Below are 57671 nucleotides of genomic sequence, written 5' to 3'. Positions count from 1 at the left end.
AACGCCCTACGGCCTCTTCCCGGGTCACTCCGGTGATTTCTTCGGCGGCCCGGTTAAAAAAGGTGATCCGCCAGCCGGGATCAACAGTGAAAACTCCATCGCTGATACTGTCCAAAATGATCGGAGTAATCCCCTCGCCAACCGTTTTTTCCCCTGTCATCCTGCAAGCACCACCTTATCTGTAGAAAATTTTATCCCCATTATTGACTTATGTCAACAATGGGGATAAAATGGTTATGTATTTAGTCCGGAGAAAAAGCGGTTTCTGTGATGTGCCCCGGCTTGCCCGTGTAAAAAATAAATTATTCCAGAATTTTGGGAGGTCAGGCAAATGAACTTCTACCTGGATAAGCTGGCAGCGGATATACAGAAAGAGATATGGTCACAATTCAGCGATGTATTTATGGATCATGCAAAAAACCCCCGGAATATCGGCCGCATTGAAAATGCCGACGGCTATGGTTGCGTTACCGGCTTGTGCGGCGACACAATCCAGATCTGGTTAAAGGTAACGGACGGAAAAATTGGCGATATTGCCTTCTGGACTGATGGCTGTGGCACCACCATTGCTGCCGGAAGCATGGTTACTGAACTGGCCCGGGGCAGGACTCTTCCCGAGGCCTTGCAAATAACCCCCCGTGATGTACTGGACGCCCTGGGAGGGTTACCCGAGGACAGTGTGCATTGCGCTTTTCTGGCAGCAAACACCCTGCATGAAGCGATCAAGGACTATCAAAAATCTGCTAAAGCCGGCCATGGGGAAGATACCAATCAAAAGACAGACCATAAAGAAAGTTAAACAGTTGCCTTTACCCTGCGGTTCTCAAGTACAGCCGGAGAAATGTACCGGTTTATTAACTTACCTTTGGAGGGATGAATGATGCCCACTTACGATTATCAGTGCCATGATTGCGGTCACGTATGGGAGGTACGTTTGCATCAAGCGACAGGCGTTCCAGATAAATGCCCCCTGTGCGGCGGGCAGGACATACACCGTCTTTTCCCCGCTCCTTATATTGCAAAGGGAGGCAGCCGCCATCCCGGACACACATGTTGCGGCCGCCAGGAAAGATGCGAAAAACCGCCCTGTTCTACAGGCGAAGGCTGCCGCAAAAGATAATTTTACTTCCCGGGAAACTCTTCCCGGTATTTGAGCAGAAAGTGTTCCAGGCGGCGCTTATTGCTGGTTATGGCCTCCGCCCAGGCATGGAGCAGTTCCTCCCCCTCCGGGGTTAAATGATAAAGGCGCCTGGCCGGTCCGCCCCCGCTGGTATCCCACCGGGAAGATACCAGTCCCTCCTCCTCAAGGCGGCGCAGGTTACGATAAACTGTCCCCGGATCGGCCTCGCTGTTGTTAAAACCAAACTCCCCCAGGCTCTGCATCAACTCGTACCCGTGGGCCGGGCGTCTGTGAAGCAGGAGCAAAAGACAGGGCTGCATGAAGCGTTCCATGGGCGCCCCAGGGCACCGGCAGTCGCCGTGGCGGTGCCCATGGCCGTAATCTCTGCACATAAACGCACCTTCCTTTCATTCCAAACCAGGGCTCTTACTTTGTTATTGCAGCAGGTAAACCCGTGTGCAGGGTCCTGGCAGCCTTGCCAACCGCGGCCCTTAACGTGAACATTGAGCAAAAACACTGGTAATAGTTTCTCCGGCCCGGCCAGGTCCCCTAGGCAGCCGGCATTCCCGTATTGAGGCAAATACTTAACGGTAATAGTTTCACTCGTTAATACTGCGGGCAAACCTTCCTTTTTCCCTGACCTCTAAAATCATTTCCATGAGATAACCGGTGACAATGATGGCCGGCAGGGTTAATGCCAGCCGTAAAAGGGCGAAGGGCAGCCCGACAAACTTGATTTCCATCATCAACATGGGAATTTTAATGGTCGCCCAGGTGCCCAAAAAAATTACCGCGTTGGCCAGCCGGCAACCCTTCTTCAGCAATGCATCGGCCACCGGGAAGCCGGCGTAAAGGGGACCGGCCGCTGCAGTGGCCACCAGGATGGAAATAATCACACCGCGCAGGCCGGAATCCGGCCCCACATTCTTTTCCACAATTTGCCGGGGCACCCACACATCCAGCAAGCCCACCAGCACGAAAATGGGCGGGATGAACAAAAGCATTTCCACCAGATAATCCAGCGCACCTTTTACGGCCAGCCCACCCTGAACCGGATATTTCCAGCGGAGAAATAGATCCACCGCCACCACCAGGGCAAACAGGGCATATCTTTTGAGCTGTTTTTTCAACGCAGAAACACCCCCATCACCGCGCCTATAAGCAGGGCCAGGATAAACCCGATCATATTGCGCCAGAAAGTAAACTTCCGGCCAAAGTACGCAATCTCCAGAGGCGCCGTGATAATCCCCACCATCAAAAGTGTGGTAATGAAACCGGCCACCGCCATGACACTGGCCCCCGCCTGTAAAAGTGAAGCCGCCAGCGGAAAGGCGATAAAGGCAGGCATCAGGGTAACCGCACCCGCCAGGGAAATAAGTAAAATACCCCCGGGACTGTTATTCCCGAAGAGTCCCGCAATAATCTCCCGGGGCACCAGTGCCAGCATGAGCCCGATTAAGCCGATGATCCCCAGCATGCTGGGAAGGATATTGCCAAAAGATTTCCACGCAATGGCCAGGGCCTTTTTTGTTTTCTGCCGGTCGCGATGGTAGGAAGCAGCCAGAGCTCCTGCCGCCAGAACAAAAAGTATGACGTTGAATAACATTGCCTCACCCCTGTGCCGGTTTGACGAAGACCATTTAAATTACGTAATTTAACTACTACACGCACAGATGGCAGATCCTGTTCCATTTTTGCTATAACTTCCAGGTAACCATAGAGTTTACAACAAAAGCAGTTTACGCTCTCCGGAAGTTTGGCTATTTATACATTTCCGGATCCTCATCAGCACTCACCTTATTAGCAACAGCCGGTTAGAAGAGAATTAAATTACTTCTAACCGGCTGTTCAGCTGAACTAATTCCTTAGCTCTTTGATCCTTTCCTCTACCGCCTTCGCTTCTGCCTGCAACTCTTTGAGATAATTTTCCAGCCGGGCGATCCGTTCCTCCCTGCTATAAAAATGCCGGTGAAAGTGACCGCCGTGGCAGTGGCATCCATGGGACACTTGTTGCCCGTAAGCATACATATGACCCTGTCCCGTATGACCGTGACACTGTCCCTGCCCGAACCTTCCCTGTCCCGGTACGCAGCACATATGGCAATCCACCTTATATGTTATTTGCCTATATAGTTGGCCTGTAGATAATATATCACCATCAGGTCCTTTTGTAAACACCTTTTCAAAAATCTTTTTCAGTAAAACCTCCCGGTTGGTCTGACCCGCAGATATCCTCTTTAGCCGGTGAAGAGGGCTAACCAGTGGTTAGAACCGATCAACCCCTAAGGGGAGCCCTTTTCCACCTTCACCAGCCGAGGCGACCAGCGTAAAAAAAGGGCCATGGATCACCTGCCCTTTCCTCATCCGTAACAATCACATTGTAATCTTGCTTTCTGAAAAGCAAGAACGCCCGCAGAGGTTGCCGACAACCTCGCGGGCCCCTAAACACCTGCTGCTTATTTTTAGTTTGTTACAGTCAGCTTAGCCAAAAACTTTTCCAGGCTTTTTACTTTAAGAGCCCAGCGGTGAAGTTTTTCCATCCGGTTATGTCCTTGATTTTCCGTATGCGTTTGACCACCTCATGGGAGTAACCGCCCAGGTTTTCTTCCAGAGTACAGCATCCTGTAGACATTGTAAGCCCTTTTGTAAACCTTGCTGTTCTCCCTGGTCAATCCATTTTTCCCGGATGCCGTCAAACAGCGGAGACGCTTCCACTTTGCCCACCTCGAAGCGCTCTAATTTGCCTGCCCGCCACAGAGTGCGGACATAAACTCTTCAAAACTTTTTGCTTTAACGGCCCGGTGAAAAAGTTTCTTTAGTGTTTCCATGTCCTCAATTTTCTGCAGCCTCGCCGGCAGTTCATGGGGATACCGCCCGATGTTTTCCTCCAAAGCTTCAAGGATTGCCTCAATACGATCTTCCCTCGTTCCCTTTTGAATTCCCTGGTCAATCCAATTCTCCCGAATGCCGTCAAACAGCGGAGACGCTTCCATTTTGCTCACCTCGATTATTTATTCCCGTTTGAGGGCCACGGCTTCTTTTTCCAGGCGCTCTACATTATCCACGGGAATGCCGCGCACCAGTTGAACGAAGTGGGCCGGGTAGCGTTCGGCCAGCGCCTTAATAACAAGATCAAATTCCTGGGCCATGTCCGTTCTCCGTTTTTAGATTAATTATAACACTACTTTGTCTTTCGGGCTAGCTTGTTTTCCCAGCCCCACCTTGATTTACAGCAATAGACTAAGATGAAGTGTTTTAGTTCTTGCTGGATATTAACGCCTAAATATTACCCCTGCAGAATTCTATTTTCTTTTTCGTCAATTTTAGCCGGTGAAGAGGGCTAACCAGTGGTTAGAACCGATCAACCCCTAAGGGGAGCCCTTTTCCACCTTCACCAGCCGAGGCGACCAGCGTAAAAAAAGGGCCATGGCCGGCATCTGGATGAGCGGGTTGATCGCCAGCATGACCACCGTCAGCGGCGAAAAGAACTGGGCGGCCAGCGCCAGGGCCAGGGCGACATTCCCCTTCGCAAAGCCGGTCCAGCCCACCACCATCCCGGCGCAGGGGGTGACTGCCAGCAAAAGCAGGGCGACGGCAAAGTCGGGGTAATGGCGCAGGGCCAGCAGGACCAGCAGGAAACCCACCAGGGGAGAAAGGAAGAAGTTAAAAACCAGCGACCAGGAAATGGGCTTAATATTTTTCGCCCCCGAGATGCTGGGATACACCGGACCGCTCAACATTGACCCCATCAACGATCTCACACACACACCTCTCGCCATACCGCAGGAACTCCACGATACTTATCCTGGTGGGGTGGGCCAGGGCCTTCATCATTTCCGCCCTGGCCTGGATTACCTCATTACTCACTTTTACCAACTCCTGCACCTCGCCATTTCAGAACCATAGCCCCGGCCGAGCTCCTATCCCCAGATGGCCCCGTAAATCATCCCCGCTATGGTGGACAAAATCACTACCAGCGAGATATAGACGGCGGCCTTTTTGGTGCCCATTATCTGCCTGATCACAATCATGTTCGGCAGACTTAAGGCCGGCCCGGCCAGAAGCAGCGCCAGCGCCGGGCCCTTGCCCATCCCGCTGCCGAGCAATCCCTGCAGGATGGGAACTTCCGTCAAGGTGGCAAAGTACATCAGGGACCCGACTATGGAAGCAAGGAAGTTGGCGCCGAGGGAGTTCCCCCCCACCAGTGCCGAAATATATTTGGCCGGGATGATCCCCGTATCGGCATCGGGTCTTCCCATGAGAAAACCGGCCACCAGCACGCCGCCCAGCAGGAGCGGGAAGATCTGCTTGGCAAAGCCCCAGGTGGACTCCACCCAGCCGGCCAGCTCGTCTTTAGTGAACCAGAGCTTCAATATTACCGCCAGCACCACCAGGAAGAAAACAGTGAGGTACCAGTGTACCTGGTACACTGCGCTGAAGAAGCCCACCGGCTGGGCCGGCTTGCCCCAGGCCGCAAAGATCAGGATCAGCACCATGGTCAGGAAGTAAACGCCGTACTGCCACAGGGCCCTCCTGTCTTCCGGCGGTGGGGGTAAAGTAAGGGCGGCCGCTTCTTTTGCCTTTTCTTCTTTGAGGAAGATCAGGTGCATGAGCAGGCCGATGATAATGGAAAAAGCCACCGCACCCACCGCCCGGGCCACTCCCAGTTCGAAGCCCAACACCCGGGCAGTGAGAATAATGGCCAGGACGTTGATGGCCGGGCCGGAATAGAGAAACGCCGTGGCCGGGCCGATGCCGGCACCGCGGGTGTAGATCCCCGCAAAAAGCGGCAACACCGTACAGGAACACACCGCCAGTACGGTACCCGACACCGAGGCCACGCCGTAGGATAAAATTTTATTTGCCCCCGCCCCGAAGTATTTTAAGACTGAAGCCTGGGAGACAAACACCGCAATGGCCCCGGCGATGAAAAAGGCCGGCACCAGGCAGGTTAAAACGTGCTTCTGGGCGTAGTCCTGGAGCATGAAAAAAGCTTCCAGGATGGCCGACTGTACCCGCGGGTTGTGTAACGGAATGAAAAACGCTGCCAGGAAAATAGCAACCATTAAAAGGAATTTGTCGCGTTCTTTCATTGCCAGCACCCCTTTCACATTTTCAAATTACAACAAAGTTACATAGCTCATTACATGCTTTCCATCCCGGACTAACTGAAACGCCCTCACCTCCTGTGAACCCGCCCAAGTTAAGTATATTAGATTATTATAATATTGTCAATCCCTTTATACAGCAATCGAGAGCCAAAACAGGGTGGGTTGGAAAGTGGGGATAACTCAATATCCAGGCAGAAAAAAAGCGGGGAGTGGTTCTCCCGCGCCTTTTCGTGTCTGTGATTTATAGATTACATTGCAGGCGTTTCTTCACTTCCGTACAAACTTTCTCAATGTCATTTCTTTCGAGGTCGAAATTATGGGTCTTTTTGATATCCAGCCCGGTAACGACTATATAATCGGTAACCGGCAAATTTACATGATCAAAAATTTTTTTGGCGCAGGCCGTCGGGCAGCCGTCAATGACCACCAGCCGGTTTCCTTTTGAAGATTCAATAAAGCTTTCCACATGTCCGCCTATCCCGGCCAGGCAAAAGAGCTTTCCGACCCCATCTCTGGTAAGTTCCACTGCCGCCTGGTTGGCAATCTGCCCCACATTGGAACCCCCGGAGCACGGAAAGATGAGCACTGGTGCCGCCGCACAGGTACAGGTATCGGCCATCCCAAAATCCCTCCTTATTGCTTCTCTTCCTCGATGTAACGCTTGATGTCTTCTTTTCCGGGCACCTTGCCAAACACCTTGAGCTTGCCGTTAACCATAAGGCCCGGGGTTAGCATGACCCCTGCCTGCACGATCTCATCCAACTTCTCCACCTTCTTAACGTCGGCACTCAAGCCCATCTCATTAAGCGTCTCAACCACTGCCTGGTGCAAAGCCTTGCATTTTGGACAACCGGTGCCGAAAATCTTGATCTCCATAAAATCTGCACCTCCATGATTTATTGGCATATTACCGGCATTAATTATGCCAGGATTTTCCTGTATCTAACGGGACAAAACTTCCTTAAAGCAGGTGACATTTGAAACGACGGGTTATCTCAGCTCAGCGCAATCCGTGCGCGAAATATTTACGCCTGAAGGCCAGAGCCACGTTGACCAGGCCGATCAGCACGGGCACCTCCACCAGGGGACCGATGACGGTGGCAAAGGCCTGGCCTGACTTGATCCCGAAGACCGCCACGGCCACGGCGATGGCCAGCTCGAAGTCGTTGCTGGCGGCGGTAAAGGCAAGGGTGGTTGTAGTTGCATAATCCGCTCCAATCAATCTCCCCAGGTAAAAGCTGACCAGCCACATGAACACAAAATATAAAGTGAGAGGGATGACTACCCGGATTACATCAACAGGTAATGTAACGATCACTTCACCCTTTAAAGAAAACATCACCAGGATGGTAAACAACAGGGCAACCGGGGTAATCATTCTGATCCTGGGAATAAAATTCTGCTCATACCAATCCCGTCCCTTTGAGCCGACCATCGCAGTACGGGTAATGATGGCTGCTATGAAGGGAATACCCAGGTAAATGAAAACGCTCCTGGCAATTTCACCCATAGAAACATTAACCACTATACTGGAAAGGCCCAGCCACGCGGGAATAACCGTTAGAAAAATATAGGCATAGATGGAATAGGTAAGCACCTGAAAAATGGCGTTGAAGGCCACCAGCCCGGCGGCGTATTCCGGACTGCCTTCGGCCAGGTCGTTCCAGACCAGAACCATGGCTATACAACGGGCCAGCCCTACCAGGATAACACCGGCCATCAGATCGGGTTTGTCGCGCAACAGCAGGATGGCCAGGGAGAACATAACTACCGGGCCGACAATCCAGTTCATGATCAGGGACAGGGTTAATATCTTTTTATTGCTGAAGACCGCCGGAAGCTCTTCGTAGCGGACTTTCGCCAGGGGCGGGTACATCATCAGGATGAGGCCCATGGCAATGGGTATATTGGTCGTACCCACCTGAAACTTGCCCCAAAAATTAGCAATTTGCGGGTATATGTAGCCACCCAGCACACCCACGGCCATAGCCAGGAAAATCCAGAGGGTCAGATAACGATCGAAGAATGAAAGCCTGCTCGTCACTGATTGAGCCATGTTTGCTACCTCCTGTTAATGCTTACGGGAAAAACACCCCTCAATTGCTTGCAGGCCCGGTTCTCAGAGCGCCCACCGGGTGCTCACCCGAAGGGTACCCTTCACTTTTTACTGTCCAGCTCGGCCTGTTTGATCAGGTAATGCTGCTCGGCCGAGAGGGCGCACCCGTCTTCAATAACCGGTTCCATGTAGTACAGGCATTGCCAGTCGCGTAATTGCTCGCCGGGCGGTACCGGCTTTCCGGTAACGTGGCAGCGGATCAGTTGCGGGTCCACCGCATCGGGCGCCGCCAGGCCGCACTTACGGCAATCCTGCAGCAATCCAGCCACCTCCTGTCTAATCAATATCAATAACATCCCACTGCAACTTAGCAATCATTATTATACTATATACTATTAACCTAATACAATAGTTTGCTGTAAATTGCCATAGGTTTTGCCATTTTTATTCTGAGCAACATCAACGGGTAACGGATGGCTGCCATAAAAAAGAGCGGCCTTTACGCCACTCTTTCTTCTGTAAATGTTCAGTGATCCCCTGTGGTACCGCGTCGTCCACGCTTACTCCAGCGCCCGCAAGTCGTTTGTTTTGGACCCAGCACTCACCGGCATACCACGTCTTCCTAAAACCGGAGTTATCAATTAAACCTGATGTACCAGGAGCAGTGTCGTATTTTGGTGAGTGCCGGGCGGCACCGTGCCGGTAGCAGCGGTTTTGCCGAACAATTTATGTTTCCTTTTTTCGTCTGGCGGCGAAAAACCGCTTCAAATTGTCCGGCAGGGCTTTTATTTCAGAAGGACCATGCACCTCCGCTGCTGCTCTTATACCATATACCTCCCGGAGAATGGCATCAATGATCAGAGCTTTGGGTGGCACATGGTATTCCTGCCCCTGGTATACCCATACCCGGCAGTCCACATCCTCTCCGCAGAGATCACCACAGGATTCACAGAGGCTTTCCCGGACCTCAGGCTGGATATCCCGCCCGTTGACGCGAATGGTGGGCGAGCTGACAAACCCCAACTCCCTGGCCTGTTCTTCGCTCCGGACATGGATTTTGCGTACCACCACTTCCTTACCCGCCGCTTCCAGAACACCGGCCACTTCCGCCACAGCTTCTTCTAACGATGCTTCCGTGCCCCGGCACCGGGTGCAAACACTGGTATCCAGGAACATAAACTCGATGTCCACCCGCTTTTTACTTTCCGGAACGCAACATGATGAGCCGGTATCTTCAGCTGATCCAGTCACCGGAGGCGGACAGCATTGCGCCTTGTTTGAATGTATGGCTTTGTTACCATCTCTCGCACAGGTACAACTTTCACCAGGTACTATTGTTTTCAATCACCATCATCTCCTGTTTGGCAAATCACCTATTTGCCCTTTTCTTTTCCCTCATCCGGCATACAGCAGCAGCCGCATCCCTGTTCCTGTTTATTATTATTCTCTTCCCTGTCCTCTTTCACTTCTTCAATGATAATGCCCCCGCAGCAGCTGTTCTTTGACTTGCGAAAAAAGTTCAGAAATCCCTTGTTCTGCTTCCTTTCGGCCATTTTATAACCCCCCTTTCCATTTAGAAGATTAATTCAAACATATACCCGGCCACCACAGCCACGACAAAAATGGTTAGCACAAAAGCGGCCACTAACCTGGGTTTAAAAATGGCGGCCAGCAGGGTTATTTCCGGTATACTGGCCCCGCCTCCGCCAATGATCAGGGCCATGATGGCGCCCAGACTCATGCCCTTGGCCTGCAGCACCGCCGCAATGGGGAGCATGGTTTCCACCCGGATGTACATGGGCACACCCACAATGGCCGCCACGGGTATGGCCAGGGGGTTACCGGGTCCGGCCACCCGGACGATGAACTGCTCCGGCACAAAGCCATAGATAAAGGCGCCGATTCCCGCCCCGATGAGCAGGTAGGGAACCACCTGGCGGAAGAGATCCCACGTTTTGCCGGCAGCGCTCCCCACCTTCTCCCTGTTTGTAACCGACGCCCTGACGGTTTCCGCACAGCAGCAGCATTCCTGCTGCACTACCCGCACCCTTTTAAACTCCCCGGCCAGCCCCAGGCGCTCCCACAGGGCGCCCGTGAACACTGCCGCCAGAAAGGTGAATACTCCGTAAATCAATGCCACCCGCCAGCCCATGAGGGTTAAAATAAGACCCAGGATCACGGGATTGAGAAGCGGTGAAGCCAGCAAAAAAGACATACTGGCCCCAAATGGGGCGCCGCCGTTGAGCAGGCCCACCAGAATGGGAATGGTGGAACAGGAACAAAAGGGGGTGACCGCCCCCAGGGCAGCCCCCAGAACATTTCTCCACCCCCGGCCGGGTTTGGTGAGCACCCGGCGGACGGTTTCCTCCGGCACAAACTCCTGCAGCAGGGCAATCAAAAAGGAAATGCCGATAAAAAGAACAAGCAGTTCTCCTGCGATCACCATAAAATATTTACCGGCAGCGGCCAGACTGTTTATCTGAAACAACCTATCCATCCTCCTTCATTAGAAAACCTCCATTGGGAGGATTACCGCTTTTAATGGCCTGCAGGATATACTCCGCCACCTCCCCCCAGGCCCTGGAGGCCACCCGGTAGGCCCGCTCCCCCGCCGGTGTGAGGGTATAAACCTTGCGCTCCCGGCCGGAAACCAGTTCAGTGGTCATTTCCACCAAACCGGCCTCAGTAAATTCTTTTAAAACCGGGTAAAGGCTTCCTTCCGTGGGGGCACAGCAGCCGTGGGTAATGGCGCCCACCTGTTTGGTGATTTCGTAACCGTGCACCGGCTGCCGGTGAAGGACGTGCAGGATAAAAAACCGGGAAAGACTCATTTTGATCAAGCCGGCCCAGTATTCTTCGGATCCGTATTTATGTTCCACCTGAATGTTCCTCACCTCCTCCGGGACTCTTATATACATTGTAGGGCTATGCATAGACCCTGTCAAGAGAAAAAATCTTAACCTGAGGGTCGCCCGCAAGAGAAATAGCAGTCGGCAAAAAGACATCTCTGAAAATATCGTCAGCCTGAGATAAAGCGTAGTAAAAAGCTATCTTCGGAAACAGGGGCTGTTCTAGAAGCCGGGCAGGACTGGTTCCTGCTAATATCGTCATCTCCTCGCCTGGCGGGAACCCATTGGGGACGTAGTTTTTCCTTTGTACTGCATTTACTACTTTCCTTGCTTAGGCAGGGTTGGTGACGGCGACGGCGGCAGCAACAACCGGCCGCTGAAAACCCCGGCTACCGTTCTGCCAAAAGTAGCCGCCCATAAAAGGGCCAGCAACACTGCCAGAGCCACCCCGTACCAGTAGACGGCAGCCACCCCTGTATAGCGGAAAACCTCCAGAGTAGCCAGCGTGTAAGCCGCCAGAGGAAAGATAAAAGCCCACCAGGATAAAGTGAAAGGTACTCCGCCGGATCTTACATAGTGCATGGTAACCACCGCCGTCAGCGCAAAGGCCCACAGCCCGAAGCCCCAGAAAATGAGCGCCAGGAATTTGACCGCCTCCCCGTCAACGAGAAGGCCCAGCATTTTGGAAACATCGGCTAAACCCAGCAGGGCCACGGTGCCGACGCCCACCGGCCCCAGCAAAATCCAAAAAGTCGGGGCCACCGCCGCGGGCGGCATCTTGTGCTTAATCAGGCGGCCGGTAACGATGGGAAACATGGTCAGAAACAAAAGCAGGCCGATCCCGTAGAAAACGACATCGACCAGGTTGATCAGTACGGCCTTTGTCCACCCGCCGGGGGCCAGCGCCGCAACGAGGGGATTGCCCAAAAGAGGCACGACAATGTTAACGACCGGCGTCATGAGCCAGGCGAAATTGATCGGCTCGGGACCAACGGCCTCCATACGCATCAAATTATACATTCCATATACACCGAAGACAAAAGCCAGCACCGCACCGGAAAGCCACAGGACAACCCCCAGGCCAACCAGAAAACCGGCGGAAAGATACGGCCGGCCGATTAAAAAGAAATTAGTCCCCAAAATGATGCAACCGGCCGGCATGGTAATAAAAAAGTTAGAAAGCAGAGGATGATTTAAATCGGCAAAGGCATGCTGGTAGTGAAAAAGCCACCGGACGATCCAGGGGCCGACCAGGATGAGAAAAAGAACAACGTTCAGCCACCACAAGGAAACAGCTGCCCCATGCAAAAGAGGGGAATTATCCTTAAACAGGTAAAGAACATTGGCCAGCCCGCCCGTACCCATCACGGTGGCAAACCAGGCCGGCGAAAAATGCTTTAAGATCTGCCCATTTGGCATTTTCATTCCTCCCGCAAATACTTTTTTCGTTTTCAATTCAAGCAGTAACCGGGGAACCGGTTTTTATTCGCCCGGCAAGCAGGCAGATAAACCAAAAATCTCCCATTCTATCTCCCCCATATTATATTAGAATATTGGTATGCATTAATATTATATTCCGGTCATTTTTACCGGTCAATACGCTGCCCAAAAATTAAAAAAGGGCTGGCAGATTCTTTTGGAATATATTAGAATATAGGGTAATTGGCCCGGCGTAACCGTTGCTTGGTGGGGGTGGCTGTAATCATGTGGACAACGCGGGGATAAGACGGGGCATTTGAATGAATTTGTTTTACCGGTCCGTTGCAAAAAACTTGCAAAAAACTATTGACAGGGGAAAAAGCAAATACTATATTAGTATATGATAATATAGTGAGCAGAAGTCGAAACATCCTTTGTCTTTGTTTACTTAATCTCCATTTAACGGTGGGGCTATGATTTTAAATTTTTATTACTCAGACAGGAGGTAAGACGTTATGTTGAAATTTTTGGCTGACCAGCTGGTTTATAATTTATTCAACATCCAGCGGGGGAGCATGCTGGGAGAGGCTTTGAACTTCTTCTTCTATGATACGATGAAAATTTTTCTGCTCCTGGTGGTGATCGTTTTCGCGGTGGCGGTAATCCGCAGTTTCTTCCCCCCGGAAAGGGCGCGCAAACTGCTGGGTAACCGCCGGGAATACGTGGGTAATTTAATGGCCGCCCTGCTGGGGATTGTCACTCCCTTTTGCTCCTGCTCGGCAGTGCCGCTGTTCATCGGCTTTCTGGAATCGGGCCTGCCCCTGGGCGTCACCTTCTCCTTTTTAATTTCTTCCCCCACCGTCAATGAAGTGGCCCTGGTCATGCTCTGGGGCCTGTTCGGCTGGAAGATTGCCCTTCTCTACATCGGCGTCGGGATAACCCTGGCCCTGATCAGCGGAATAGTCATCGGGAAACTTAAACTGGAACACCTGGTGGAAGATTACGTTTACCGGATCCGGATGGGTGAAAGTGAAGTACACGTGCCCACCTGGCGGGAACGGCTGGAATACGCCCGGGATTATACAAAGGATATCATCAAGCGGGTGTGGCTGTTTGTACTGCTCGGCATCGGCATCGGGGCATGGATCCATGGTTATGCGCCCATCGATCTGGTCATGAAATACGCCGGCCCCGGCAATCCCCTTGCCGTGATCGTCGCCGTGCTGATTGCCATCCCTTTGTACTCCAATGCCGCCGGGACTATCCCCATCGTGCAGGCACTGGTGGAAAAGGGCATGCCCATGGGTACGGCCCTGGCCTTCATGATGGCCATCGTGGCCATTTCCACGCCGGAAATGATCATCCTGCGCAAAGTGATCAAGCCAAAGCTGATGGCCATTTTTGCCGGGATCATCGCCACGGGGATTATCTGTATCGGTTACCTGTTCAATTTCGTCTTTGCCAACCACCTGCTGGGAAGCTGACAAGGAAATCGTATTATATTAGCAAATCGAGGATTACCGCTTTTAATGGCCTGCAGGATATGCCTTTAAACGCAAGTATTTTAACCCGAATGGCAGCCGGCAGGAGGTCAATTACAGATAAAGCCGGGGAAGGCGCGGCCGTATCCCCGGCTTTAAGCCAGGCACTGGCGGGAAAGGCCATGTTAACGTGAGTCCTCCAGCAAAACGTTTAAGAAGGCCCTCTTGAATGATGTAAGAATTTTGTCCTTCCGCACGACCACCGCCAGGTAGGCGGGCTCGAAGATATGGCTTAAGGAGATAAATTCCAGTTTTCTATGTTTTAATCCCGGCAGGTCTCTTACTATGGTGGCGAAGGAGATGCCCAGGCCCATTTCCACGTAGAGTGAGCTTAATTCAACATTTGATGATTCCATGATAATACGGTAGTTGATTCCCAGCTCCTGGAAAAGATCCTCCAGTTGCATACGGCTGCTGTATTCGCCGTTTTTCGGAGGCAAAATGAGGGGGTACTGGGCTATTTGCCTGATGGTAACCCCCTTTGTTCCGGCCAGGGGGTGTCCGGCAGGGGTCAGCAAGACGGGCTCTACCTTTTTCCAGCGAATCTTCGCCAGTTCCTTCGGAACGACAGACTCAAGAGCCATGCCAAAATCGATATCGCCGTTTTTGACCAGCTCGATGACGTTTTGCTGTGAGCGGTCGAGCACAGTCAGCTCGACCCAGGGAAATTGTTTCGTATATTCCCTCAGTACTTCCGGAAAAAGATGGTAAAGGGTGGTAAAAGGCGCGGCTATTCTCAACCTTCCTTTTTGAAGACCTTTAAGTTCGGCCAATTCCTCCATGAGACAGTCATATTTGTTTATAATTGATTCCGCAAAAGCAAGGAATTTTTCACCCGCCGAAGTGAGCCTTAATCTTCTTTTTCCGATCCTTTCGAACAACAGGCAGTCCAGTTCCTCTTCCAGGGCTTTGATCTGCTGGGTCAGGGCAGACTGGGTTCTAAAGGTGGCACCGGCGGCCCTGGTAAAACTCCCCAGCCTGGCCACGTGATAAAAACTGACGATTTGTTTCCACTCCATTGAAAGCCCTTCTCCCCGGCTGATAAACCAGCAGGTTTTCATTAATTTTCAAGCCCTTATAATCTTAAGGCCAATTCCATTGCCCCGTCAAAATTTTTCCCGGCCTCAAGGAACCTTAAAACCGGCACATCCGACAGGAGTGGCAGCTGTGCTGAATTCCGGGCTATATATATTATTATATCTAATTAACAATATTTTAACAATTAATTTGTCTTATAACTGCTTTTCTGTTAAGTTAGAATAAACGATATCCAATGGAGGGAGGCAAAACGGCGTGAAAGATTCTTTGCAACCGGGCCTGACTTACCAGTTTAAGTTTCAGGTCCCGGAAAACAAAACCGTGCCCTATCTTTACCCGGAATCTGAGGAGTTCCAGGTTATGCCCCGGGTTTTGGCCACGGGGTTCATGGTTGGTCTGTTCGAGTGGGCTTGCATCCAGGCCGTCAACCCTTACCTGGACTGGCCTGATGAACAAACGGTGGGCACCGACGTTAAACTAAGCCATGTGGCCGCCACCCCGCCCGGACTCACCGTCACTGTCAATGTCAGGCTGGAGAAAGTGGAGGGCAGAAAGCTAACTTTTTCAATAATTGCCGATGACGGGGTCGATAAAATTTCCGAGGGCACCCATGAAAGGTTCGTTATTAATGCCGCCAAATTCAACGCCAGGGCACGGGCCAAGGCTTCCCGCGCTTTCCCTGTACAAAATATTTAAAGGGCGGGTGCAAGAAATGCCAGGCCACCTTTGGAAACCGCGCAGGAGGCGCTGGCCGCGTTAAACATGGAAGCAAACGTGGAAAAGGTGGAAGATCCGGGAAATGTAGTGAACTATGGGGGACAGTCCCCTTCGGGGGAAAACGGATGGACGGGGCCGCCAGGCCCCGTCCGTTTCCGTCCTCATGGCAGCGCTTCAGGCAGAGGCCAATGATCTGTCTTCAGGCTTCCTTTTCAAACTCGTCCTTGCCCGCTCCGCAGACGGGACAGACCCAGTCACCGGGCAGCTTTTCAAAGGGAGTTCCCGGCGGCACGCCGTTCTCCGGGTCCCCCACGGCGGGGTCGTAGACATAGCCGCATATCTTGCACACATACTTGTCCATTTTTTCCGCCGGCTTTTCTTCTGTTCTGGGGGTGAAGGTGGGGGCGGCTTTGGGCACACTGCCCCGCTTGACCTGGTGGTAGTAGGCGTAGGTCATGGGAGTGCCTTCCTTCAACACTTCCGCCCCGGTTAACTCGCCGATGAAAATGGTATGGGTGCCCGCGTCCACTTCCTGGATGACCCGGGCCTCCAGCCAGGCCAGGGTATGCTCGGTGACGCAGGGTACACCGTTTTCCGTCAGCCTATAATTCACCCCGGCGAACTTATCCACTTCCCGGCCGGTTTTAAAGCCGAACTGGCCCACCAGGGACAGGGGGGCTTCCTGGGCCAGCACGGACACGGCAAACATCTTGCTGTCCCGTATGAATTCATTGGTCAGGTTTTGCTTGTTGATGCTCACGGCAATGGTGGGCGGCTCGCTGGAGATTTGAAACACCGTATTGGCAATCTGGCCGTTAATACGGTCGCCCTTTTTGGAGGTAACAACGTAAAGGCCGTAACTGATTTTGTGCAGCGCCTTTGGGTTCACCAAATACCACCGTCCCTATTTTTATTTTTTATATCATTTCCCCCAGCCGGCGCCCCGTTTCCCGGGCCGCCGCCAGCTCGTCCCCGTTCGGGATATACTGGATGTTCACCACGTCCAGGGGCACTTCCCAGCCCATGGCTTCCAGGGCGGCCTTAACTTCCTTCGCCCCCTGGCCGCCCCAACCGTAGGAACCGAAGGCCAGGCCCAGGCGCTTTTTGGGCCTGAGTCCCCTGACATAGGTGAGAAAACCGCTAACCGAGGGCAGCATGCCGTTGTTTAAGGTGGGCGAGCCCACCAGGATGGCCTTTGACACCAGTACATCGGGCATGATTTCCGACATGTGGCTGGTCTGCAGGCAGCGCATGGTTACGGGAATGCCGGCTTCTTCCAGGCCCTCCTGCAGGGCCTGGGCGATTTTTTTGGTGGACCCCCACATGGTATCGTAAACGATCAATGCCTTTCTTTCCGTCTCATGGTTGGCCCAGCGGCGGTAAACGGGCAGGATCCGGTCCAGGTAGGAACGCCAGATCACCCCGTGGCTGGGGGCAATCATCTCCACGGGCAGCCGGGAAACCACGTCCAGGGCCTTATTCACCTGGTCGCCGTAGGGCAGGACGATGTTGGCGTAATATTTGGCCGCCTCCTCGTGCACCACCTCCCAGCCCACTTCGTCGTCAAAACGCCCGGTGGCGGCTATGTGCTGGCCGAAAGCGTCATTGGGCAAAAGGAGTTTTTCCTCAGGTATATAGGTCACCATGGAATCGGGCCAGTGCACCATGGGCGTGTGCACAAATTTCAAGGTACGGGAACCCAGGCTGACCTCGTCACCGGAGTTCACCACTTGAAAGTTCCAGTCCTTTTTATAGTGGCGCTCCAGTCCCTTTTTGCCCTGGGGCGAGGTGATGACGGTGGCCCCGGGAGCCAGTTCCATAATTTTGGGGACGCTTCCCGAATGGTCCATTTCCACGTGGTTGACCACCATGTAATCGATACGGGAGGGATCGACCACTGCCTTAATCCGGCCCAGCATCTCATCAAAAAGGTAATGCTTTACCGTATCCACCAGGGTGATCTTATCGTCCACAATCAGGTAGGCATTGTAGGTGGACCCCCGGGGGGTGAGGTAACCGTGAAAATAACGCAGATCCCAGTCAATGCCGCCCACCCAGTATACGTTAGGTTTAATTTCCACCGGCCGCATGGTAAATTCCCCTTTCCTGAAAAGTTTGCCACGAATCAGGCCGGACAAAACATTTCCCCTGTCCGGTCAGATTACCGTAAACAATTTAACCCGGCACTTATTATATTAGTTATTTTTCTTAATAAGATTTCACTGCTGAAATCATCTTTCCTGCCGCCCGGGTAAAGTTCAACTTTTAAAATCAGTGGACCAATTGCCAACTTTCCAACGGTTATCCAGCCAGATACAACCCGGCCCCGGGGGAAACTGATCACGGTTAAAAATTACAATGAGCCGGTTCCTGAAAAATAATGTTTGACAAATTTTTTGTTTTTCCTTCAGGAGCAGGAAAAAGTTCTCTTGACTGGATGGAGAAAATAAAATAAGCTATGGATGCCCAAAAATCTTCTGGCCGAATAATCCCGGTGGTGTTATAATACCTGCTGGTATAACCCTTTGAGGAAGGAGGGGAATAATATGGCCAGAATTCCGTATATTGATTCGGAAGAGTGCATGTCCTGCGGTTCCTGCGCCGAAACATGTCCGGACGTGTTCCAGATGAACGACACCCTGGGTTTTGCCGAGGTGGTCAATCCCCATGGCGCCAGTGAAGACGAAATTCAGGAAGCCATCGATATGTGTCCGGCCCAGTGCATCCACTGGAATGAAGAAGAGTAAGGAAAAATTAGGGGGCATCCCCGGGGGGTGGCCCCTTAATTTTTGCCATGAACATATGCACTCTCAGTCATTTCTCGCCACCACATGTTCCAGCGGCCTGCCGGCCAGGAAATTGACGATTTCCCCGGCAATGATCCGTGCCGCCCGGACAGGTGCGGCCTCCGTTTTGCCCCCCAGGTGGGGGGTGAGGAAAAGGTTGGACAGGGTGAAGAAGGGGTGTTCCGGCGGCGGGGGCTCCTGAACAAGCACATCCAGGGCCGCCGCCCGGATTTTCTTTTCTTTCAAGGCCCGGTAAAGGGCTGCTTCATCTACCAGCTCGCCCCGGGCCGTATTAATCAGACAGGCGGAACTTTTCATCATATCCAGCTGGGCGGCGCCAATCAGGCCGATTTTCTCCGGCCAGGGCCTGGTATGCAGGCTGACAAAATCGGCAGAGGACAGGAGTTCTTCCAGACTGGCGGGCCGGCAGCCGGCGGCCCGGATTTGGGCCGGATCCACGTGAGGGCTGTGTACCAGTAAATGCATCCCAAAGGCCTTTGCCCGTACCGCCACCCGGCGGCCCACCTGCCCAAAGCCGACGATGCCCAGGGTTTTGCCGGCCAGTTCCAGTCCCTCCAGAAAGCTGCGGCAGTCATACTGCCAGAGCCCGGGCCCCAGGCGCCCTATCTGGTGACAGACTTCTCCCAGCTGGCGGGCCAGGTGAAGCAAAAGGGCCATGGTCAGGTCGGCGGTGGATTCCGCCGCCCGGCCCGGTGCGTGGACCACCGTAATGCCCCGCTTTGCGGCGGCTGCCACATCCACATTCACCGGGTGCGCCCGGGCACAGGCGATTAAACGCAAATCCGGCGCACCGTCCATCACTTCCCCGGTTACCGGCGCCTTGTGCACCACCAGGATGTTCGCCCCGGTCACCCGGCCGGCCAGTTCCGCCGGTGAGCCGTAAAACTCCCTTACCCGGCCCGTATCCCCGGAAGGGGCACTGGTGGCGGCGCACCGGTCACCGGCGGGCAGAATCTCCATATCCACCGGCCGGCCGGCCAGTGCAGAAGGCAGTTCCTTAATCAAAGCCCGGGCGGTCAGGGTGCCGTCGTCTACAATCACCAGACGCATCCGCCGCATTCACCTCCTGTCCTGCCACAGGTTGGCAATTCGCTTTCCCTGGCAGGAAATCCTGCCGCATTTAAAAAAACACTTTTTCCATTGCCAATGCCCGGTAAAGCCGCTCATGGCGCAGCGTTTCCCGCTTACGCCCGGCCCGGTAACATAAAGCCGCCCGCCACCGGTCAACGGGCGGCGGGCGGCGGGAATCCCGGTTCATATTTAATTTTGGTACTACGTTGTCCGGCTCGCCTCCGCTCCCCGTAAGCGGTTCCCTTTGAACAACCAGACAGCCTGCCTTTGGTGGCTTAGCCGCACTGTTATTTCTTACCCCAGCACCTGGCCCAGCACCGGGAAGGGATCCACCAGGTGCCGTTTCAACCATGCTTCGCTTTCCGGCACACCAAAGGCCAGGCCCATCAATTCGGTAAAATAAAAAACAGGCATGGTGCATTCCGGGTCCCGGCGCATTTCCAGATTGGCATGACACAGGGTGCAGGCGGTGACTATGGCGGCAGCGCCAATCTCCCGGGCCATTTCCAGCAGGAAGGAAACCATCCGGCGTACCGTCTTTGCGTCGCAAATGGACAGGCTGGCTCCGCAGCAATCGGTTTTATAGGACCATTGCAGGGGCTCGGCTCCCAGGGCCGCCATCAGGCGGTCCAGGCTGACGGGGAATTCGGGTGCATCAAACCCCACCATCCGGGGCGGGCGCACCAGCAGGCAGCCATAATAGCAAACCACCTTCAGTCTTTTCAAGGGCCGGCGCACCCGCTCCCGCACCCGGTCCACGCCCACCCCTGCCACTACCGCCTCCAGCAGGGAGAGCACCCGCAGGTTTCCACGGAAGCCCGACCCCGTATGTTCCGCCGCCCGGCGGGCTTCTTCCGGGTTGTTTTTCAAGGCATAATCCGTGGTTTTCAAGCGGTTGTAACAGGCCGAACAGGAAGCCACCAGGTCCCGGTCCATCTCCCCGGCCAGGGCCAGATTGCGGGCCGGCAGCAGCAGGCCCAGCCGGCCGTTCAAACTATGGGCCGAGGTGGCCCCGCAGCAGTTCCAGTCCGGCAGTTCCACCAGTTCTACCTCCAACTCCCCGCATACCGCCCGGGTGGACAGGTCGAATTCCCTGGCGGTGGCTTCCAGGGAGCATCCGGGAAAATAGGAAAAGCTGAGCATATTCCCTTACCCCTTTAATGTGGTAGAGTTATCGGCAAAAACTCCTGGAGGGGGAGCGTCTGCTGAAGCGGCGACATCCATAGTAAAGGGCCGCCGGGCCATGGCGCTCCGGAAGATATCCCTTATCTTCTTCCGGTCCCGCACCCTTGCCGGCAGAAGGTGGAATTTTCCCTTCCGGAACAGGCGCACGCCGATATTCAGGTCGTTGAACAGTTCGCCGGTCTTAATTTTATAGCGGGCCAGCATCAACGGCTCGTGTACCCGGCCGTGGGCACGCACCGAACCGAGAAACTCCTGGTGAAACAAACGGATTTTGCGTGCCTTATCCACCAGTGCCCGCCCATGGCCCATTTCCCGCAAAACGTCCATGACCCTGCCGATACTGATGCCGTTGGGACAGCGGCTGCCGCAGGTCTCGCAGCCAACGCACAACCAGATGGCCTGACTATCCAGAACCGCATCCAGCTGCCCGCACTGCAAAAGCACCATCACCTCATTGGGCTTGTAATCCATGGCCCCGGCCATGGGGCAGCCGGAGGAACATTTGCCGCACTGATAGCAAAGCTGCACCGGCTGGCCGCTTTCCAGGGCCAGGCGGCTGGCCAGACCCGGTTCAACCACCATCGTTCCGTTCTCCGTAACAGTCATAACAACCCCCCCTTTACCATACCCGTAAAGAATTCATCCCGGTAACCCAGGAGCTGGATGGCCTTATTGGGACACTCCCCGGCACAAACACCACAACCGCGGCACAAAACGGGTTCAATGACCGCCACATGATCCACTATTTTAGGCACGGAAAAGGCGCACAGGCGCACACAGGTTAAACAGGCCGCACATTTTTCCGGATCAACCCTGGCCACCGCCGCCCCGGACCGCAGCTTTTTCCTGCTCAGTACGGTGGCGGCACGGGCGGCGGCAGCCCGGGCCTGGGTGACACTTTCTTCCACATTTTTGGGTCCGTGGGCCATGCCGCAGACAAAGACGCCGGCGGCGGGAAAATCCACCGGCCGCAGCTTTAAATGGGCTTCCAGGAAAAAGCCGTCTTCATTCAGCGGCACTTTAAACAAACGGGAGAGGGTATGGTTGTCTTCCCCGGGAATGATGCCCGTGGCCAGGGCCACCAGATCTGCCCGGACCGATACCTTTGTTCCCGGCACCCCGCCCGTGGCCGTTACCGCCAGCCCCTGTTCATCCATGCTTTCCACCACCGGTCCGTCCGGATCGTCGTAACGGATAAAAACCACCCCCCGGTCCCGGGCTTCCCGGTAATATTGCTCCAGAAAACCGTAGGTCATCATGTCCCGGTAGAAAACAAAAATATTTAAACGGGGATGTTCATTAACCAGCCGCAGGATCAGGCGGATGGCGGTTCCGCAGCATACCCGGCTGCAGTAGGGACTGCGGTCATTGCGGGTGCCGGCGCACTGGATGAAAACCAGGTTGCGTACCATATCCAGGGGTAAATCGCCGCAGGCCATTTTTTCCTCCAGTTCCATGATGGTCAGCACCCGGTGATCCCGGCCGTATAAAAAACCCTCCTGTTTGTTCTCCCCGGCCCCCGTGGCCAGCACCACCACCCCATGCTTCACCACCACACCGGTGCTCAAGCGGGTGTGGAAATTGCCCACACAACCGTCGACCTCTTCAATCCGGCAACCCCTGTGGACGGTGATGCCCGGGTGGGCGGTCACCCGGTTCACCAGGTCCTCCAGCAGATCCCGTACGTCCTCCCCTTTCAACCCGTAATAAAGCCGCCGGCCGTTCCCTCCCAGGCTTTCCGCCTTTTCCACCAGATGCACCGGAAAACCCTGTTGGGCCAGATCCAGGGCACAGGTCATGCCGGCAATGCCACCGCCCACCACCAGGGCGGCCGGTTCCACCGTCACCTCAATCTCCGTCAGCGGTTCCAGCCGGGCCACCTTCTCTACCGCCATCCTCACCAGGTCCATGGATTTGGCCGTGGCCCTTTCCGGCTCGGCCATATGGGCCCAGGAGCAGTGCTCCCGAATGTTGGCCATCTCAAAGAGGTAGCGGTTCAGCCCGCTCCGCTGCAGCAGGTTCTGAAAGAGGGGCCGGTGGGTGCGGGGACTGCAGGCGGCCACCACCACCCGGTTCAGCCGGTATGCGGCAATGGCCTTTTCCATGGCCGCCAGGCTGTCCTGGGCGCAACTGTAGGAAAATACCGTTGAGTGGATCACATGGGGGAGGCCGCCGGCTCCTTTGGCCACCCGGCCCACGTCCACCACCCGGCTGATATTTCCCCCGCAGCGGCAAACAAAGACGCCAATCCGCGGCTCTTCACCCCGCACATCCCGCTCCTCCACCACCTCTTCCCCAGTCCGGGAAGCGGGGCCCAGCAGGGCAGCGGCGGCCCCGGCGGCGGCGCTGGCCTGGGTCACCGTATCCGGTATATCCCGGGGGCCGGCAAAGGTTCCGGCCACAAAAACACCCCCCCGGGATGTTTCCACCCCGGAATAAAAGCCGGGTTCACAGAAGCCCAGATCGTTTAAGGCCAGCCCCAGCCGCCGGGCCAGGGGAAAGGGCGGCGCCTGCAGCCCCAGGGACAAAACCACCAGGTCGAACTGTTCCTGAACAACGGTCCCGTTTCCGTTCAGATACCTGACCCGCATATCGTTGCTCCCATCGCCGGCCTGCTTGATCTCCGAGGGCCGGCTGCGTACAAAACGGATACCCATATCCCTGGCCCGGCGGTAATATCTTTCGAAACCCTTCCCGTAGGCGCGCATATCCTGGTAAAAGACGGTCAGTTCCACCGGGTGGCTGCTGCTCTCCATCACCACCATGGCCTGTTTAATGGCATACATGCAGCAGACCGCCGAACACAAATTGCGGTTCAGGGAGTCATCCCGGGAGCCGGCGCACTGGATCCAGGCCATTTTTCGAATTTCCTTCTCGTCGGAAGGCCGGATCAACCGCCCCTGATAGGGCCCGGTAGAACTGATCAGCCGTTCAAACTCCAGGGCGGTCAGCACACCGGGATAAAGCTGCGCATAGCGATAAGACTCCAGGCGGGCCGGGTCGATTAAACGGGCGCCAGGGCTTAAAATTACCGCCCCCACCGGCAGTTCCACTTCTTCATCCACCGCCTCCAGGGTCACCGCCCCGGCCCCGCAGGTTTCCACGCAGGTTTGGCAATTGATGCAATTTTCCCGGTCCACTGTGTAGCTGTTGGGAAAGGCCTGGGGATAAGGCTTGTAAATGGCCCGGCGCCCGTTCAATTCCTGGTTGAACCGGTCATCCACATGTACCGGGCATTCAACGGCACAATCACCGCACCCCTTGCAGAGGGCATCGTCAACGCCCCGGGGCCTTAATTTCACCCTCACCTGAAAGTCCCCGGGCTCCCCCTGCACATCCAGTACGTCGGCACAGGTGAACACCGTTATACCCGGATGCCTGCCGCATTCCACCAGTTTGGGCGAAAGGATGCACATGGAACAATCGTTGGTGGGAAAGGTGCGTCCCAGCATGGGCATGGTCCCGCCGATGGCCGGGGATTCCTCCGCCAGATATACATGGTAGCCCATTTCCGCCAGATCCAGGGACGCTTGAATTCCGGCCACCCCCCCGCCCACCACCAGCACCGCCTTTTTCTTTTCCCTGGCTTTCAACCGTCAGCACCCCCGTACCAGACAAAATTGTATACAGAATGCTCCTATAATGAAGGAGGCCAGGAACCCTGGCCTGTTTGGTCGTATATTTGTAAATTGTAGCGTTAAGCAGACCATTAGTATACCTTTTGCTGGCGAAGGGCGGTTTTTGCCTCCCCAAAGTTTATTTTCACTTTGCGAGCTGCCGTGCCTTTCCGACGACCGTTCACGGAAAAAAGATTGCTGCCGGGGCACAATTCTGATAAGTTAGTTAAATAAAATTTTGCAGGAAGCGGAGTGGGGAAAATTGAAGGCTTTGCAATATGATCTGGCCAGAGGTTCCATCACCCTGTACCCGGGGCTATGCAAGGGCTGTGGTTTCTGTATAGTCAAATGCCCCCGGGAATGCATCACCTGGTCCGAAGTGCTGGGGGTATACGGTACGCCCACGGTACAGGTGGACGGGGACAAATGCATTTTGTGCCAGTCCTGCGCCCAGATATGTCCCGACTGTGCCATAACTGTGACCTATATACCCAAACCCAGGCGAAAAAAAAGGCTGTTTTAGCCGGCAAATGCCCGGCAAACAGTCGCCGGGAGTGAGAGACCTGGCCGGAAAAAACGGCTGGCCCGGCGGGGGACAGCCGTTTTTATTACTGCAGTCACGGTGGCATTATTGTTACTGTTTTCCTTTAAAGCAGGTTCCGGAACGCCAAATTTTTATCGGTCATAATGATCTTTTCCTACCATCTCCTGACCATTTCTTCCGGTGCTTCCGCCCGGCAGGGCAGGTTGGCCTGAATGGTCACCACCACCCGGTCGCCGGACCCATTCTCCACGCGGAGCCGGAATTTGTCCTGTTTCAGGGTATAATGCCAGACGGTTTCCCCTTCCAGCACTTCCATGGAACCGGTGGTGGACCACCCTTCCCGGTCGCGGGGTTCCTGAATTTGTACGTCGGCCGTACCGGTGGACTGGATGCGCAGGGCAATATTCAGAATATCGTTTTCCAGCGTTTCTGAAGTGGCCGTGCTGCCGGGGGCCAATGCCAAATCCTTGAACACCGTCACCACCCTGGGCCGGCAGTATGGTACAGTAGCTGGTTCGACCATTTTTTGATCACCTCCGTCATAGTATTTCGCCGGAGGACAACCCCTATCCTTCACGGGCAACCCCTGCCCGGGACCTTTCTTCTACAAAATTGTTGCTCAAATCCCCTTAATTCGAAGCAGGATTTATAACCATGAAGGACTAATTATTTTTGGAGACAATGGAAAAAGTATATAAAGGCTTTAATCCGTAAGCAGGTTATAGCGGCGAAGGGTTTTGGAAATAATGATCCAGAAATCCGTACGGTAAACAAGCCGGCATTACCCCATTCCGGCAAGAACCGGACTGCTCAGTCCGACGACCGGCGGCTATTTTGAAGGAGTAACCCCTGGGGACGTTCGTTCCCTTTATAAAGCATGAAATATCTGAGGAGCAGGTGGAATTAAATGGCGGCAAAGGTCTATTCTTTCCCCAGCCGGGAAGACCAGCAGGTTATCCAGACAGCCGTGCAAGTTTTTTTGAAAAGCCAGACCGGCCGCGCCCGGGATACCATGCTCAAAACCGTCCGGGCGGTACTGGATCGCTATCACATCTCCAAATTCTCATTCCCGGATTATGTGGTGGAAGCCACCCGCATGCCCGGATATGCCGTGGTGCGGGCGCGCAAGTATGTCACCGGTATGGTCTGCCCCCAGTGCGGTGAACAATTGTACGGGATTTCCAGCAAAGTGCGCATTTTAAGTGTCCAGGAACACCGGGACTACCACCTGGTTACCTACGGGTGCCGCTGCGGCAAGGTTTTTGCCAAGCCCGAACAATGTTAGGCCGCCCGCTTCCTTCCCATCCCCGGCAGGGGATTTTTCGCTGTAACCGGCCCGCGGCGGCCGGCCGCGGCGCCCATTATAAAAAATACCCATTTCCTCCTTGTCTTCCGGAGCGTTTTGCGTTACAATTTTAGTCGATAGTTACCACGGGCACATTTTTCTGGACAGGGAGGTTAAATTTAAAAGGGCAGGTGTTGCTTCCAAGAGCAGGCCGTTGTTTTTAATCTGTTCCAGAAAAAATGGAGATAATATCAGGGACTGTACGTCCCCAAAATTAACTCCGGGAGAAGTGAAAGATGGGAGAACTGGTGATAATGGAAGGCATTGTCATAGTTTTACAGGTTTTGCTAACCGGGTTTACCCTGTACTACATAGGCATTTCCTTCTTTTCCTTTTTCCGCCGCCGGGAGAATTATACCACTCCACCGGCGGCTACCTTTGCCGTAGTTGTGGCCGCCCATAACGAAGAAAAGGTGATCGGCGAGCTGGTAAAAAGCATTTTCCGCATGGATTACCCCCGCAATCTTTACGAGGTCTTTGTCATTGCAGACAACTGCACGGATCATACCGCCGCCATAGCGGCTAAAGAAGGCGCCACAGTCATCAAGCGGTTCAATGACCGGGAAAAGGGGAAAGGATACGCCCTGGAATACGGTTTCCAACAAATCTTCAGGCTGAAACGTAATTTTGACGCCATCGTCGTGCTGGATGCGGACAACCTTATCTCGCCCAATTTCTTGAACATCATGAACCACCGCCTGGCGCGAGGGGAAAAAATCATCCAGGGCTACCTGGCCACCAAAAACCCCAACGATACCTGGATAACCCGGTCCATTTACGTAGGCTACCTGATCACCAACCGTTTCTGGCAGCTGGCCAAGTACAACCTGGGCCTGACCTGCGCCCTGGGGGGCACGGGTATGTGCATCGCCAGCGATGTTTTGCAAAAATTCGGCTGGGGCATGACCTCCCTGACCGAAGATCTGGAGTTTCAAACCAAGGCCCTTTTCTGCGGATTGAAGGTCAGCTGGGCGCACGATGCCGTGGTGTATGATGAAAAGCCCCTGACCATGAAACAGTCCTGGCGCCAGCGGCAGCGCTGGATGCAGGGCCACTGCAACGTGGCCAGCAGGTACTTTTTCAAGCTCGTCTGGCAGGGCCTGGTCCAGAAGGATTTTCGCAAAATCGACGGCGCCATTTACCTGATGCAACCTTACTTCACCATGCTCATGGGCGTGGGGTTGCTGTATTCCATCGTAAACTGGCAGCAGGTGAACTGGTGGTGGTTTCTGAGCGGCTTTATCTTCCAGTATTTTTATCTGGGGCTGGCGCTGTTCCTGGAAAGGGCCCACCCGCGGGCATACCTGTGGCTGCTGTACTACCCGTTCTTTACCATGACGTGGATTCCCATTACCTTTGCCGGCTTCATTCACCGGAACAACAAGGTGTGGAGCCATACCAAGCATGTACGCAGTATCTCTTACGAACAGCTGCGCGGTCAAACCCAATAGGTTTCACAGCAAGCCATATGGCCAGCACCCCCGTCGGGGGGTTTTTCTTTTTTTAATCATGCCCGGCCCCACGGCACACCCTTATTGCCCCGGAGCTTTTCTTTTTTAAAATCATCTCTCCCCGGTAACACTGACCTGTCAAATAACGTATTATAGAACAGGAAATGGAAAGGAGGAATCGACCCATGCCGAGTGTGGATAGCATGGAAGTAAAATCCAGAGCCACCACTCCGCTGGAATTTGCCCTGGGTGTGGTGGTGGCCATTCTGGGCCTGTTTGTACTTATTGCCGGCATTCTGGTGGTTATCTTTTAAACATGGCATTACCCCTCCGGCACAACTTTTCACGGGCTGTTGGGGACTGAAGGGATTTTCCGGCAGGACCGGTCACCCGCAGGGATGGCCGGTTTTGTCTTTAGTAAATGCCCGGCCCTTTGTTTTAAAGCCGCTTTTTTAACGCACCGGCAATGATCCTGATGCTTTCCGGATGGGTGAAATAGGCGTGATGGCCCCGGATGGGATTGATGCGGTCAACCACAAATTCCAGGTGTTCGTCCAAACCCCGGACGACCCGGGGCACCGCGTGGGGCCAGGCGATGTCCACCAGGCCGGCCACATTGGTCCAGTAACCCACTGCCGGACGCAGGCTGTAATCCGCCCGCCGGGCAACCTCCCGCCGGAACCAGTAAAGGGGATTACCCAGCATGACCAGGTGGGCCACCCGGGCGGCCAGGGGCGGGCTGGCCTGCAGGGCGCAATAACAAACCAGGGCCCCCAGGCTGTACCCCAGCAAATGCACCGGACCGCCGGCAGTGAGGATGGCCTGGTAAACCCGCCAGTTCACGGCCTGGTAGACGGTATCCACATACAAATAAGCATAAATATCGCCAAAGTTATCCACCAAAAAATCCACCAGCCGGCCCAACGGCACCCTGGTCGATGAATGGATGCCGGTATATTCCGCTGCCAGTTCACCCTGGGCTTCCGCCCTGACGGCCGACAGAAAACGCTGCCGCCCTTCCGCCATCTCCGGCCGGCGGGCCGGATGGGGTACCAGATCATAATAATAAACCCCGGCGAAGTCACCCGGGGAGACAGCGGCCCCCTGGGCGCACAATTCTTTCTGCAGTGTTGCGGCCCAATCCCGCCAGTAATCCCGGCGGGGGTCGTGACCCATGCCGTGCACAAATAAAATCCTTCCCACGGTCCCATCCCCTTTGCCATGTTTCTCTGCCACATTTTATGTAACCGGGAAAGGATTTTGCCCTTAATTTACCGGCGCAGGCGCCGCGTTATCCCGCTTTATGGATAAAAAACCACAGGTTCCGGGATACCGGCAGGCGGTACCCGGAACCTGTGCACCCCCGTGAGCGGCAGATCGATTTCACCCAAACCTGCACCCTTGAAAGCTATCCATTACCCAGCCTTTTAATCATTTCCACCATATTCCGGCCCAAACGGCGGCATTCTTCCATGGCCAGGGTGTCTTCATGCACTCCTTTTTTCCAGGATGGCCTGCCCTCCCGCAGATCGTTAAACATGGTGCCCATGGCGCCGCCGTTGTAAATACCCCCTTCCTGGTTGCGGGTATCCACCACAAAGAGCCCCTGGGCGGCCAGGAAGCGGTTCATGATATTCAGGGCCTGCTCCTGCCCGCCGTTGCGCAGGCCGGCGTGGGTCACCGCTCCCCCCACCTTGCCGTGCAACATGTTCTTTGCCATGTGCATCCAGCGGGTGCGGTCGATAAAATTCTTCATCAGCCCGGTTACATTGGCCCAGTACACCGGGGAACCCAGCACTATGCCGTCGGCGGCCAGCATTTTCTCCCCAAGCTTGGCCATGTCATCGTCTTTTATGGAACATTCCGTCTTTCCCAGACAACGGTTACAGGCCTGGCAGGGCTTGATTTGATAATCGGTCAGTTCCACCAGTTCCGTTTCCGCCCCGGCCCGGGCCGCTTCCTCCAGCACCGCCTGCAGCATGGCGGCCGTATTTTTCCCCTTGCGGTGACTGCCGTTGATGGCCAGGATCTTCATTACCATTCCTCCCCTGTTTCAGCTAAAGATTTAAACAGTTTATTAAATTTCGCCCCGTCCACCCCAAATCCTTTTTTATGCGGGGCCTGTCCTACTGGAATTCCTCCCGGCGGCGGGCCCAGAGGTGACCCACCAGAACCACCGCACCGGCCAGTGCCACGGGGAAAACCCTCCCCGGTACGCCAGTGCCCAGATAAGGATGGACAAACCGGTCTTTCAAGATCATCTCCCCGGCGGTCCAGCCCAGGATGGCTGCGCCCACATCCACCGTCAGGGGCAGCCGTTTTAATATTTTGATAATTAAACTGGAGCCGGCAACCACAATGGGAACGCTCAAAGCCAGACCGAAAATCAGCAGCCAGAGGTTGCCCCGGGCGGCTGCCGCCACCCCCAGCACATTATCAAGACTCATCACAAAATCGGCCATAACGATGGTTTTCACGGCATCCCAGAAACACCCCGCTTCATAAACATTCTCTTCACCGCTATCTTCCAGAAGCAGTTTTAGGGCTATCCAGACCAGCAGCAGGCCGCCCACCAGCTGCAAAAAGGGTATTTTTAAAAGATAGACGGCGGCCACGGTCAGCACCACCCGCAGGGCCACGGCGCCAAAAGTGCCCCAGAAAACGGCCTTTTTCTGATCCACTGCGGGCAGGCAGCGGCAGGCCATGGCAATGACCAGGGCATTGTCGCCGCTTAATACCAGGTTGATAATCACAATGCTGAAAACCGCCGCAATAAAAGTGAACAAAACCGTCCCCCCGCCACGGAAGTTAAAAAAGCCTGTTTTCAAGCACCATCACAATATTTATCTGCAAAACCCGGTCAGGCTATTCCCGGCAGGGCAAATGTCCGGTCAACACGGGGCCACGGACCGGTACTAATGGCGCAACCCCGGTTCCACATCCCCGGGCGGCGGCAGTTCTATGGTCAGTGAGAGATCAAACAGCCGGTGCCAGGGCAGGTCCACCCCGCTCACCCGCACCCGCCCGCCAAAGTCCCGCAGATTTTCACCGGCAAACCGGTTCAGCCGGCTTAAAATATCCTGTTTCACCTCCGCTTCCAGCCACGTAACCAGCCGGGTGGACGCACCCCTTTCGCCCAGGAACCTTCCGGTCAGTTGGGGCCGGATCACGGCCTGATATCCCCAGTCTTCCAGCAGCCTGGTGAGCAGGGCTTTTTTATGCTCCTCCCGCCAGCCGGGGGGTGAATCGTGTCCGGCCGCATAGCTGTACAACATGCCCTGGGCCAGGGAGAGACCGATGGTATTGCCGGCGGTATTCCATCCGGAATAGCCGGCCAGACGGGACAGAACCCCCCTGCCCGCCAGGTCTGTCATCAGCCCGCTGTCCGCCCCGTTGGCATAGGCCACATCGGCCAGCGCCACGTCCCGCCCTTTCCGGACAAGGTTCTCCAGCCAGCCGGCCAGACGCCGGTTGTAATTGCGGGGATCCTGGCGGGCCGCCTCCCCCACGGCCCCCTCCGGGGTATTGACCACCAGCAAAAGGTCGGCCGCCTCCCGGACATTTACCAGTATCCCTCCAGCCGAAAGCACATGCTGTGCCACATTTTCCCCAAGGGGTATATCCTCGTAAAGGGGCACAATCCTTTCCCCGCCGGGGGTACCGTATTCCACATACACCCGGGGAGTATAATCATTCAACCGGTTGACCGCCCGGATCAATAAGACCACCCCGCACTCATCCAGCCCGGCAAAGGAATAAACCCGGCCGGCGATGTGGCGGGCGGCAATTTCCTGCTCCAGGTGCCTCTGCTCCATGCGGGTAAAACCAAAGGGCGCGCTGTCGTCCCGGCCGATGACCAGGGTGTCGATAACCCCTTCCTCGACCAGTTCCAGCACTTCCACCGTCAGGCGGTGGTTCAGGGTCCGCCGCCCCACATAGTCATTCCAGAATTCTTCCGGCACCTTTCCTTTGAGTGCGGCCAACTCCCCCCTTTCCCCGTCACCGGCTACACCCGCCTGCAGCCTGTCCATCAGCCGGGCAATGTGAAAAATATCGGCCCCGTACCGGCCGTAATAGGGGGGCTCTTCCGCATCTGTATTATACTGGGGCGTCCTCATGATGGATATAAAGGCATAAACGGGTCCGCGGACGCGTTTTTTAAGTTCTTTAATTTTCTGCACCCTGGTTTTGAGGGTTTCTTCCCCGTAGTTGTGGGTGCGGGAAGGCACCAGCCCGCCGTAAAGAAGGGTGTCCAGGGATAGAACCACGGCATCCGCCCCGCCGGCATTCTTTTCTGCCCAGGTCCAGAGCTGCTCCACCCCATTACCGTTCCCGGCGGCGGACAGCATCTCCCGGGGCGGCATCATCAGCTGCACGCCCGCTATTTTCCCCAACTGCCGGACAAAACCGGTATTGACCGGCCTGTCGTCCAGGGGAACGAAGAGAATTTTGTGGGGGGAGGGGGCACCCCCTGCCAGGGCGGGAGGAACCAGCAGCAGGCACAGGAGCAGGATGGCTGAAATATGCGCTGTAAAGCGGGACACTGACCGCCGCCACAAACACGCCCCGTCCCGGAACCCGCAGGAGGAGGATTTTTCCGAAGCGCAAGGCTTACTTTCCTTCGGGAACCGCCTGTTAATCATTCGTGGTGCCGCCCACCGGCGGCATGGGGAGCTCCTCTGAAAAATTTTTACCGGCCCCTTTCCGACAAATTCTACAAAAACTATTTTAAGGTACCGGGGCCGGTACTACAAGAGGGAAACAACGTCCTGCAGACGCCATTTGCCACCGCCCTGTTTATGACATAAATTCCGCCGGTTGATGGTGTTTCAAAGCGGATTAAAAAAAGGCGGCTACATCACAACCGCTGAAAGCATCATGATACAGCCAGACGAAACAGCCGATACGCCGGATTTAAAGAACCGGGAAGAAGGTCCTTCTCATCTTTCATCACCGCCCTTTCAGCAAATTTGAAGTTCCAGCCGGTCAATCAATAGACATGGCTTATTTTTATCCGAAGTTTAGGCTTTATGGCCGGCACACCTTGCAGGGCTGGTAGCCGGCGTTTACCGCTTCTTCCCGCGTATTAAACTCTACGCGGTTACTCGGACTTATTTTCTGAGCCCACTGGCAGTCCGGGTAATGGAACTTTTTCGAGTTGGAGTTACCTATGTATTTCCCTGCGCTGCCGGCTTTTACCATGAGGAGAAGGTACGGGAGCGGGTACCGCTGCCGTCACGGCCGCCGTCCCCACAGGCCCTTCTTCGCCTCCCGCGCTTCCCGCTGGAGCTTCGCGAAAAGATCGGCATACTTCACATTGGGCGGGACGGTCATCACCTGGGCGTAGCCGTTCAGGAGCAGTTCGGCGTTGTACATCCTGGCCCTTACTTCGGCCTCGCCGTCGTCCTTCGGTGGGGAAAGCCAGACATAGGCCAGCAGGCGGCCGTATTTGTCCCGCTCGGCCACGTCTTTCTCCAGCCATACCTTGCGGCCGTCTCCATTTCTCCTACAAAATCAAAAAGGCATCTTCAGGTGGGGTAATGCTGGAAACCATCATCTGCCCTGCCCCGGGTGTTGGAGCAAATACCACATGGTGCTGCACCCCCGGTATACGCTTAAACGTATACTCCATTGGCCCGTTTATATGTTCGTGAAATATTTGGCCCCTCTGAAACAGGTAAACCTCTCCGGTTGGCGAAAAATTATCATCGGCAACCAGGAACATTTTGGATTCTTCCTCGGAAATCTTGCCAAAAGGGATGGTAGCAGATAAAACATAGCCTGGCGGTACAAAACTTGCCCAGTTAACTTTGGCATTAGGATTACTAACAAAAGCAACTTCGTTTAACGGTAACATGGTTGACAAATCTTTTTCTACTGTAGGAACGGTTCTGGTCAGGAAAACCGCTGTTATGGATGAGTAATCGCTATTAAACTTGTTCATTAACCACCGCCGGGCGTTGGTTAGGGACACAGCCGGGGGTAGGCTAATCATAATCATGTTAATATTGTCCTGGTCTATGGTGTTGCTGTGCTTTTTTAAGTTTCTGGCAGCTCGGCGGATCAAATTCTCCAAGCGTTTCTGTTCGTCCTGTAAGTAGGGCGAACCGCAGATGAAAAGGATACTTATATCGTTGGGATAATAACAAAAATCTTTCATATCAATAGGCATATCCCAAATGCCCAAGAACCACCCCCCGATTTTGAAGCCAAACCTATTTTTATCACGGGAGTACAAGTTAATACAACCAATAATGTTTTTCCGTAACTCCAACCAATCTATCTGCTCTTCCAAATTTATCAGATGCAGAAAAACCTGAATGCCGTTTAAACCTATCTTTTTGCAATACTCTAGCAGTTCGTGATATAACACATCTGCATTTTCGTAAAACAGTCTCTCCTGGTCGGACATCAGCAGTTTTTTACAGGAAACACGTATGGTTTTCTTGTCAATATAGATGGCAAAATCGTAACCTGGTTTACTAACGTCGCAAAGTTCAACCAGTTGATTTCTATTATAAAACATGGCAGCCGAGATTATTTCGTATGATTGACTGATGATATCTATATTTTCATGGTTGTAGACGTGGTTTTTGAATTTATCAAACCAGCGGGCGTTCTTTTCATTTTGAAACTTTTGAATGGCATGGGCTAAAGTATAAAGCTCAATGGAAGAAAGGAAATCCTTCCTGTACCATAATTTTGTGATTACAGAGCTGTCTTCAGTCTGACTGTTTAACCATTCTGAACCCAAAAAGTTCTCCAAAAATGATATCCCTTGTTCAAAATCGCATTGGACTATGTGTCCTGGTATTTGTCTTCCCGTCATATATCCTCCTGGTATTTTATGTTATTTGATAAAATTATGCATCCTACCAAGGGTTTATGTAATATCACAAAAAGTTTTAAAAACTATGACCTGAGTTCGACAGTCTTTAGATTAACAAAAAGCGTGAACCCGCGCTACACAAGGGATAGAAGGCCACACCCAGGAAGAGGCGTGTTACTATGAGCTCCCTTATGTACCGGTCTTAATGCTATAAAATTTCGGAGGCTCTGAAACCTTAACGGCCCTAAAAATTTCCTTTTGTTCCCTGGTCAGTTCGGTACGCTGATATATCTCGCCGTTGGCCCCTTGAAACAGTCCGAGGTGGATTCTTTGCAACTCCTTTGCTCCTTTCTGATCTGGCGCCAGGAAAGACCTGTTCTGTTTTCCGCTATTCTGATCAAAAGGAGCGCCAGCCAGCAGAGCAATACATGGGATCTAACTCAGTCTTCCAGGCGATGGTATATGGGTCTTAACTCCAAGCCGACGCAAACCCATAAAATTCCATAATATTTCCATGCGATTTACCGGAAAGGTCATCCGGTAGGGGCTGTGTCGCAGCCTCGCGTTTATTGTTGCGGCCTTTACAGATTCAACCTCTCCCACGACTCCAGAACCAGGCGCCTGGTGCGGTATTCGCCGTACTGGCGCTCTTCTTTTTCTTTGAGCACGCGAAAAGTCTCGCCGGGGAAGTCGGGGCCAAAGACGTCCCTGGGGTCGAGGATGTAGCGCAGCTCGTCGCGGGTTAACCCGTAGAGCTTAGCGTAGTAGGCGTCGAGCTCGGCGCGGATGATGGCACGGCGCCCGGGGTCCCAGCGGAAGGGCGGGATCTCTTCGACGCCCGGTTGGGCCTCCAGTGCCCGGCCGCAGCATTCCTGCCAGCGGCGGGCAATTTCCTGGCGCAGCTCCCGCGGGCAATCCTGCCAGACCTCCCGCGCAAACGCCTCCAGGTCCCAGGCGGTGTAGACCAGCTCCAGCACGCGGGGGACGATGAAAAAGAGGTCGGACTCGGTATAGGCATCGGGCGGGAGGACGGGGAGTTGCCGTACAAAGTAAAAACTCATATTTGTGCCTGCTACCTTCTGACGCACAAAATAATCAAAAACCAGTGAGTTAAGATTCACTAATAAACACGAATTTAAACATGAGCTATAACGTTGTTCCGTCATAATTAAAAGGAGAAAAAGGCTATCCCCTACACCACTTCGTAGAATAATAGAAAAAATGCCCGTACGCTCATCATTCGCCCTGGCAACTCGTCGAAAACTTAATAACCAACCGCATTTCCACTGCTCTAGCCGCACCTCCACCTCTTCCTCACTCACCCAGTACCGCGGCAGGACGAAGTAATCCGGATCGGCGTAATCCTCTTCCCGCGGGGTGGGAAGGTGTGTGCTGGAGGTGTTTGGCGGCACGCCCTTATAGGTGCCGAAGCGGTGGTCGAACTGCCAGATCATTTTGGCCTCGTAGAGAGGTAGCCAGATCTCGTCCCCGCGCACGTAACAGAGGCCGTCGGGCCGGCCGAGGTCCCGGCCGCGCATGAGCACGTATCCCTGTTCCTCCAGCTCCTGCGTCGTACGGAAGAGGTGGCTGTCCGTAGACATATTAAATATACCCTGTTCAAAGGAAACTTTCCACGGGTTTTCCCCCGTGCGCTCGTTGACCAGCACTGGCACGCGCTGGTAGATCTTCTTCGTTAACTCCGCGTCCGCCATGGTGCGGAAGACGGGGCAGGTGCGGGTGTTGGGGTTAAAGAGGACCAATTCTTCCGGGCTCAACTCAAAGACGCGACGGCTGTCGTGCAAGTGATCGGTGTTGGTAAGGAAGAAAGCAAAGCGCGCCGGGGTTTTTTCTTCCCTTCTGCCCCGCATGGTGAGAAGGGAGAACTTATAGCGGCTATCTACAGCGGAGAAAATACCCTCCCGGTTTTCAAAGTCATAAAGGCTCACCAGCCGCCCGCTTTCCACCAGGTAGGCGAAGAAGTGCTTGTTGGTGTCGTCGGTGGCAATGCCCGTGGGCAGCACCACGCCGGCGCGGCCGCCCGGGCGGAGAAGCTGGGAGAAGAGCTCGGCAAAGACGCTGTAGGTGTTAATACGCCCACGTGCGGTCAGCGGGAAGCGGCCGCTGCCCCGCAAAAACTTGCTTGTGGCTTCAGCAGTATGCTTGGCACCCTGGTACTCCTGCCAAAGCGGGGGGTTCTCTTCAGGCAGCCTGTTGATCAAGCGCTGCCGCGCCGCCTTGTTTAAAGCACGTGCAACTTCTGGTGCCCACACAGCGAAGAATTCCTTTTCCTCAAGTTGTATTTGCTCCCACGGCGGGTTGCAGAGCACCACGTCAAAGCCGCCCTGGGCAAACACCTCGGGAAACTCCAGGGGCCAGTGGAAGAAGCGATGCTTTTGGGCCAGCTCCCAGGCTGTTCCCACCGCCCGCGGGTCGGGAGCACGGTTTTCCAGCTGGCGGAAAAGGGTATCGCTGGTGGGCACCCTGTTTTCCCGGACCGCTTCACTGCTGAGCTGGGCAAAAAAGGCAGCCGTCCAGAGGTGGCAGGCGGTCTGTTTTTGCCACCAGGTGCTCCCGCGCCGGCGCATGGCCCGGTAGAGCTCTGCCTTTTGGCGCACCTGTTCGAGGGTGTCGTCTGGTAGTAAGCTCAGCTTCCGGTGTTCGTCCGGCAACCGGCCGGTTTCCCCCTCCCAGGCAAAAGAAATTGGGTTTTCCCTTTCCTCCCGGTTTCTTCTTTTAAACGAGCGCGCGATGGCCTTTTCGTCCCCCGCCACAGCATCATATGCCTCGTCGGGAATGCCCCTGGCAAGCACGCTTTTGTCAAGCACCCCCACCAGGGAGTCGCCGCAGCGGATGCGGTGGTCGAGGAAGGTGAGGGGCTTGCCCGGTGCGTGCCCCTCAATCCACAGGGCCACCTGGCAGAGCTCTACGGCCATCGGGTTTTTGTCCACACCGTAGATGCAGTGGGCGATGACTTCCCGCACGGCCGACCTGACCTCTTCCGGCGCGGGCTCGTCCGCCTCGCTTGCGATGCGGGCCAGCTCCTGGCCCAGCCGCCGGGCCGCGGCCAAAAGGAAGTGGCCGGACCCGCAGGCGGGATCGCAGACCTTAATGGAGAGGAGGGCCGCTTTTTTCTCCTCCAGCGTGTGTTTGCCGGCCAATCTTTCCTGCATCACCGGAACCAGAGCGCTGGCCACCAGCTCCTCCACTAGGGCGCGCGGCGTATAGTAGGAGCCGGTGGACTTGCGCTCGGTGCCGGGGTCCAGGGCAAAATCCGGCAGGCCACCCTCTGTAAAAGTAATAACGGGGTGGAGGTCTAAAAGGCTCTCGTAGACGCTGCCCAGCTCCTCCACGTCTAATGCGGCGCAGTTCACCCGCCGCCATGGGGCGCGCTCGTTCTCCTTGTACATGGAGAGGTACCAGATGGCCTCCAGGAACGCCCGGTTGGTAAGATGGAGGTCGTTAAGGTCCCCCGTGGCCTGGTCCTCGAAGAGCGGCCCGTTGAGCGGGGGTAGCCCGAGTTTCTGCCCCAGGACACCTCTGGCCAGCAGGCGAAAGGTCACTTTGGCGCTTTCCCAGAGGTCGCCGTGGTCGGTATAGGCCCGCCGGTTCTCGCAAAGACGGCGCAGCCGGGCCACGCTGTAATATGCCCGGTAGTGCGCGTTGGTGGTAAGAAGCCCGCGCTCTTCGGCCACCATGAGGAAAAGGAGGCGGTAGATAAGGCGCAAAAGCTGCTGGTAGTACTCGGCAGCACCAAGCCGGTTCGTGTGCACTTTTTCCCGCAGGACCTCGTTGGAGGGGTGCTGCAGGAAGGCCCGGCCGAGGATCTTGATGGCCTCCTCCACGCCGTCCCGCAGGCGGTCGCGCACCCGGCTGCCCTGCTCCACGGTTTCAAGGTAGTAACGTTCCAGCCAGCAATCCGCAGCGCCGTCTTTCGGCAGGCGGGAGCGGTGGGCCAGCCGGTAAAAAAGGGAGAAGTCGGCAAAGTTCTTACCGGCCATCATCTCCCGTAGGTCAAATTCAATGTAGGCGGGCTGGGTGCGGCGCAGGTTATCCCGCAGGAGCCGCAAGGTGAAGCCGTTGGTCACCACGCCCCAGAGTTGCTCGGTGCGGTTTAAGTATTCTTGCACCAGGGAGTGCGGGGCCAGGCGCGGCCGTCCCGTTTCCGGGCGACGATCAAGGGAGAGCCGGCAGCCCACCACGTGCACCGGCAGCGCATCCTCGCCTGTGCCGGCGCGGTGGGAAATGGCGTAAGTCCTGCCCTCCACCGCGGCGGCGCGGGGTGTATAAACCAGCTCGTAACCCAAAAGACTCAGGAGGGGGATCACCCACTGGTCCCGGGTGACGGTGGTGGCCGGGTCGGCCTCCGGAAGGCGCTCCAGGCGGTGCTGGAAGGCCTGCCAGTGCTCCAGCGCCTCCTGCCAGGCGGCAGCTATCTCGTTTTCCAGGCGGCCGCTTTGTCCAAAATCGGCCGGCCTCTGACCGGGTGCCGCACCCTCGTATATGCGGTCCAGGAGGTCCGGGGCCAAAAGCCCCCCTTCCACCTTCAAGCAGGGAAAACGCATTTCACCACACCACCCCTTTGGGCACAGGTAACAAAATCAGGAGCCCCAGCAAATCGAGCGGAAACTGCGGCTGTACTGCCAGGCCCCGGCGGATCATGCGGGCAGCTGCCCGCACCCGGCGGTGCGCCTCAAGTACCCGCTGCGCCCGTTCCTTTGCCTTTGCTTCGAGGTGTGGCAAGAGATCGTCCCACCACTTTAGCACCTCGGCCAGCACCTCCCGCCGCTCCTGCTGGGATATTGGCGCATCTGGTGCGGCCTCAAGGAGAAGCTGGCGCGCCTCGTCGTCGCTAAGAAAATGGGGGTGCGCGGGATTATGCCCCTGCAGTCCCAGCACCAGAACTTCCTCGGCCAAAAGCGGCGGCCGGTCCGGCTGCTCCAGGAGGTGGCGCAGGCGCAGCAAAAGAAGTACCGTGCGCCGCCCCACCCTGGCGGTGCGCACCACGCCGCAACGCGCCGCCGGCGCTTGCCCCCCGCTGGCCTGGGCGCTCTCCAGGAGCCACTGGGCCAGGGCGCAGACAAAGGGATGATTCCTGCCCACCCATGCAGCGCCTTTGGGAGGAGGGGAAATAAAGCACACCCGCCAGGGATTGGCCGGCATGGCCTGGCTCACCAGGGGAGGAGGGCTGATCCCCGGGGGAACGGAAAGCACAAATGTGCCGCCGCGCGCAGCCTCCATGCCCAGGCCCAGGCGCCGGCAGGCGTTGACGACAAAGTGCCGCACGGCCTCCGGATCGCCCAGGATATCGTCGGTGGCGCGCAATTCCCGCTCCACCTCTTCGGGCTTGATGCCCTTCTGGGCAAAGCGGGTGCGGCTTTCTTTCTCCCGGCCGGCGGCCTCGTCCCAGCGGCGGTGGAAGTCCAGGACCGTGGTGTCCTCGAAAAGCGTGAGCTGGTAGTAACCGCGCCGGAGTTCCTCCCCGCGGGTAAAAAGGGCTTTTAACACGGCCTCCATCACGGATTCGCTGTCCACAGGCACGGGCACGGCCACACCGAGGCTCTTTCTAATTTCCGCCGCTTTGCGCAGAAGAACGTCCAGCACGGCGCCGTCCACAGGGTTGTCGCGGCCGTAAAACAAAACGGCGCGGATTTTCAGTGCCTGCTGCCCGAAGCGGTCTACCCGGCCCTCGCGCTGCTCCAGACGGTTGGGGTTCCAGGGCAGATCGTAATGGACTACAGCCGTAAAGTGCTCCTGGAGATCGATCCCCTCGCTGAGGCAGTCGGTGGCCACGAGCACGCGGGGCGAGCTTTTGGAAAGTTCTTCCACTTTCAGGCGGCGGTCCTCCTCGGGCAGGTTGCCGGTCACGGCCTCCACCGCAAGGTGCGGAAAGGCCGGTGCCAGCCTGCGCTTAAGTTCGGCGGCCACATACTGCGCCGTGGCGATGTAGCGGCACCAGATGATGGGGTAGTAACCCTCGCGCAGGAGCTGGGCCACAATTTCAGCACAGCGGGCCATTTTCGTATCGGCATCCGTAGCCTTTATATTTTCCGCCAGGCGGGCAAACTCGCGGAGCTTGCGGCGGCTGCTTTTTGAAAGATCCATTTCGCCCTGCTCGACCACATGGGAGGGCTCCACGTCCACGGGCTCTTCATCGACAGGATCGTAAACATAAGAAGCGTAAGCCACATCGTCCCTTTCCTCAGACGCCTTACGCTCTTCTGCCTGCCTGTGCAGCGCGGCCACAGCCGCAGCCGGGCTGGACATCACGCAGCGCAAAAGGGATAGGGCCGCCCAGTAGCGGATGCGCCGCCGCCAGCCGGAGAACGTCTCGCCCGTGCGCACCAGTTCCCGGCTGAAGTTATAGACCCGGTTGAAAAGTTCCCGGTAGGCCGGAGAAAGCATGTAGGTTTCCTCGCGGCTTTCGCGCTCCGGGAAGCAGGTTTCTTCCTCCAGCCACCTGACGATATCGGCCCGGCGGCGCTGCACAAAGTGGCGGGCCACTGCGGTGCGCTCCTCTCCGGTGAGCCGCTGGAAGCTAAGATTGGCAAAGGAGGGCCGCAGCAGGGCCAGCAGGGAGACAAAGGAGTCCTCGATCCCACTGTGGGGGGTGGCCGTTAAAAGCACCAGGTGCCTCCCGGGGTCGGCGGCCAGGGCACGCAAGAGATCGTGGCGTTGCTGCTGGGACCGCGAGGTTGTGCCCGGCTGGGCGGCGCCGTGGGCCTCGTCCACAATCACAAAAAACGGGCAGTGGGTGAGGAATTCGGGCCGGTGGCGGTCCGATTTGGCGTAATCAATGCTGACCACGATATGCCGGTAGTATTTAAAGATGCTGTGCTCTCCCGGTGGAAGCCCCCGTTCGAGGCGGCTGACCGTTCCGGAGCGGATCACTTCTGCTTCCAGATGGAATTTCTCCGCCAGCTCCTTCTGCCACTGCTCGCAGAGGTGCGGCGGGCAGAGCACGCAGATGCGGTCGATCTCGCCCCGGTCGAAAAGCTCGCGCGCTATGAGCAAAGCCTCGATGGTTTTGCCCACGCCCACATCATCGGCTATTAAGATCCGCACCGGGTCAAGCCGCAGGGCCATGAGCAGGGGCACGAACTGGTAGGCCCGCGGTCGCACCGAGATACGGCCCAGGGAGTGGAAAGGACCGGCACCATCGCGCAAAGCTAGCCGGGCGGCCTGCCATAGAAGCCCGGCGCCTACGGCGTCCCCGGCGTCCTCCGGCGCTGGCAGGGGAAAAGTCGCCGGCTCCACTTTTTCCAGGCCCGCTTCCACAAGGGGAAGGTAGATTCCGCAAGTCTCGCCGTCGTCACCAACCAGCGGCCGCAGGCGGATCACTTCCGGTCCGTCCGGCGGCAGCACCACCCACTCGCGCCCGCGGCAGCGCACGATGCTTCCCACGGCTGGCTGCCCATTCACCTGTTACTCCTCCCCTCGCCGAAGATGTCCGCATAGGCCCGGATCTGTTTCTCCAGGTCGCGGTCGTAGCGGATGACCATCACCCGGTAGCCAAGTTCCCTTAGCTGTGCGCGTACCGCCTCATCATGCTTTTGTTGCGCCGGTTCGTCGTGCACGGCCCCATCGCAGAAAACACAGACGTTGGGCGCGTAGAAAAAGTCGGGTACAGCAGGGTAATCGGCCAGGGGCTTTTGCGCTTCATCCGGCAGGCGCCGGCCGGTCTGGTAGAGGTGGTCAATAAACCGCCGCTCCAGCTCCGAGCGCGAGTCGGTGAGCGAACGGAGCCACCGGTAGTGCTCTTCGTAGCTACGCCCGGCTACCTCTAAGTGCGTACGGCTAACCGCCAGGCGCTCCAGCACCTCCCGCACCAGGTGCCGGTCTAAGAGCGGGTGGTCCAACTGGTTGGTATATGAGAGAAGACACTGGTAACACGCCCGGGCGCAACTCCCGCCTTCTCTGTCTGGCACGAAATGGCAGCGCTCCAGGGCCGCCCGGGCCACGGCTGCCAGGGCTACCGGGTCCTGCACCAGCTGCCTTAAGACCCCTACGCCCCCCTCGGCCGCCTCCCAGTAGAGGATGGCGCGGTGATCATCTTCACCAATGCGTTCAGAGACAAGTTCAGATTCCTCCACCTGGAAGACGATATCCATGCCCCGCTGGAGGGCATACTGCAGGGTGGCCATAAATTCCTCATTGCCCTGCCAGGCCGGGTCGAGGAAGTAGACCAGGAGGAGATTGGTGGTGTCCCATACCACCAAACGTACTACCTCGCGCCTGGCAGGAGCCTTTCCGGGCAATTCCTCATATTCTTCCTCTTCGAGACGGCTGACCCAGAACTCGCCGCGGTCCAGGTCTACGACAAAGTGCTCGCCGGGCGGGCGATGACGCCAGCCGTTGTTGAGGCGGTAGAGTGTGGCGGAAGGGCCGTAAACCAGCCGCAGGAGCTTATTTCCTGCCTCATCGTATACCACCGCCGAGAACCTGCGCATCTGGCCGCCGGGAGCCGGAGCAAAATGAAAGTGAGTGGTTATGTTGTAACCGCGGCGCACCCGCTCTTCCTCATCACAGGTGATGCGCTCGCGCCGCCTGGTGCGGACGTTGGGCATGTCGAGCAGCACAGCCACTTCGCTGGTATAGCCATCAAAACGCGTACCACAGTTGAGACAGAGATCTAAAGTTTCGTCTTTGTGGAAAAAACCGCACGCCTTGCAAAGTTTGGCCAGCCGCCGCCGCTGCTCGAGGCCCCCCGGCGAACGGATGATGCCCCGCACCTCATATTTAGCACCGTTGTGGTAGATGATGTTGTGGGGGCCAAACTCTCTTAAGGCAAGAAACCGCGGCCGCGTAATGTACTCACCTTCGCCCCGCGGAATATATGCCCGCAGGGGCAGGCGCGGGAAATTGTACCCGGGCAGGAAGCCTTCACTGGCCAGGTAACGGTAGGGGTAGAAGTCCGACTCCTCCTGGGCCTTAGTCTTGTTGAGGAGCAGGTTGCGCTGCCGGTTGGCCTCATCCATGAGGCGGCGGGCTTCCTCCTGGTCCTCCCGCCGGCGGGAGCGCAAGAACTTTTCCTGGGCGTTCACAAGCTGGTTCATGGCCGCCCGGTAGAGCTCCCGCCACCGCTCAAAGGCCTCGTCAAAGGCCCGGTCTGCGTAACGCAAGGTGTTTTCAAGCCACTCCTCGCCGTACCAGCCACTATCCGCTAACTCCGGGCCACAGGCTGCCAGGACCGCCCGCGCCTCCTCCAGGCATTCGCGCAGGCGCGATTCCGCCAGATGTACCTGGGCCCGCACCTCTTCTTTAAGGGGTAGTTCCGGTAATTTTTCTACGTCAATTACTTCGTCGAGGGAGTTGCCCAGGGCACAGCCGGTCCTGGCCAGCCAAATGGCATGCACGTGTGCCCGCACCAGGTCTTCGTTGCCGAGGTCGAGCTTGGGGCTGCGCACCGCACCGGCCACCATTAGCTCGCGGTGACGGAAGAAGTACTGGTCGTGAGCGCTGCGGGCCGCACAATAGGTGAGAACCAGGGCGGGGTCACCGCGGCGCCCGGCCCGGCCGCTGCGCTGGGCGTAGTTGGCCGGCGTGGGCGGCACGTTGCGCAAATGCACCACCCGCAGGTCGGCGATGTCAATACCCAGCTCCATTGTGGGAGAGCAGAAAAGGCACTTGAGGTCCCCCAGGCGGAAGCGATCCTCGCGCTCCTGCCGCTCTTCATAGGAGATTTGCGCCGTATGCTCGCGGCCCTCGATGTCCCGCAGGTACCGGGCGGCGCTTTGGTAAAAGTCGCGGAAAAAGGCATTCACCTTCCGCTGAACCTCAAGGTATGCCGGGCCCTCCAAGCGCCGGGTATGCACGGGGTCCGGAGGAGGCGGGGTGCCGTCGCCAGGTTTCCATACGAGACAACCGGCCTCCAGCTGGAGGTACTCTTCCCCCCTCTCCTGGAATCTAAAAAGAAGTCCCTGGGAGCAGAGGATGTTTACCAGCTGGAAAATAAACTCCCAGTATTCTTCTGGGGAAAGGTTCAGCTCCCGTCGCAGGTACCGGCCGATACGACTTTTTTCGCTCAGGCTTTTCTTATAAAACCCCTGGGGGGTGCCAACCAGCACAAAGCGCGTGGCCTGCCGGAACCAGTCTTCCTCCTCCCACCACTTCTCGTCGATGTCCTGGTCCACCCGCCGCCGCAGCTGTTGCTGATCGGTTTCCCGCAAGATGGGGGCGTTGATGGCCAGGTGCCGGCGGAAATAATCAAGAAAGCTCTTTACCAGGAAATAGCGCTTCTCCGGTTCAAGGGAAGCAAGGACCGGACAGTTGCACCAGCGCTCCCCATCAGCGCAGAGTTCACGCAATCCCAGGTATTGGATCTCCAGGAGGCCGCATTGCTCCAGGTTCGGCTGCACGATACGCCAGACGCGCTGCAGGTCTTCGTAAAGCCGGTACTCCACAAGATCGCGGAAGGTGCGCCACACCCTTTCCCCCATTCTACTTTCCGGGACAAGATGTGGATTTTTGGCCACCTCCGCCAGCCCAATGCCCAGGGCGGCCAGCACTTCCCCGGTCACGTTTTCGGGATGCAATTCGCCCTTGACTTCTAAAGCCCGATAAAGGGCGGCGCGCAAAAGGGAAATGCGCACGAAGTCATTGAAGTGTCCCGCCTGAAGGGAGGCATCCTGCCGGTTGTCGGTAAAGCTTAAGACTTTGCGCTCCCTATCCTCTATCCCGTGCTGGGCAGCTTGCAGCAACGCGGCCACACCCAGTACGGTGGTGGCACTGCCGCGCCCCTCGCTGGAGAGCCGCCCCAGCTTGCGGAATTCCCGATCCCGTTTGGTGTAAACCTCGCCGCAAGCAAGGCAGAGCCTGAAGGGCTTGGGCTGGAAAAACGCTTTTATGGCGTCCAAGACAGGTGCGGGGGCATAGGTACCATCTGGACGGACCCATATTTCACTGGGAACCGCCAACTGGTACTCACTTTTCTTCCTTCCGCGTTCGTCGAACCACTCGGGAGGCAGATGTTCGCTATCCGGAGCCCAGTCACCCACTTCTTCGGCCAGGACCAGGTACCCCGCCTTGACTTCACCCTCTGGATGGAAGAAGTCGCCCTCGGGTTCGCGGGGCAATAAACGCTCTTCCGCTTCGTGGAGCCACACGTCGTAATACGCCTGGCCGCACTGGCGGCAAAATTCCAGCGGAAAAAGAACACGCTTCTGCTCTTCTCCCGGGGCGTAATACTGGCCTTCCAGGGTCAGATGCCGGGTAGAGGGAGGTTCAAGGGTGGCGTAGACCGCCTGTCCCTGGCTGATAAACTGGTGGAGCTTCAAAGCAAATACGGGGTTGCCATCGCTAAGCTTGAGGCTGCTGCCCAAAAGAAGTGCTTTGCTCAAGTACCCACGGCAGCGCTCCTCATTAAGGCCCGTTTCCTGAGCAAGCTGCCGCGCCGCCTCAGTAAGGGTAACAGGCGTACAGCGCTCCGTGCCGCCGCCGGGTGCAACTTTAAAGCCGAGGTGGCGTTCAATCCACCAGGTCAGGGGGTGCTTTAAAAGTTCCTCGGTCGTTTCGGGCAAGGGACCTTCAAGTGCAGCCCGCAGATCTTCAGGGTCCACGTCCTTTAGCAGCGAAAGAGGCTGGAATTGTTCTTCAATCACATTGGAAGGGAGAACGGGAACACCAAAAATCTTGCTGGCAAAGTCGGCCACGGCCTGGCGACGCTCAAGAGGTCCTACACCCTCGCCGCTGACCATCGTGGCGCTGGTGCCGATGCAGACGAGATCGGGATTGCCGCACCGCTGGCGGAGGCGCCTGATGAGTAGGGCCACATCGGCCCCCTGCCGGCCGCGGTAGGTATGTAGCTCATCAAAAACCAGGAACTCTATGCCGGTCACGGTGCGGTCGACAAACCGCCGCTCGCGAGGCCGCACGAGGAATAACTCGAGCATCACATAATTGGTCAGGAGAATGTGGGGCGGTGCTTCCAGGATCTCTTTTCGCTTTTCTTCCCCTTCCTGGCCCGTGTATTTTTCAAAGCGGACCGGCAACGGCTGACCGGTACGCCGCTCAAAAGCTTTAGCCAGTTCCTCCAGAGCGGTGTACTGGGAATTGACCAGCGCATTCATGGGGTAGACGATTATGGCTCGCACCCGCGGCTGTGCAGGCTCGCTGCGCAGCACGGCATCAAAGATGGGAATGAAATAAGTCAGGGTCTTCCCAGAGCCAGTACCGCTTGTTACCACAAAGGGTTCGCGCCGCAGGGCGCACTCGATGGCCGCCTCCTGATGGCGGTAGAGAGTAATGGGACGCCTCTGCCGGTAATCATAAAAGATCTCCGCGCAGGCCGGGTGAAGCAGCCCCCTGCGGCAAAGGTCAGCCACCGAGGAACCCCGGGCGTAAAGGGAATTGAGCTGGAGAAGCGGTTCCGGCCAGAGGCCTTCATTAGTGAAAAGCTCTTCTTCCACCAGCTCCCTTATCCGCTCGTCGGCCATATTAAAAAAGCTCCGCACGTAATTCTGGTAATCGGCAAGTACGGAAGAAGCGTACTGAAAGATGCTCACTGCTGCTCCCCTTTCATTCTTTCCTTGGGCAGGTCTACTCAGCAGGCCTTACTATTTAACCCATCTAAATCCAAATGGCATGATAACCCGGCTAAACAATTGTTCAACTATAGCGCTTTGATCCGTTTACCGAATGCATCTCGAAACTTGACTAAGTTTGCTATGGCCCAGTCTTGAAGATCGTTTAGTTCTTCCTCACCAGCATCAATGCTTCCTTCACGATAGATGGCTATGCGGCAGGCGCGGACATTATCCAGCCGCTCCCAGCTTAAAGCCATATCAAGTTCCCGCTCTATACTGTCCTTATGTTCGTAAAGCTGGTCAAAAAATTGCTTGTTTTTCTCTTTATCGCCGGTGTCGATATAAAGCTCCACGCCAAATCGCCCTTTTAACTTAAAAGCTGCCGCATACGCAAAACCGCTCCTGCCGGCGCTGATACTGCACCAGTTCTGGGGCAATCCCTTTTTAGCATTGGTCAAACCCGGTGCCCGTTCTTTAAGCTTTTCCAGAAAGGTTGTCCAAAAAGCTTGATAGGTTTCTCCCCTGGTGCTTGTGGCTCTGGCACTGGCAACGCTTTTCTGCCATTCATTGGGTTGGGAAACAAGCTTAAACAGGGGAGCAGGCCGGGAATCATCAATGCGCACCAGCTTGATTTCCACGCCGAAAAAGGCCTGGTCTTCGCCTGTATTTTCGTTCAGCCAGTCCAGGGCCTGGCGATGTTCTTCGCGAAACTGGGGGGAAATCCAAATTACTATTTTGGCCCCGCGACCGGCAGTATAGGTGAGCAATTGGCCCAGGTGGGTGTGATCGGTAGGCGCGAGTTGGTTTTCGATAATTACCGTGCGTCCCGAACCCAGGTCCTGTCCTACAAGATCCACGGCAAAAGGCCCCACCGGCCCTTCACGTTCAGTTATCTCAATATCGAGTTCCAGCACTTGATTCAGCCGGTCGATGTTTTCTTTTAACCAAGGGGTAAAATCCCTTGCTTCATTCCCCCAAACTTCCCGGAGATCAACCTCGGTAAGCGCGCCCAACTCCGCCATATTTAAATCCCCCCGGCAAAACTGTTATCCGGAATTTAAGCCCTATTATCGGCACCCCTCGCAGGGCTGGTAGCCGGCGTTTACCGCTTCTTCCCGCGTATTAAACTCTACGCGGTTACTCGGACTTATTTTCTGAGCCCACTGGCAGTCCGGGTAATGGAACTTTTTCGAGTTGGAGTTACCTATGTATTTCCCTGCGCTGCCGGCTTTTACCATGAGGAGAAGGTACGGGAGCGGGTACCGCTGCCGTCACGGCCGCCGTCCCCACAGGCCCTTCTTCGCCTCCCGCGCTTCCCGCTGGAGCTTCGCGAAAAGATCGGCGTACTTCACATTGGGCGGGACGGTCATCACCTGGGCGTAGCCGTTCAGGAGCAGTTCGGCGTTGTACATCCTGGCCCTTACTTCGGCCTCGCCGTCGTCCTTCGGTGGGGAAAGCCAGACATAGGCCAGCAGGCGGCCGTATTTGTCCCGCTCGGCCACGTCTTTCTCCAGCCAAACTTTACGTCCGTTCAGGCGGCTTTTGGTATAAGCCGCGGCCTCTTTGCCGTAGGGCTCGATCTTGTTAGTTGATTCGGGAGTATTTACACCGATGAAACGGACCTTCTCCTCCCGCCCGTTGGCCAGTACGACGTGGACCGTGTCCCCGTCCACCACATATGTTACGGTGGCCGCCAGCAGGCCCGGCAGCGAATCCTTCCCCGGAGCGGCGGGATTCTTATTCTGGCCGCCGCCTGCAGGTGTGTTTTCCGCCTGCCGGTCCTGTGAGTTCCCGGCGGGTACAGCGGCACCCTCCACTGCACTCTGCTTTTGCTGGGGCGGGGTTTCCGGCGCCTTACGGTGCACCTCCTGTTGCCCGCACCCAGCAATAATGAGCAGGAACCCCAGTACTAGTCCGACCGGTAATATGTACCTATTCGACTTTAGCACCCTTTTCCCCTCCCGTTTTTCCTCTGGACTGGAAACCTTGATTTTATTTTACACTATTCCCACAGACAAGGGGCCGTCAGGAAGGCAAAAAAATTTCAGCTTCTCGCTCACACCGCACTTCATGAAAAAGGGTCTGAAAGGCAGTACAGGCGTGTTTGGTAAACGGTCTGCTCGTCGCCCCTTGATCAAACTGCAACCCCTGCCTCCACCAAAACCGCCCATCAAGGAGGGAATTAAGAACGGGCCGGTGCTATTGCCGACCAAAAAGAGAAACCGCAGCTAACGCTGCAGCTCCACTGCGGGACTGCGCCGCCGCGCCCAGTTGGCTGTTCTACGGCTTTGAAGTTATAGATAAGCCCTGCAGTAAAAAGAACGGCTGGAAGCCCTGTTACTTAAAATATAGGTATTGTGAATTACTCTTCATCTACGGTTATTGACTGACAGTAGTAGCCTCTTATAAGATCGCGCCAGTCCTTATTCAACCGTCTGAACTGGAACCCTCTTTCCTTCCCGTTAAATTCCCACACGCCGGACAAAGAAAAAATGACACCCAAATGGCCGGCCAGCTGGCAATCGGTAGTATTCCATTTCAAATGTACATACAGAAACCGGCCGATACCTTCTTTCTCTTTCCTATTCTTTAACTTTTCGACGTTATTGGCCAGAGGAACCCACTGATTGACTGCCATGTACTTGTTTAAAGCCAAACCCCACCCTGGACTCCAGCTCAGCAACTATTTCAGGCTTTTCTTCCGAAAAATCCTTTGGTATTTTTTCTTTTATTTCTTTTTCATTTTCCGATATCTCTATCCAGGTTAAATAGCCTACGGAACTATTGGGGTTCCACCTTCCGGTAAATGAATAGGCGGTGCCGTTTTTATCAACATACTCTCTCCCCTGACCATCAGCTCTCAAACACCCCGTCTTCCAGGCGCCAAGGATTTTAATTCTGCCAGGATATGGGCGTTGTTCAACTACCAGCTCATCGTAAACGGAAGTCGGATATTTTTTAATGTCATAGGCATCCAGCCACTTTAAAACTTCATCTCTTTTTAACACTGTTATTACCTCATGCAGGTCAGGCATTCATTCTAGATTCCCGCCCGCCAGCCGCTCAAACAAATCAAGAAAATCCGGGTCGTATTCTTCAAAAACATGATCCACGTTCCAAAGGCCCGAAACCCTGACCGCCTCGTGCCGGGAGCTGTGGCCCAGCCAGCCCTCCGAAGGGAGGTCAATGCGCAACCTGGAGGCTGCACTCAGCAGCGCCACCGCATTGCGCTCTATGTACTTGCGCATGCTCGCCGGCCCGGGCTCATCATCGACCTTCAGCCAGAGGAAAGGCATCTTTCCTATGTACTCGCTTACCGCGCATTCCAACCCGTGTTCGGCGCGCCTCACTTCTTTCGGAGCGGAGCTGCCCCTACCCCAGCTCAACCTGACTGCATCGGGGTAATCTCCTCTTGCCAGGAGAGCTGTCCCGACATGAAGGCGGAAGATCGAAGCCCGGTGGTTGCCGCCTCCCCCCAGAACGCCACGGTGAGTCCGCAGGCGGTCCCAAAGGGTGGTGCCGGAACCCGAGGAAACGGCATGGGTTCCCACCCTGACGACTCTTAGCCCCGCTCCGGAGCACCTGTTCTCTCCGGGTTCGAAAAAGAAATATACTCCCCGCCGCGGCCAGCCCATCCGCCCGCTGCACTCTGATAGGCGACGCTCGCCGCCGACATGCTCTCTGATCGTATTCAAAGCTGCATAAAACCTTTCTAAATCCCTGATAACCTTGGCAGAATTCTTTATATCCACAAAACCGCCACCCCCTTAAGGTAGGCCGGGGATTTCTAAGCCCGGTGCTGCTCCCCGGCCGCCAGAAAATCCTGATACCTGATTATAATTCCGCCGTCCCTCAAACCGCTCGTTTTTGCCGCTTCGACAATCATATCGCAATTTGGCCCGCTGGAAAGGCATCTGTAAAAGGCACGGCCCAGAGCCCCGAGTATTGCAGTAACTCCCCTACCGCTTTCCCTGTAGAAGCAGCCCGCCTGGGCAGGCTTGAAACCGGAGCTGAGGGCTTTTTTTACCCCCTCAGTAAAAAAATAGCGGTATTTTGCCCCGGAACCGGACCAGCCCGGCTCGCCGGCAAAAAAGCCGTAAACCCGCTGGGGGCTGAGGACCAGACAGATGTCGCCGATAATATCGGCCAAACCGGCTTCACGCCAGTACCTGGCCACCCTACCCTTCATTTCAGCATCATAATTACGGGCGGGTTCAAAGGCATCCAGCACGCCATAGCCGGCTGATATAATGAATAGCCGGAGCTTTCCGGAATAAATAAGCTGTCTTGCCAGCCCGGCATCAAGGGCTGAATAGAAACTGCCGCTGTAAAGGTGCATTGCTGGTGTCGGCCTGGAACTGCCTTCAATGCAGTGCTCCATCCCCCGGCGGGCCACCACCAGACGAGCCCGGGCACGCTCCAGACCTCTATCGGGCCAGGCGTAAGGAGGTCTTTCCAACCCAACGCCCGCGCTTTTGCTGGAGCAGCACGGGATAAAACAAACCACTTCAAGCCCCAATGTTTTCATCTCCGAATCGCAAAATCTTCACATAGACTAAAACCGTGGCTCACCTCGATCAAGCCACGGCGTTTTAATTTTCAATTACTACATAATGTTAAAAAATCCTTCTTAAATTAAGTTTCAGGACGAAATTAGAAAAACGTAGAAAATAAACCATAGTAAGGTATAAACCTGCCTTCTTTCTCACTCTTCCCACCGCACCCGATACTCTTCACATAAACGTACAATATACTGCTCCGGATAGACACCGATCCCCCGAAGCAAGCTTTTGCCGCCAGCTCAGTAAGCCGCCGCGTGCACACTCCACCAACTCAGAAATCCGCCGCCATGCCGCGGGTGTAGCTTGTCCAGCAGTTGCCGCCACAGTTTGCGCCTGCCCGGCAAGGCCCGTCCCTCTTTTCAGAGCATGATAAAAGCCACCAGGTACTCTGCCAGGTACAGCCCGGCCAGGACCAGGCTGATATAAGCCGCAGCCTCAGCCCCCGGGCCGTCCCGGGCCTCCAGCCACTCCTGCGCAATCTTGATCAGCCTGTCCACCGCCCGTACCAGCCGCCGCATGATGCCGGGCCTTTTTGCTGCCCGGCTCCGTAATATAGCAGCCCTCATTAGGGCTCCGTGCAGCTCCCGATGGGCAGGCCCCGGTGCAACACAAGGTTGTAGATGATCTCCCTGACTTCCCGCTCGCTCATACCGGTGAGTTCGGCCAGCTTACGCTTGTGGATGGCCTTTTTGTGTGGATGTGGCCACCCGGCACTTAAAGCCCAGGGCAAAAGCCGTCTTCCACCGTGCCCGGGCCCTGGAAAAGATCGCGCGAGACAGGTTCGGGCGGCAGTTGAGGCTGATGTTGGAACTGTGGATTTGAGTGGTGGAGGCGGGGGGAGTTTGAACCCACCGTCCGGAAGAACGACCACAGGAGTTTCTCCGAGCGCAGGCTGTGCTTTCCTTTTCGCCCCTTAAGGCGGCCACAGCCAGCCTCCAAAAGGGGCTATCTACTTCGCTTGAAGCAGATGAAACTCGATGCCAGCAGGCTCGGTTATACGCTCGGATGCATCAAGGATTTCAATTCCAACCGGGTTTCCATCTTCATCATAATCAATAATTATCCCGGGCTTATCCTTATCGCTTTCAGCTACTGGCCTGTTACTGAAAACAATGGTCAGGGAATCCGTATGGGGATCATAGGTTGCTTTCAATTTTTTCCCTCCGGTATTTTTTCAATTTGCTGGTCTTGTATACTGTAACCACTTCCGGCGGTTTTCGATCCACATCCACTAAAACCCGCAGTAAATATGTTTTACACGGCTCCCCAAGTTGTATTTTGGATTGAAAAACTTTCCTCCCGGGACGTACATACTCCTCCTGCTCAGGAGCCTTGAGTACACTAAGTAAGCACCATGGCCTCATCAATTTGTCTTCTTTTCATCTCCAGTAAAGCATGCCTGCTAAATATGAATTTAACCGGCATTTAAAAGCCCCCGCAACGTTGATATAAACGTGTAATAAATGCGCCATTAAGTGCTCCGGTCCTTTGAGCAATCGGCTTGCTTTGGAGTGAACCCGTAACAGTACCCAACATACAAAAACAGACACCGAAATGAAGTAAACTTCCGGGTGTCTGTTATTGTTTCCTGGTGGAGGCGGGGGGAGTCGAACCCACCGTCCGGAAGAACGACCACAGGAGTTTCTCCGAGCGCAGGCTGTGCTTTCCTTTTCGCCCCTTAAGGCGGCCACAGCCAGCCTCCGGAAGGGGCTATCTCGATATATCTCCCGCCGGGCCTCCGAGAATTGGCCCGGCAGCAGCCCGTTAGTTTGACACCCTATCCCGGGTCACGGGACCCGACGCGGGTAGGATGTGGCCGCGTCAATTAAGCAGCCAGAGCGAGTTCTTGCTTGTTGGCAGTTATGCTCTTTCCACCGTTTTACGGGCTGGTGGAAACCCCGGCTCGCTGCTCCTGCCACCGCTTCCCCCGTCGAAACCGTTTCGCCCCCATGTTTAAATTACTGTTTTCCCCGCACGGCCCGCTCCATTTCCCTTCTGGCGTCCCGGGCGGCCATGTCTTCCCGCTTGTCGTAGAGCTTTTTGCCCCGGGCCAGGGCCAGTTCCACCTTGGCCTTACCCCGGTCGTTGAAGTACACCTTCAGCGGCACCAGGGCCAGGCTCTTTTCCCGGCTCTTGCCCAGCAGGCGGCGGATCTCGTACTTATGCATCAACAGCTTGCGCGGGCGCTTCGGCTCGTGGTTGAACCGGTTGCCCTGTTCATATGGACTGATGTGCATATTATACAGAAACAGCTCGGCATTTTCAACCCGGGCGAAGCTGTCCTGCAGGTTGGCCCGCCCCGCCCGCAGGGATTTCACCTCGGTGCCGGTCAGGGCGATGCCGGCCTCGTAGGTCTCCAGCACATGGTAGTCATGGCGGGCCTTCCGGTTCACCGTAACCATTTTGGCCACCATGGCCACCTCCCCACTGATAAATATAGCCCTACCGGAAGGCGGCCGGGCTACAACTGCTGGTTTACGGCTCTTAACAACATTATAACAGGACCCCGGGAATTGTCAAGGGGACAATTCCATTTACTGGTCGAAGGCAAATGATGGTAAATGCAAGGTCTTTTCCCGATCTCTGCCCCGCCTTGAAGAATTCGCTCAGCTCTTTACCTTGGAGATTCGGATGCGCTTTAAAAAAACTGACCATGCCGCTCCGGATTCATATCACCTTGTGAATCCCGCATGGATTGCTCCTGCTGACAGGATATGGTATAGTATTAAAGCGGACATTAAAAATTATGAGAAACACAGCTCGTTAAATGCCGGTTGGAGGGTTGAATGCCGTGGACCCCCAAGTAAAAGAATGGCTTGAGCAATCCGAATATGACCTGGACACGGCAAAAAGCCTGTACCGTGCCCGGAGGTACCTTTACACCATTTTCATGTGCCACCTGGCCATTGAGAAAGCATTAAAGGCTTTAATAGTCCAACAAACAGGTAAAGCACCGCCTAAAACCCATAATTTAATCAACCTGGTGAAATTGGGAAACGCTATTCTAACTGATGAACAAATTAAATTCGTCAGCCGGTTGAGCCTGGCGGGAGTTGTTACCAGGTATCCCGAGGAACTTAAGCGGGCCATTGCTGAATACCTGCGCCATGTCACCCGGGATTACTTAACCCACACGAAGGAAGTGATAAAATGCCTCAAACACCAAATCGAGTAAATGAAATTGTCAGGCGATACTTATCCGTTCTGGCCCAAAAGGGCATCCCTGTTCAGGCAGCATACCTGTTCGGCTCTCAAGCCAGGGGCACAGCCGGTCCTTATAGTGACATTGACCTTATAATTGTTTCCCCGGCCTTCAGTGATATGCCCATATGGAGGCGCTGGGAAATCCTTGGTGATGCCCTGGCAGAAGTTATGGAACCCATAGAAGTGCGTGGTTATGCACCGGAAGAAATTGATCGGGCACAAAAACAAAAAGCCAGCTTTCTTTACGAAATATTGTCAGGTCCGGAAACCGTTGAATACAGGCTGTAACCCCAAACCCGTGCCATCACCGGATGCGAAGTGAACCTCCGAAACAAGCTCTGGAGATAAATATGGCAAGAAGATATTCTTCTAACGCCCGTCTAACCCGTTAAGAACCCCGCTAACGACGCCAGTCAGTTCTCGTTTCCTGATAGATAGGTTCCAGGATTATTGGCCTGGACCGCCTGACGCCCGGCCCTGCTCCCCGAAAATTTATCAATTTCCCTGTTTTCCCTATTTCCCTTCCCCGGTCAAAAGCCGGGTGCCCCTGTTCCGAATGAAATTTTCCGCCTCCTGCCGGGTGCTTACCTGGCCGTCCGCCCGGGCGGCGTCCAGTTCTTCCAGCAGCCGGCCCACCAGGGGGGAGGGTTTGATGTTCAGAATCCGGCAGACATCCCGGCCGTTTAACAATGGGCGGGCACGGCCGGCAACAACTGGCTCGTTGAAATAACGGTGCAGCAGGCCGGTGATGAATTCCCGGTATTCCAGGACCTCCGGCAGGGCGCCGGAGGCCAGCCGGCTGCCGGCAATGTCCGCCAGGCTCAGGAGCAGGCAGCCGGGGGACTCGTCCCCCAGCCGGCGGAAAAAGCGGTAGGCCGCCCGGCCCCTGACCGGGCGGGCCTTGTACAGGAAGAGGGGGTCCATGTGGCCCCGCACCAGCCGGGACAGCAGATCCGCCTCCCGGCCGGAAAGGCGTAGCCGACGCCCGATGGCGGCCGCCAGGTGAGCGCCGGCAGTGTGGTGATTGTAAAAGGTGAACCGCCCGCCGGCGCCCGCGGCCCGGGTTTCCAGCTTGCCGATGTCGTGGAAGAGGCAGGCCAGCTTGATCACCGGCAGCCGGCTGCGGGTGCGGGTGACCGGGGCCTGCAGGTAGTCACCCACCGGGCCGGCCAGGTGAGGGGGAAGGGCAAGGAGCTGAATGATGTCTATATCGGCGCCGGAAGGGTTATCTTTAACGGCACCGTCCGGAACGGGATTAAGTGAACTCACAATGACTTCGAAGCAGCGCAATGTCTTCAAGCTGTGCACCCACACATTATCCACATGATGGCCGTTTTGCTCCATCTGCCGCATGGGATTGATTTCCGGAAAGATCTGCGCCAGGACGCCCAGTGCACGGTCCAGCAGGTCAATAACCGTCCAGGCGGCGGGCAGGAGCAGAATCTGCACCAGTTCCTCCAGAATACGCTCCGGGGCAGCTTTATTCACCGGCACGGGCATGGTACGGATAAGATCCACCGTCCCCGGTTCTATACGAAACCCCAGCTGGCCGGCCAGGCGGGCCGCACGCAGTGCCCGCAGGGGATCGTCTTCAAAGGAATGGAGACCACAGGCCCGGATGATACCCCGGCGCAGGTCGTCCAGGCCGCCCAGGGGATCGATAAGGGCCACCTGCAGGGCAACGGCGGCAGAAGGCGGTACGGCTGCAGGCAAACCGGACGGCCCCACCGGGAAATCGGCGGGGCATTCAACCGGCAACGGGCAATCGCCTGCATCCGGTAAAAGCTCAGCACCCCGGAAAGAGTGCCGTCCCGTGTCCGGCCTTTGCAATAGAAAAGCCTCCAGCGGCAGGGCCATGGCATTGATGGTGAAATCCCGCCGCTTAAGATCGATAACCAGGTCCCGGTCTCCCAGGCCGGTAATATCGTACTGGCATACCCCTGCACCGTTTTTTACCACCACCCGGCACACATCCTGCCCGGGGTCCAGGGAAACAATGCCGCCTCCCACCGCCCCGGCCAGAGCCCGGGCCAGTTCCTCCCCCCGGCCGGACACCACCAGGTCCACATCCCGGGATGGCCGCCCGAGCAGTAAGTCCCTTACGAAGCCGCCCACCAGGTATACCTGCTGGCCGCGGGTGCGGGCCAGTCGATTTAACTGCAATAATATGCCTGTCATGTAAACACTTGTCTCCCGTCACAGCCGTTAATACCCTGTCGCGGCAATCCCGGATATTACAATTGAGCAGTAACACTTAGCTTAGGCGTTCAGGACCCATTTTACTCAAGGATTGCACCTCTGGCAAGGGTCATAATAGGAACTCATAACCGCTTTCCGCCTTTTAAAGTTTAAAGTGCACCCGGGAGGCGCAGTATTATCCAGCGGCCCGCCGGGTTCATTCACGGCAAAGCCGGGGTTCTTACACCGGATATTGAAGATATTCTTCCAACAATCTCAAACATTTGTAAGCGGTATAATAAAACGGATGAATTTCGGCCAATAAAAACGGATGATTTTTACCATCTCCTCTCAGCCAGCAGGTATAATTACTGGTTGGCAGGGGGTGGAATAAAAATTGACGAGGTGGAAAATGTACGCCGAGATTCATCAATTAAAAGACATGGGGCTAAAAAAAGCCCAGGTGGCCAGAAGGCTGGATATCGATGTAAAAACGGTCATCAAAT

Annotated in this window: 59 protein-coding genes and 1 other RNA gene (1 of these 60 running past the window's edge); 11 read left to right on the top strand and 49 right to left on the bottom strand. The window is 55.8% G+C overall.

Going from position 1 to position 57671, the window contains the following annotated elements; translation table 11 throughout:
• Nucleotides 1-160: the beginning of a sigma-54 interaction domain-containing protein gene (locus tag GFC01_RS01105; protein ID WP_152944806.1), read on the bottom strand. It extends 1208 nt beyond the left edge of the window; the window shows 160 of its 1368 coding nt (coding positions 1-160); its start codon is at nucleotides 158-160; its stop codon lies off the left edge, out of view.
• A 171-nt stretch (nucleotides 161-331) separates the two neighbouring features.
• Here GFC01_RS01105 and GFC01_RS01100 point away from each other — a divergent pair, with 171 nt between their 5' ends.
• Nucleotides 332-799, top strand: coding sequence for an iron-sulfur cluster assembly scaffold protein (locus tag GFC01_RS01100; RefSeq protein WP_152944805.1), 468 nt, complete (start codon nucleotides 332-334; stop codon nucleotides 797-799).
• A gap of 78 nt (nucleotides 800-877) precedes the next feature.
• Nucleotides 878-1120, top strand: coding sequence for an FmdB family zinc ribbon protein (locus GFC01_RS20105; protein WP_423244355.1), 243 nt, complete (start codon nucleotides 878-880; stop codon nucleotides 1118-1120).
• A 2-nt stretch (nucleotides 1121-1122) separates the two neighbouring features.
• Here the strand turns inward: GFC01_RS20105 and GFC01_RS01090 are convergent, their stop codons facing one another.
• The 18 genes from GFC01_RS01090 to GFC01_RS01010 form a co-directional block, all read right to left on the bottom strand.
• Nucleotides 1123-1512: a helix-turn-helix transcriptional regulator gene (locus GFC01_RS01090; protein ID WP_152944803.1), complete on the bottom strand. Its 390-nt coding sequence runs from the start codon at nucleotides 1510-1512 to the stop codon at nucleotides 1123-1125.
• A gap of 207 nt (nucleotides 1513-1719) precedes the next feature.
• Nucleotides 1720-2250, bottom strand: coding sequence for a permease (locus GFC01_RS01085; RefSeq protein WP_152944802.1), 531 nt, complete (start codon nucleotides 2248-2250; stop codon nucleotides 1720-1722).
• The gene (locus GFC01_RS01080; protein WP_152944801.1) at nucleotides 2247-2726 is read right to left on the bottom strand and encodes a permease; all 480 of its coding nucleotides are present in this window, start codon (nucleotides 2724-2726) and stop codon (nucleotides 2247-2249) included. The genes GFC01_RS01085 and GFC01_RS01080 overlap by 4 nt, the downstream gene beginning before the upstream one ends.
• Nucleotides 2727-2977: 251 nt before the next feature.
• On the bottom strand, nucleotides 2978-3217 hold the full coding sequence (locus GFC01_RS01075; protein ID WP_152944800.1) for a DUF5320 domain-containing protein: 240 nt from the start codon (nucleotides 3215-3217) through the stop codon (nucleotides 2978-2980).
• A gap of 638 nt (nucleotides 3218-3855) precedes the next feature.
• Nucleotides 3856-4113, bottom strand: coding sequence for a hypothetical protein (locus GFC01_RS19170; RefSeq protein ID WP_243137131.1), 258 nt, complete (start codon nucleotides 4111-4113; stop codon nucleotides 3856-3858).
• Between the two features lie 18 nt (nucleotides 4114-4131).
• Nucleotides 4132-4269, bottom strand: coding sequence for a hypothetical protein (locus tag GFC01_RS19165; RefSeq protein WP_243137130.1), 138 nt, complete (start codon nucleotides 4267-4269; stop codon nucleotides 4132-4134).
• A 219-nt stretch (nucleotides 4270-4488) separates the two neighbouring features.
• Nucleotides 4489-4857, bottom strand: coding sequence for a hypothetical protein (locus GFC01_RS01065; protein WP_194174737.1), 369 nt, complete (start codon nucleotides 4855-4857; stop codon nucleotides 4489-4491).
• On the bottom strand, nucleotides 4811-4987 hold the full coding sequence (locus tag GFC01_RS01060) for a metalloregulator ArsR/SmtB family transcription factor (protein ID WP_152944798.1): 177 nt from the start codon (nucleotides 4985-4987) through the stop codon (nucleotides 4811-4813). The genes GFC01_RS01065 and GFC01_RS01060 overlap by 47 nt, the downstream gene beginning before the upstream one ends.
• Nucleotides 4988-5040: 53 nt before the next feature.
• A complete protein-coding gene (locus tag GFC01_RS01055) occupies nucleotides 5041-6213 on the bottom strand; it encodes a permease (RefSeq protein ID WP_152944797.1) in 1173 nt (390 codons plus the stop codon).
• A 259-nt stretch (nucleotides 6214-6472) separates the two neighbouring features.
• Entirely contained in the window at nucleotides 6473-6850 is a 378-nt protein-coding gene (locus tag GFC01_RS01050; RefSeq protein ID WP_152944796.1) for a putative zinc-binding protein, read from the bottom strand.
• Between the two features lie 14 nt (nucleotides 6851-6864).
• The gene (locus GFC01_RS01045) at nucleotides 6865-7107 is read right to left on the bottom strand and encodes a thioredoxin family protein (protein WP_072871520.1); all 243 of its coding nucleotides are present in this window, start codon (nucleotides 7105-7107) and stop codon (nucleotides 6865-6867) included.
• Nucleotides 7108-7231: 124 nt separating this feature from the next.
• Entirely contained in the window at nucleotides 7232-8287 is a 1056-nt protein-coding gene (gene arsB / locus GFC01_RS01040) for an ACR3 family arsenite efflux transporter (protein ID WP_152944795.1), read from the bottom strand.
• Nucleotides 8288-8388: 101 nt separating this feature from the next.
• Entirely contained in the window at nucleotides 8389-8631 is a 243-nt protein-coding gene (locus GFC01_RS01035) for a hypothetical protein (RefSeq protein ID WP_152944794.1), read from the bottom strand.
• Nucleotides 8632-9013: 382 nt separating this feature from the next.
• Nucleotides 9014-9463, bottom strand: a complete 450-nt coding sequence (locus GFC01_RS01030) for a DUF2703 domain-containing protein (protein ID WP_152944793.1) — start codon at nucleotides 9461-9463, stop codon at nucleotides 9014-9016.
• Between the two features lie 197 nt (nucleotides 9464-9660).
• The gene (locus GFC01_RS01025) at nucleotides 9661-9840 is read right to left on the bottom strand and encodes a hypothetical protein (protein WP_152944792.1); all 180 of its coding nucleotides are present in this window, start codon (nucleotides 9838-9840) and stop codon (nucleotides 9661-9663) included.
• Nucleotides 9841-9860: 20 nt separating this feature from the next.
• On the bottom strand, nucleotides 9861-10775 hold the full coding sequence (locus GFC01_RS01020) for a permease (RefSeq protein ID WP_423244354.1): 915 nt from the start codon (nucleotides 10773-10775) through the stop codon (nucleotides 9861-9863).
• A gap of 1 nt (nucleotide 10776) precedes the next feature.
• Complete coding sequence (locus GFC01_RS01015; protein WP_341473680.1) at nucleotides 10777-11166, bottom strand: PadR family transcriptional regulator; 390 nt, start codon at nucleotides 11164-11166, stop codon at nucleotides 10777-10779.
• Between the two features lie 288 nt (nucleotides 11167-11454).
• Nucleotides 11455-12555 carry a TDT family transporter gene (locus tag GFC01_RS01010; RefSeq protein WP_207707565.1) on the bottom strand — a complete coding sequence of 367 codons (1101 nt, stop codon included), beginning with the start codon at nucleotides 12553-12555 and terminating at the stop codon, nucleotides 11455-11457.
• A 515-nt stretch (nucleotides 12556-13070) separates the two neighbouring features.
• On the opposite strand from GFC01_RS01010, the gene GFC01_RS01005 reads away from it, so the two are divergent.
• Nucleotides 13071-14039, top strand: a complete 969-nt coding sequence (locus GFC01_RS01005) for a permease (protein WP_152944788.1) — start codon at nucleotides 13071-13073, stop codon at nucleotides 14037-14039.
• A gap of 182 nt (nucleotides 14040-14221) precedes the next feature.
• Here GFC01_RS01005 and GFC01_RS01000 read toward each other — a convergent pair whose 3' ends face one another.
• Complete coding sequence (locus tag GFC01_RS01000) at nucleotides 14222-15115, bottom strand: LysR family transcriptional regulator (protein WP_152944787.1); 894 nt, start codon at nucleotides 15113-15115, stop codon at nucleotides 14222-14224.
• A 274-nt stretch (nucleotides 15116-15389) separates the two neighbouring features.
• Between GFC01_RS01000 and GFC01_RS00995 the strand changes: the two genes are divergently transcribed.
• Nucleotides 15390-15830 carry a thioesterase family protein gene (locus GFC01_RS00995; protein WP_341473679.1) on the top strand — a complete coding sequence of 147 codons (441 nt, stop codon included), beginning with the start codon at nucleotides 15390-15392 and terminating at the stop codon, nucleotides 15828-15830.
• 220 nt (nucleotides 15831-16050) lie between these two features.
• Here GFC01_RS00995 and rd read toward each other — a convergent pair whose 3' ends face one another.
• A complete protein-coding gene (gene rd, locus GFC01_RS00990; protein ID WP_341473678.1) occupies nucleotides 16051-16740 on the bottom strand; it encodes a rubredoxin in 690 nt (229 codons plus the stop codon).
• Between the two features lie 28 nt (nucleotides 16741-16768).
• On the bottom strand, nucleotides 16769-17941 hold the full coding sequence (locus tag GFC01_RS00985; protein ID WP_152944877.1) for an FprA family A-type flavoprotein: 1173 nt from the start codon (nucleotides 17939-17941) through the stop codon (nucleotides 16769-16771).
• Between the two features lie 456 nt (nucleotides 17942-18397).
• On the opposite strand from GFC01_RS00985, the gene GFC01_RS00980 reads away from it, so the two are divergent.
• Complete coding sequence (locus GFC01_RS00980) at nucleotides 18398-18598, top strand: ferredoxin (RefSeq protein ID WP_152944785.1); 201 nt, start codon at nucleotides 18398-18400, stop codon at nucleotides 18596-18598.
• A 63-nt stretch (nucleotides 18599-18661) separates the two neighbouring features.
• Here GFC01_RS00980 and GFC01_RS00975 read toward each other — a convergent pair whose 3' ends face one another.
• The 4 genes from GFC01_RS00975 to GFC01_RS19650 form a co-directional block, all read right to left on the bottom strand.
• A complete protein-coding gene (locus GFC01_RS00975; protein WP_194174736.1) occupies nucleotides 18662-19708 on the bottom strand; it encodes an NAD(P)-dependent oxidoreductase in 1047 nt (348 codons plus the stop codon).
• 315 nt (nucleotides 19709-20023) lie between these two features.
• The gene (locus tag GFC01_RS00970; protein WP_152944783.1) at nucleotides 20024-20872 is read right to left on the bottom strand and encodes a CoB--CoM heterodisulfide reductase iron-sulfur subunit B family protein; all 849 of its coding nucleotides are present in this window, start codon (nucleotides 20870-20872) and stop codon (nucleotides 20024-20026) included.
• Nucleotides 20873-20878: 6 nt separating this feature from the next.
• Complete coding sequence (locus GFC01_RS00965) at nucleotides 20879-21520, bottom strand: 4Fe-4S dicluster domain-containing protein (protein WP_243137128.1); 642 nt, start codon at nucleotides 21518-21520, stop codon at nucleotides 20879-20881.
• Nucleotides 21517-24507: an FAD-dependent oxidoreductase gene (locus GFC01_RS19650; protein ID WP_279233415.1), complete on the bottom strand. Its 2991-nt coding sequence runs from the start codon at nucleotides 24505-24507 to the stop codon at nucleotides 21517-21519. Before GFC01_RS19650 ends, GFC01_RS00965 begins: the two co-directional genes overlap by 4 nt.
• Before the next feature lie 286 nt (nucleotides 24508-24793).
• On the opposite strand from GFC01_RS19650, the gene GFC01_RS00955 reads away from it, so the two are divergent.
• A complete protein-coding gene (locus GFC01_RS00955) occupies nucleotides 24794-25054 on the top strand; it encodes a 4Fe-4S dicluster domain-containing protein (protein WP_152944782.1) in 261 nt (86 codons plus the stop codon).
• Between the two features lie 175 nt (nucleotides 25055-25229).
• Here GFC01_RS00955 and GFC01_RS00950 read toward each other — a convergent pair whose 3' ends face one another.
• Complete coding sequence (locus GFC01_RS00950) at nucleotides 25230-25598, bottom strand: hypothetical protein (RefSeq protein ID WP_152944781.1); 369 nt, start codon at nucleotides 25596-25598, stop codon at nucleotides 25230-25232.
• A 384-nt stretch (nucleotides 25599-25982) separates the two neighbouring features.
• Here GFC01_RS00950 and GFC01_RS00945 point away from each other — a divergent pair, with 384 nt between their 5' ends.
• From GFC01_RS00945 to GFC01_RS19645, 3 genes are all read left to right on the top strand, one after another.
• Nucleotides 25983-26360, top strand: a complete 378-nt coding sequence (locus GFC01_RS00945) for a hypothetical protein (RefSeq protein ID WP_152944780.1) — start codon at nucleotides 25983-25985, stop codon at nucleotides 26358-26360.
• 296 nt (nucleotides 26361-26656) lie between these two features.
• Entirely contained in the window at nucleotides 26657-27871 is a 1215-nt protein-coding gene (locus GFC01_RS00940; protein ID WP_243137126.1) for a glycosyltransferase family 2 protein, read from the top strand.
• Nucleotides 27872-28056: 185 nt separating this feature from the next.
• Complete coding sequence (locus GFC01_RS19645) at nucleotides 28057-28185, top strand: hypothetical protein (protein WP_279233414.1); 129 nt, start codon at nucleotides 28057-28059, stop codon at nucleotides 28183-28185.
• A 124-nt stretch (nucleotides 28186-28309) separates the two neighbouring features.
• Here GFC01_RS19645 and GFC01_RS00935 read toward each other — a convergent pair whose 3' ends face one another.
• The 21 genes from GFC01_RS00935 to smpB all read right to left on the bottom strand — a co-directional run bounded on the left by GFC01_RS00935 (nucleotide 28310) and on the right by smpB (nucleotide 54197).
• Nucleotides 28310-29074 (bottom strand): lipase family protein, encoded by a 765-nt coding sequence (locus GFC01_RS00935; RefSeq protein ID WP_152944779.1) that lies wholly within the window; start codon nucleotides 29072-29074, stop codon nucleotides 28310-28312.
• 205 nt (nucleotides 29075-29279) lie between these two features.
• Entirely contained in the window at nucleotides 29280-29906 is a 627-nt protein-coding gene (locus GFC01_RS00930) for a flavodoxin family protein (RefSeq protein ID WP_152944778.1), read from the bottom strand.
• A gap of 91 nt (nucleotides 29907-29997) precedes the next feature.
• The gene (locus tag GFC01_RS00925; protein ID WP_152944777.1) at nucleotides 29998-30657 is read right to left on the bottom strand and encodes a TerC family protein; all 660 of its coding nucleotides are present in this window, start codon (nucleotides 30655-30657) and stop codon (nucleotides 29998-30000) included.
• A 129-nt stretch (nucleotides 30658-30786) separates the two neighbouring features.
• Nucleotides 30787-32415: a DUF4127 family protein gene (locus tag GFC01_RS00920; RefSeq protein ID WP_194174735.1), complete on the bottom strand. Its 1629-nt coding sequence runs from the start codon at nucleotides 32413-32415 to the stop codon at nucleotides 30787-30789.
• Nucleotides 32416-32899: 484 nt separating this feature from the next.
• Complete coding sequence (locus GFC01_RS00915) at nucleotides 32900-33073, bottom strand: Ada metal-binding domain-containing protein (RefSeq protein WP_152944775.1); 174 nt, start codon at nucleotides 33071-33073, stop codon at nucleotides 32900-32902.
• A 33-nt stretch (nucleotides 33074-33106) separates the two neighbouring features.
• Complete coding sequence (locus GFC01_RS00910; protein WP_423244353.1) at nucleotides 33107-33337, bottom strand: thermonuclease family protein; 231 nt, start codon at nucleotides 33335-33337, stop codon at nucleotides 33107-33109.
• Nucleotides 33338-33377: 40 nt separating this feature from the next.
• Nucleotides 33378-34700, bottom strand: coding sequence for a hypothetical protein (locus GFC01_RS00905; protein WP_152944773.1), 1323 nt, complete (start codon nucleotides 34698-34700; stop codon nucleotides 33378-33380).
• 581 nt (nucleotides 34701-35281) lie between these two features.
• The gene (locus GFC01_RS00900) at nucleotides 35282-39262 is read right to left on the bottom strand and encodes an Eco57I restriction-modification methylase domain-containing protein (protein WP_152944772.1); all 3981 of its coding nucleotides are present in this window, start codon (nucleotides 39260-39262) and stop codon (nucleotides 35282-35284) included.
• 1 nt (nucleotide 39263) lies between these two features.
• On the bottom strand, nucleotides 39264-42119 hold the full coding sequence (locus tag GFC01_RS00895; protein WP_341473677.1) for a helicase-related protein: 2856 nt from the start codon (nucleotides 42117-42119) through the stop codon (nucleotides 39264-39266).
• Nucleotides 42116-47200 (bottom strand): DEAD/DEAH box helicase, encoded by a 5085-nt coding sequence (locus GFC01_RS00890; RefSeq protein WP_207707563.1) that lies wholly within the window; start codon nucleotides 47198-47200, stop codon nucleotides 42116-42118. Before GFC01_RS00890 ends, GFC01_RS00895 begins: the two co-directional genes overlap by 4 nt.
• Before the next feature lie 107 nt (nucleotides 47201-47307).
• Nucleotides 47308-48243, bottom strand: coding sequence for a DUF4268 domain-containing protein (locus GFC01_RS00885; protein ID WP_152944771.1), 936 nt, complete (start codon nucleotides 48241-48243; stop codon nucleotides 47308-47310).
• Nucleotides 48244-48288: 45 nt separating this feature from the next.
• Complete coding sequence (locus GFC01_RS18660; RefSeq protein ID WP_194174734.1) at nucleotides 48289-48459, bottom strand: Ada metal-binding domain-containing protein; 171 nt, start codon at nucleotides 48457-48459, stop codon at nucleotides 48289-48291.
• A gap of 33 nt (nucleotides 48460-48492) precedes the next feature.
• Nucleotides 48493-49170 carry a thermonuclease family protein gene (locus GFC01_RS19905; RefSeq protein WP_341473676.1) on the bottom strand — a complete coding sequence of 226 codons (678 nt, stop codon included), beginning with the start codon at nucleotides 49168-49170 and terminating at the stop codon, nucleotides 48493-48495.
• Nucleotides 49171-49824: 654 nt separating this feature from the next.
• The gene (locus tag GFC01_RS00875) at nucleotides 49825-50229 is read right to left on the bottom strand and encodes a hypothetical protein (RefSeq protein ID WP_152944770.1); all 405 of its coding nucleotides are present in this window, start codon (nucleotides 50227-50229) and stop codon (nucleotides 49825-49827) included.
• A gap of 27 nt (nucleotides 50230-50256) precedes the next feature.
• Nucleotides 50257-50973 carry a GIY-YIG domain-containing protein gene (locus tag GFC01_RS00870; protein WP_207707562.1) on the bottom strand — a complete coding sequence of 239 codons (717 nt, stop codon included), beginning with the start codon at nucleotides 50971-50973 and terminating at the stop codon, nucleotides 50257-50259.
• Nucleotides 50974-51008: 35 nt separating this feature from the next.
• Entirely contained in the window at nucleotides 51009-51680 is a 672-nt protein-coding gene (locus GFC01_RS00865) for a YaaA family protein (RefSeq protein WP_194174733.1), read from the bottom strand.
• Between the two features lie 462 nt (nucleotides 51681-52142).
• A complete protein-coding gene (locus tag GFC01_RS00860) occupies nucleotides 52143-52301 on the bottom strand; it encodes a hypothetical protein (RefSeq protein ID WP_152944768.1) in 159 nt (52 codons plus the stop codon).
• Between the two features lie 47 nt (nucleotides 52302-52348).
• Entirely contained in the window at nucleotides 52349-52513 is a 165-nt protein-coding gene (locus GFC01_RS00855) for a hypothetical protein (protein WP_152944767.1), read from the bottom strand.
• Nucleotides 52514-52732: 219 nt separating this feature from the next.
• Entirely contained in the window at nucleotides 52733-52936 is a 204-nt protein-coding gene (locus GFC01_RS00850; protein ID WP_152944766.1) for a DUF2283 domain-containing protein, read from the bottom strand.
• A 436-nt stretch (nucleotides 52937-53372) separates the two neighbouring features.
• Nucleotides 53373-53732: a transfer-messenger RNA gene (gene ssrA / locus GFC01_RS00845) on the bottom strand.
• A 9-nt stretch (nucleotides 53733-53741) separates the two neighbouring features.
• A complete protein-coding gene (smpB, locus tag GFC01_RS00840) occupies nucleotides 53742-54197 on the bottom strand; it encodes an SsrA-binding protein SmpB (RefSeq protein WP_152944765.1) in 456 nt (151 codons plus the stop codon).
• A 377-nt stretch (nucleotides 54198-54574) separates the two neighbouring features.
• Between smpB and GFC01_RS00835 the strand changes: the two genes are divergently transcribed.
• The gene (locus tag GFC01_RS00835; protein ID WP_194174732.1) at nucleotides 54575-54958 is read left to right on the top strand and encodes a HEPN domain-containing protein; all 384 of its coding nucleotides are present in this window, start codon (nucleotides 54575-54577) and stop codon (nucleotides 54956-54958) included.
• Nucleotides 54934-55275, top strand: a complete 342-nt coding sequence (locus tag GFC01_RS00830) for a nucleotidyltransferase domain-containing protein (RefSeq protein WP_152944763.1) — start codon at nucleotides 54934-54936, stop codon at nucleotides 55273-55275. The genes GFC01_RS00835 and GFC01_RS00830 overlap by 25 nt, the downstream gene beginning before the upstream one ends.
• Nucleotides 55276-55500: 225 nt before the next feature.
• On the opposite strand, the gene GFC01_RS00825 is transcribed toward GFC01_RS00830, so the two are convergent.
• Complete coding sequence (locus GFC01_RS00825) at nucleotides 55501-57165, bottom strand: tRNA nucleotidyltransferase/poly(A) polymerase-related protein (protein WP_152944762.1); 1665 nt, start codon at nucleotides 57163-57165, stop codon at nucleotides 55501-55503.
• Between the last annotated feature and the right edge of the window lie 506 nt (nucleotides 57166-57671).

The sequence above is a fragment of the Desulfofundulus thermobenzoicus genome, assembly GCF_009428905.1.
Taxonomy (GTDB): Bacteria; Bacillota; Desulfotomaculia; order Desulfotomaculales; family Desulfovirgulaceae; genus Desulfofundulus_A; species Desulfofundulus_A thermobenzoicus.
This window is presented reverse-complemented; position numbering and strand designations above follow the sequence as displayed.

Coding starts and splice junctions, on each gene's coding strand:
- GFC01_RS00900 (WP_152944772.1), bottom strand. CDS start 39,262: ATGCGTTTTCCCTGCTTGAAGGTGGAAGGGGGGCTTTTGGCCCCGGAC.
- smpB (WP_152944765.1), bottom strand. CDS start 54,197: ATGGTGGCCAAAATGGTTACGGTGAACCGGAAGGCCCGCCATGACTAC.
- GFC01_RS01030 (WP_152944793.1), bottom strand. CDS start 9,463: ATGTTCCTGGATACCAGTGTTTGCACCCGGTGCCGGGGCACGGAAGCA.
- GFC01_RS00915 (WP_152944775.1), bottom strand. CDS start 33,073: ATGGTAAAAGCCGGCAGCGCAGGGAAATACATAGGTAACTCCAACTCG.
- GFC01_RS01050 (WP_152944796.1), bottom strand. CDS start 6,850: ATGGCCGATACCTGTACCTGTGCGGCGGCACCAGTGCTCATCTTTCCG.
- GFC01_RS00930 (WP_152944778.1), bottom strand. CDS start 29,906: ATGAAGATCCTGGCCATCAACGGCAGTCACCGCAAGGGGAAAAATACG.
- GFC01_RS00825 (WP_152944762.1), bottom strand. CDS start 57,165: ATGACAGGCATATTATTGCAGTTAAATCGACTGGCCCGCACCCGCGGC.
- GFC01_RS01005 (WP_152944788.1), top strand. CDS start 13,071: ATGTTGAAATTTTTGGCTGACCAGCTGGTTTATAATTTATTCAACATC.
- GFC01_RS01010 (WP_207707565.1), bottom strand. CDS start 12,555: ATGCCAAATGGGCAGATCTTAAAGCATTTTTCGCCGGCCTGGTTTGCC.
- GFC01_RS00980 (WP_152944785.1), top strand. CDS start 18,398: ATGGCCAGAATTCCGTATATTGATTCGGAAGAGTGCATGTCCTGCGGT.
- GFC01_RS19645 (WP_279233414.1), top strand. CDS start 28,057: ATGCCGAGTGTGGATAGCATGGAAGTAAAATCCAGAGCCACCACTCCG.
- GFC01_RS00905 (WP_152944773.1), bottom strand. CDS start 34,700: ATGACGGGAAGACAAATACCAGGACACATAGTCCAATGCGATTTTGAA.
- GFC01_RS01080 (WP_152944801.1), bottom strand. CDS start 2,726: ATGTTATTCAACGTCATACTTTTTGTTCTGGCGGCAGGAGCTCTGGCT.
- arsB (WP_152944795.1), bottom strand. CDS start 8,287: ATGGCTCAATCAGTGACGAGCAGGCTTTCATTCTTCGATCGTTATCTG.
- GFC01_RS01090 (WP_152944803.1), bottom strand. CDS start 1,512: ATGTGCAGAGATTACGGCCATGGGCACCGCCACGGCGACTGCCGGTGC.
- GFC01_RS01000 (WP_152944787.1), bottom strand. CDS start 15,115: ATGGAGTGGAAACAAATCGTCAGTTTTTATCACGTGGCCAGGCTGGGG.
- GFC01_RS00975 (WP_194174736.1), bottom strand. CDS start 19,708: ATGCGTCTGGTGATTGTAGACGACGGCACCCTGACCGCCCGGGCTTTG.
- GFC01_RS01075 (WP_152944800.1), bottom strand. CDS start 3,217: ATGTGCTGCGTACCGGGACAGGGAAGGTTCGGGCAGGGACAGTGTCAC.
- GFC01_RS00945 (WP_152944780.1), top strand. CDS start 25,983: ATGGCGGCAAAGGTCTATTCTTTCCCCAGCCGGGAAGACCAGCAGGTT.
- GFC01_RS19165 (WP_243137130.1), bottom strand. CDS start 4,269: ATGGCCCAGGAATTTGATCTTGTTATTAAGGCGCTGGCCGAACGCTAC.
- GFC01_RS19170 (WP_243137131.1), bottom strand. CDS start 4,113: ATGGAAGCGTCTCCGCTGTTTGACGGCATTCGGGAGAATTGGATTGAC.
- GFC01_RS00950 (WP_152944781.1), bottom strand. CDS start 25,598: ATGGTCGAACCAGCTACTGTACCATACTGCCGGCCCAGGGTGGTGACG.
- GFC01_RS00985 (WP_152944877.1), bottom strand. CDS start 17,941: ATGCGGCCGGTGGAAATTAAACCTAACGTATACTGGGTGGGCGGCATT.
- GFC01_RS00860 (WP_152944768.1), bottom strand. CDS start 52,301: ATGCGGCGGCTGGTACGGGCGGTGGACAGGCTGATCAAGATTGCGCAG.
- GFC01_RS18660 (WP_194174734.1), bottom strand. CDS start 48,459: ATGGTAAAAGCCGGCAGCGCAGGGAAATACATAGGTAACTCCAACTCG.
- GFC01_RS00940 (WP_243137126.1), top strand. CDS start 26,657: ATGGGAGAACTGGTGATAATGGAAGGCATTGTCATAGTTTTACAGGTT.
- GFC01_RS00965 (WP_243137128.1), bottom strand. CDS start 21,520: ATGACTGTTACGGAGAACGGAACGATGGTGGTTGAACCGGGTCTGGCC.
- GFC01_RS01055 (WP_152944797.1), bottom strand. CDS start 6,213: ATGAAAGAACGCGACAAATTCCTTTTAATGGTTGCTATTTTCCTGGCA.
- GFC01_RS20105 (WP_423244355.1), top strand. CDS start 878: ATGATGCCCACTTACGATTATCAGTGCCATGATTGCGGTCACGTATGG.
- GFC01_RS00970 (WP_152944783.1), bottom strand. CDS start 20,872: ATGCTCAGCTTTTCCTATTTTCCCGGATGCTCCCTGGAAGCCACCGCC.
- GFC01_RS00830 (WP_152944763.1), top strand. CDS start 54,934: ATGCCTCAAACACCAAATCGAGTAAATGAAATTGTCAGGCGATACTTA.
- GFC01_RS01045 (WP_072871520.1), bottom strand. CDS start 7,107: ATGGAGATCAAGATTTTCGGCACCGGTTGTCCAAAATGCAAGGCTTTG.
- GFC01_RS00885 (WP_152944771.1), bottom strand. CDS start 48,243: ATGGCGGAGTTGGGCGCGCTTACCGAGGTTGATCTCCGGGAAGTTTGG.
- GFC01_RS01025 (WP_152944792.1), bottom strand. CDS start 9,840: ATGGCCGAAAGGAAGCAGAACAAGGGATTTCTGAACTTTTTTCGCAAG.
- GFC01_RS01100 (WP_152944805.1), top strand. CDS start 332: ATGAACTTCTACCTGGATAAGCTGGCAGCGGATATACAGAAAGAGATA.